General features: G+C 66.2%; 50 protein-coding genes (2 of these 50 cut by a window edge). 28 read left to right on the top strand and 22 right to left on the bottom strand.

Annotation, left to right across the window (positions count from 1 at the left end):
- Window positions 1-106: the beginning of a cytochrome c-550 PedF gene (pedF, locus tag H618_RS0105010; protein WP_028694031.1), read on the bottom strand. The gene continues 332 nt to the left of window position 1, outside the view; 106 of the gene's 438 nt are visible here — the first part of the coding sequence; the start codon lies at window positions 104-106; the stop codon falls past the left edge of the window.
- Between the two features lie 259 nt (window positions 107-365).
- Here pedF and exaA point away from each other — a divergent pair, with 259 nt between their 5' ends.
- Window positions 366-2,225, top strand: coding sequence for a quinoprotein ethanol dehydrogenase (exaA, locus tag H618_RS0105005; RefSeq protein ID WP_033727502.1), 1,860 nt, complete (start codon window positions 366-368; stop codon window positions 2,223-2,225).
- Between the two features lie 82 nt (window positions 2,226-2,307).
- Entirely contained in the window at window positions 2,308-2,964 is a 657-nt protein-coding gene (locus H618_RS0105000) for a pentapeptide repeat-containing protein (RefSeq protein WP_028694029.1), read from the top strand.
- Here H618_RS0105000 and H618_RS0104995 read toward each other — a convergent pair.
- Entirely contained in the window at window positions 2,961-3,596 is a 636-nt protein-coding gene (locus tag H618_RS0104995) for a response regulator (protein WP_028694028.1), read from the bottom strand. The genes H618_RS0105000 and H618_RS0104995 overlap by 4 nt on opposite strands.
- 208 nt (window positions 3,597-3,804) lie before the next feature.
- Here H618_RS0104995 and H618_RS0104990 point away from each other — a divergent pair, with 208 nt between their 5' ends.
- The 6 genes from H618_RS0104990 to H618_RS0104965 all read left to right on the top strand — a co-directional run bounded on the left by H618_RS0104990 (window position 3,805) and on the right by H618_RS0104965 (window position 10,427).
- Entirely contained in the window at window positions 3,805-4,470 is a 666-nt protein-coding gene (locus H618_RS0104990) for a response regulator transcription factor (protein ID WP_028694027.1), read from the top strand.
- Between the two features lie 531 nt (window positions 4,471-5,001).
- Entirely contained in the window at window positions 5,002-6,087 is a 1,086-nt protein-coding gene (locus H618_RS0104985) for a 3-deoxy-7-phosphoheptulonate synthase (protein ID WP_028694026.1), read from the top strand.
- Window positions 6,088-6,192: 105 nt separating this feature from the next.
- Window positions 6,193-6,474: a peptidylprolyl isomerase gene (locus tag H618_RS0104980; RefSeq protein ID WP_028694025.1), complete on the top strand. Its 282-nt coding sequence runs from the start codon at window positions 6,193-6,195 to the stop codon at window positions 6,472-6,474.
- A gap of 70 nt (window positions 6,475-6,544) precedes the next feature.
- Window positions 6,545-8,356, top strand: a complete 1,812-nt coding sequence (locus H618_RS0104975; protein ID WP_028694024.1) for an extracellular solute-binding protein — start codon at window positions 6,545-6,547, stop codon at window positions 8,354-8,356.
- Window positions 8,353-9,411 carry a microcin C ABC transporter permease YejB gene (locus H618_RS0104970; RefSeq protein WP_028694023.1) on the top strand — a complete coding sequence of 353 codons (1,059 nt, stop codon included), beginning with the start codon at window positions 8,353-8,355 and terminating at the stop codon, window positions 9,409-9,411. The genes H618_RS0104975 and H618_RS0104970 overlap by 4 nt, the downstream gene beginning before the upstream one ends.
- On the top strand, window positions 9,411-10,427 hold the full coding sequence (locus H618_RS0104965; protein WP_028694022.1) for an ABC transporter permease: 1,017 nt from the start codon (window positions 9,411-9,413) through the stop codon (window positions 10,425-10,427). Before H618_RS0104970 ends, H618_RS0104965 begins: the two co-directional genes overlap by 1 nt.
- Window positions 10,428-10,471: 44 nt before the next feature.
- Here H618_RS0104965 and H618_RS0104960 read toward each other — a convergent pair whose 3' ends face one another.
- The 6 genes from H618_RS0104960 to H618_RS0104935 all read right to left on the bottom strand — a co-directional run bounded on the left by H618_RS0104960 (window position 10,472) and on the right by H618_RS0104935 (window position 21,293).
- Window positions 10,472-11,026, bottom strand: coding sequence for a DUF4174 domain-containing protein (locus H618_RS0104960; RefSeq protein ID WP_028694021.1), 555 nt, complete (start codon window positions 11,024-11,026; stop codon window positions 10,472-10,474).
- A 206-nt stretch (window positions 11,027-11,232) separates the two neighbouring features.
- The gene (locus H618_RS0104955) at window positions 11,233-15,753 is read right to left on the bottom strand and encodes an NEL-type E3 ubiquitin ligase domain-containing protein (RefSeq protein ID WP_028694020.1); all 4,521 of its coding nucleotides are present in this window, start codon (window positions 15,751-15,753) and stop codon (window positions 11,233-11,235) included.
- Between the two features lie 72 nt (window positions 15,754-15,825).
- On the bottom strand, window positions 15,826-18,186 hold the full coding sequence (locus H618_RS0104950) for a DNA polymerase II (RefSeq protein WP_028694019.1): 2,361 nt from the start codon (window positions 18,184-18,186) through the stop codon (window positions 15,826-15,828).
- 67 nt (window positions 18,187-18,253) lie between these two features.
- Window positions 18,254-18,985 carry a hypothetical protein gene (locus tag H618_RS0104945; RefSeq protein WP_028694018.1) on the bottom strand — a complete coding sequence of 244 codons (732 nt, stop codon included), beginning with the start codon at window positions 18,983-18,985 and terminating at the stop codon, window positions 18,254-18,256.
- A gap of 103 nt (window positions 18,986-19,088) precedes the next feature.
- Window positions 19,089-19,880: a histidinol-phosphatase gene (gene hisN / locus H618_RS0104940; protein ID WP_028694017.1), complete on the bottom strand. Its 792-nt coding sequence runs from the start codon at window positions 19,878-19,880 to the stop codon at window positions 19,089-19,091.
- Window positions 19,881-19,967: 87 nt separating this feature from the next.
- Window positions 19,968-21,293, bottom strand: coding sequence for a sigma-54 dependent transcriptional regulator (locus tag H618_RS0104935; RefSeq protein WP_028694016.1), 1,326 nt, complete (start codon window positions 21,291-21,293; stop codon window positions 19,968-19,970).
- On the opposite strand from H618_RS0104935, the gene H618_RS22715 reads away from it, so the two are divergent.
- From H618_RS22715 to H618_RS0104915, 5 genes are all read left to right on the top strand, one after another.
- Complete coding sequence (locus H618_RS22715) at window positions 21,292-21,540, top strand: hypothetical protein (RefSeq protein ID WP_154660618.1); 249 nt, start codon at window positions 21,292-21,294, stop codon at window positions 21,538-21,540. The genes H618_RS0104935 and H618_RS22715 overlap by 2 nt on opposite strands.
- An 83-nt stretch (window positions 21,541-21,623) precedes the next feature.
- Entirely contained in the window at window positions 21,624-21,890 is a 267-nt protein-coding gene (locus H618_RS0104930) for a hypothetical protein (protein WP_028694015.1), read from the top strand.
- A 212-nt stretch (window positions 21,891-22,102) separates the two neighbouring features.
- A complete protein-coding gene (locus H618_RS0104925) occupies window positions 22,103-23,752 on the top strand; it encodes an MFS transporter (RefSeq protein ID WP_028694014.1) in 1,650 nt (549 codons plus the stop codon).
- On the top strand, window positions 23,749-24,876 hold the full coding sequence (locus H618_RS0104920; protein ID WP_028694013.1) for an HlyD family secretion protein: 1,128 nt from the start codon (window positions 23,749-23,751) through the stop codon (window positions 24,874-24,876). The genes H618_RS0104925 and H618_RS0104920 overlap by 4 nt, the downstream gene beginning before the upstream one ends.
- Before the next feature lie 538 nt (window positions 24,877-25,414).
- Window positions 25,415-26,392, top strand: coding sequence for an endonuclease (locus tag H618_RS0104915; RefSeq protein WP_028694012.1), 978 nt, complete (start codon window positions 25,415-25,417; stop codon window positions 26,390-26,392).
- A gap of 9 nt (window positions 26,393-26,401) precedes the next feature.
- Here the strand turns inward: H618_RS0104915 and H618_RS0104910 are convergent, their stop codons facing one another.
- Complete coding sequence (locus tag H618_RS0104910; protein WP_028694011.1) at window positions 26,402-27,481, bottom strand: metal-dependent hydrolase; 1,080 nt, start codon at window positions 27,479-27,481, stop codon at window positions 26,402-26,404.
- Window positions 27,482-27,653: 172 nt separating this feature from the next.
- Between H618_RS0104910 and H618_RS0104905 the strand changes: the two genes are divergently transcribed.
- From H618_RS0104905 to H618_RS0104885, 5 genes are all read left to right on the top strand, one after another.
- Window positions 27,654-28,412 (top strand): PIG-L deacetylase family protein, encoded by a 759-nt coding sequence (locus H618_RS0104905; protein ID WP_028694010.1) that lies wholly within the window; start codon window positions 27,654-27,656, stop codon window positions 28,410-28,412.
- Window positions 28,413-28,874: 462 nt separating this feature from the next.
- On the top strand, window positions 28,875-30,224 hold the full coding sequence (locus tag H618_RS0104900; protein WP_028694009.1) for a UDP-glucose dehydrogenase family protein: 1,350 nt from the start codon (window positions 28,875-28,877) through the stop codon (window positions 30,222-30,224).
- Window positions 30,221-31,279: an NAD-dependent epimerase gene (locus tag H618_RS0104895; RefSeq protein ID WP_028694008.1), complete on the top strand. Its 1,059-nt coding sequence runs from the start codon at window positions 30,221-30,223 to the stop codon at window positions 31,277-31,279. Before H618_RS0104900 ends, H618_RS0104895 begins: the two co-directional genes overlap by 4 nt.
- 227 nt (window positions 31,280-31,506) lie before the next feature.
- Window positions 31,507-32,577 (top strand): enoyl-CoA hydratase/isomerase family protein, encoded by a 1,071-nt coding sequence (locus tag H618_RS0104890; RefSeq protein ID WP_028694007.1) that lies wholly within the window; start codon window positions 31,507-31,509, stop codon window positions 32,575-32,577.
- A 13-nt stretch (window positions 32,578-32,590) separates the two neighbouring features.
- Window positions 32,591-33,742: an acyl-CoA dehydrogenase family protein gene (locus H618_RS0104885; protein ID WP_028694006.1), complete on the top strand. Its 1,152-nt coding sequence runs from the start codon at window positions 32,591-32,593 to the stop codon at window positions 33,740-33,742.
- Window positions 33,743-33,773: 31 nt separating this feature from the next.
- Here H618_RS0104885 and H618_RS0104880 read toward each other — a convergent pair whose 3' ends face one another.
- Entirely contained in the window at window positions 33,774-33,971 is a 198-nt protein-coding gene (locus H618_RS0104880) for a hypothetical protein (RefSeq protein ID WP_028694005.1), read from the bottom strand.
- 288 nt (window positions 33,972-34,259) lie between these two features.
- Between H618_RS0104880 and H618_RS0104875 the strand changes: the two genes are divergently transcribed.
- Window positions 34,260-35,075, top strand: coding sequence for an AraC family transcriptional regulator (locus H618_RS0104875; RefSeq protein ID WP_028694004.1), 816 nt, complete (start codon window positions 34,260-34,262; stop codon window positions 35,073-35,075).
- Window positions 35,076-35,151: 76 nt separating this feature from the next.
- Window positions 35,152-35,526 (top strand): cupin domain-containing protein, encoded by a 375-nt coding sequence (locus tag H618_RS0104870; protein ID WP_028694003.1) that lies wholly within the window; start codon window positions 35,152-35,154, stop codon window positions 35,524-35,526.
- Window positions 35,527-35,541: 15 nt separating this feature from the next.
- Here the strand turns inward: H618_RS0104870 and H618_RS0104865 are convergent, their stop codons facing one another.
- The 4 genes from H618_RS0104865 to H618_RS0104850 form a co-directional block, all read right to left on the bottom strand.
- Window positions 35,542-36,621: a lipocalin-like domain-containing protein gene (locus H618_RS0104865; protein ID WP_028694002.1), complete on the bottom strand. Its 1,080-nt coding sequence runs from the start codon at window positions 36,619-36,621 to the stop codon at window positions 35,542-35,544.
- Entirely contained in the window at window positions 36,611-39,073 is a 2,463-nt protein-coding gene (locus tag H618_RS0104860) for an ABC transporter permease (protein WP_028694001.1), read from the bottom strand. The genes H618_RS0104865 and H618_RS0104860 overlap by 11 nt, the downstream gene beginning before the upstream one ends.
- Window positions 39,070-39,738 carry an ABC transporter ATP-binding protein gene (locus H618_RS0104855; RefSeq protein ID WP_028694000.1) on the bottom strand — a complete coding sequence of 223 codons (669 nt, stop codon included), beginning with the start codon at window positions 39,736-39,738 and terminating at the stop codon, window positions 39,070-39,072. The genes H618_RS0104860 and H618_RS0104855 overlap by 4 nt, the downstream gene beginning before the upstream one ends.
- A gap of 86 nt (window positions 39,739-39,824) precedes the next feature.
- On the bottom strand, window positions 39,825-40,712 hold the full coding sequence (locus tag H618_RS0104850) for a LysR substrate-binding domain-containing protein (RefSeq protein ID WP_028693999.1): 888 nt from the start codon (window positions 40,710-40,712) through the stop codon (window positions 39,825-39,827).
- 150 nt (window positions 40,713-40,862) lie between these two features.
- Here H618_RS0104850 and H618_RS0104845 point away from each other — a divergent pair, with 150 nt between their 5' ends.
- Entirely contained in the window at window positions 40,863-41,180 is a 318-nt protein-coding gene (locus H618_RS0104845; RefSeq protein WP_028693998.1) for a DUF2388 domain-containing protein, read from the top strand.
- A 100-nt stretch (window positions 41,181-41,280) separates the two neighbouring features.
- On the opposite strand, the gene H618_RS0104840 is transcribed toward H618_RS0104845, so the two are convergent.
- The gene (locus tag H618_RS0104840; protein WP_028693997.1) at window positions 41,281-42,333 is read right to left on the bottom strand and encodes an NAD(P)-dependent alcohol dehydrogenase; all 1,053 of its coding nucleotides are present in this window, start codon (window positions 42,331-42,333) and stop codon (window positions 41,281-41,283) included.
- A 182-nt stretch (window positions 42,334-42,515) separates the two neighbouring features.
- Here H618_RS0104840 and H618_RS0104835 point away from each other — a divergent pair, with 182 nt between their 5' ends.
- The gene (locus tag H618_RS0104835) at window positions 42,516-43,418 is read left to right on the top strand and encodes an AraC family transcriptional regulator (protein ID WP_028693996.1); all 903 of its coding nucleotides are present in this window, start codon (window positions 42,516-42,518) and stop codon (window positions 43,416-43,418) included.
- A gap of 5 nt (window positions 43,419-43,423) precedes the next feature.
- Here H618_RS0104835 and H618_RS0104830 read toward each other — a convergent pair whose 3' ends face one another.
- The gene (locus H618_RS0104830) at window positions 43,424-44,236 is read right to left on the bottom strand and encodes a substrate-binding periplasmic protein (protein ID WP_028693995.1); all 813 of its coding nucleotides are present in this window, start codon (window positions 44,234-44,236) and stop codon (window positions 43,424-43,426) included.
- 147 nt (window positions 44,237-44,383) lie between these two features.
- Between H618_RS0104830 and H618_RS0104825 the strand changes: the two genes are divergently transcribed.
- The 3 genes from H618_RS0104825 to H618_RS0104815 are packed head-to-tail and all read left to right on the top strand — an operon-like array spanning window position 44,384 to window position 47,462.
- On the top strand, window positions 44,384-45,151 hold the full coding sequence (locus H618_RS0104825) for a 3-hydroxybutyrate dehydrogenase (protein WP_028693994.1): 768 nt from the start codon (window positions 44,384-44,386) through the stop codon (window positions 45,149-45,151).
- A 39-nt stretch (window positions 45,152-45,190) separates the two neighbouring features.
- The gene (locus H618_RS0104820) at window positions 45,191-47,140 is read left to right on the top strand and encodes an acetoacetate--CoA ligase (protein WP_028693993.1); all 1,950 of its coding nucleotides are present in this window, start codon (window positions 45,191-45,193) and stop codon (window positions 47,138-47,140) included.
- Between the two features lie 46 nt (window positions 47,141-47,186).
- Complete coding sequence (locus tag H618_RS0104815; RefSeq protein WP_028693992.1) at window positions 47,187-47,462, top strand: peptidylprolyl isomerase; 276 nt, start codon at window positions 47,187-47,189, stop codon at window positions 47,460-47,462.
- An 8-nt stretch (window positions 47,463-47,470) separates the two neighbouring features.
- Here H618_RS0104815 and H618_RS0104810 read toward each other — a convergent pair whose 3' ends face one another.
- Window positions 47,471-48,094: a LysE family translocator gene (locus H618_RS0104810; protein ID WP_028693991.1), complete on the bottom strand. Its 624-nt coding sequence runs from the start codon at window positions 48,092-48,094 to the stop codon at window positions 47,471-47,473.
- 201 nt (window positions 48,095-48,295) lie between these two features.
- Here H618_RS0104810 and H618_RS0104805 point away from each other — a divergent pair, with 201 nt between their 5' ends.
- From H618_RS0104805 to H618_RS0104795, 3 genes are all read left to right on the top strand, one after another.
- Window positions 48,296-50,776, top strand: a complete 2,481-nt coding sequence (locus tag H618_RS0104805) for an autotransporter family protein (protein WP_028693990.1) — start codon at window positions 48,296-48,298, stop codon at window positions 50,774-50,776.
- Window positions 50,777-50,881: 105 nt separating this feature from the next.
- Window positions 50,882-51,694: a helix-turn-helix transcriptional regulator gene (locus H618_RS0104800; protein ID WP_028693989.1), complete on the top strand. Its 813-nt coding sequence runs from the start codon at window positions 50,882-50,884 to the stop codon at window positions 51,692-51,694.
- Between the two features lie 78 nt (window positions 51,695-51,772).
- Complete coding sequence (locus tag H618_RS0104795) at window positions 51,773-52,396, top strand: LysE family translocator (protein ID WP_028693988.1); 624 nt, start codon at window positions 51,773-51,775, stop codon at window positions 52,394-52,396.
- 6 nt (window positions 52,397-52,402) lie between these two features.
- Here the strand turns inward: H618_RS0104795 and H618_RS0104790 are convergent, their stop codons facing one another.
- The 5 genes from H618_RS0104790 to H618_RS0104770 all read right to left on the bottom strand — a co-directional run.
- Window positions 52,403-52,903, bottom strand: a complete 501-nt coding sequence (locus H618_RS0104790) for a methylated-DNA--[protein]-cysteine S-methyltransferase (protein WP_028693987.1) — start codon at window positions 52,901-52,903, stop codon at window positions 52,403-52,405.
- Window positions 52,904-53,008: 105 nt separating this feature from the next.
- Entirely contained in the window at window positions 53,009-53,341 is a 333-nt protein-coding gene (locus H618_RS0104785) for a hypothetical protein (protein WP_245586751.1), read from the bottom strand.
- 98 nt (window positions 53,342-53,439) lie between these two features.
- Window positions 53,440-55,641: a xanthine dehydrogenase family protein molybdopterin-binding subunit gene (locus H618_RS0104780; protein WP_028693985.1), complete on the bottom strand. Its 2,202-nt coding sequence runs from the start codon at window positions 55,639-55,641 to the stop codon at window positions 53,440-53,442.
- The gene (locus H618_RS0104775) at window positions 55,638-56,630 is read right to left on the bottom strand and encodes an FAD binding domain-containing protein (RefSeq protein WP_028693984.1); all 993 of its coding nucleotides are present in this window, start codon (window positions 56,628-56,630) and stop codon (window positions 55,638-55,640) included. The genes H618_RS0104780 and H618_RS0104775 overlap by 4 nt, the downstream gene beginning before the upstream one ends.
- Window positions 56,627-57,098 carry the 3' portion of a (2Fe-2S)-binding protein gene (locus H618_RS0104770; protein WP_028693983.1) on the bottom strand. 47 nt of this gene lie beyond the right edge of the window, so 472 of the gene's 519 nt are visible here — the last part of the coding sequence; its start codon lies off the right edge, out of view; it ends in the stop codon at window positions 56,627-56,629. Before H618_RS0104770 ends, H618_RS0104775 begins: the two co-directional genes overlap by 4 nt.

Raw genomic sequence — 57,098 nt, 5'->3', positions numbered from 1 at the left:
TGTTGACCGCAGTGGGGGTGACATTGCCGTGGGCGAGCACGCTGCCAGCGGTGGTCAGGCCCAGCAGCAGCACGGCACGCTTCAGGGCCTTGGTAAGGGTTGTCATTGTTATTGTCCTCGACGTCTTCGGATAGCTCGCAAAAGCCCTCCGGCGAGGGCCTGCCAGCATCCTAGGAAGGTGCTGCGCGCGACCCCATGCTGCCTTGGCGCGCGGCGAATGCTCCCTTGGTCGTAGTGCTTTCGAGGCAGTGCCAAATCATGTCCGAGCCGGGAAAAACTCCCGCAACAATCGGGAAATTTTCCGTATCTCGGTGGCGCCGTGCGTTTCAGGCTATGGCGGCACAACACCACTGGGAACAACAACCATGACAACAACGACGTTACCCACCCTGCTCTCGCCACTGACCACTGCCCTGCTCTTGGCCGGCCTGACCTTCGGCGCCGTCGCTCAAGCAAAACCTGTTACCTGGGAAGACATCGCCGACGACCACAACACCACGCAGAACGTGCTGCAGTACGGCATGGGCACCAACGCCCAGCGCTGGAGCCCGCTGACCCAGGTCAACGACCAGAACGTGTTCAAGCTGACCCCGGCCTGGTCGTTCTCCTTCGGCGACGAGAAGCAGCGCGGCCAGGAATCCCAGGCCATCATCAACGACGGGGTGATCTACGTCACCGGCTCCTACTCGCGGGTGTTCGCCCTCGATGCCAAGACCGGCAAGCGCCTGTGGACCTACAACCACCGCCTGCCGGACAACATTCGCCCGTGCTGCGACGTGGTCAACCGCGGCGCGGCCATCTACGGCGACAAGATCTTCTTCGGCACCCTCGATGCGCGGGTGGTGGCGCTGAACAAGGACACCGGCAAGGTGGTGTGGAACAAGAAGTTCGGCGACCACAGCGCCGGCTACACCATGACCGGCGCGCCGACCCTGGTCAAAGACCAGAAAACCGGCAAGGTGCTGCTCATTCACGGCAGCTCCGGCGATGAGTTCGGCGTGGTCGGCCAGCTCTATGCGCGTGACCCCGACACCGGTGAAGAGGTGTGGATGCGGCCCTTCGTCGAAGGGCACATGGGCCGCCTGAACGGCAAGGACAGTACGCCCACCGGCGATGTCAAGGCGCCCTCCTGGCCGGACGATCCGAGCAGCCCCACCGGCAAGGTCGAGGCCTGGAGCCATGGCGGCGGCGCACCCTGGCAGAGCGCAAGCTTCGATGCCGAGACTAACACCATCATCGTCGGCGCCGGCAACCCGGGGCCGTGGAACACCTGGGCACGCACCTCCAAGGACGGCAACCCGCACGACTTCGACAGCCTGTACACCTCCGGCCAGGTCGGCGTCGACCCGAGCACCGGCGAGGTGAAGTGGTTCTACCAGCACACCCCGAACGATGCCTGGGACTTCTCCGGCAACAACGAACTGGTGCTGTTCGACTACAAGGACAAGGACGGCAAGCAGATCAAGGCCACCGCCCATGCCGACCGCAACGGCTTCTTCTATGTGGTCGACCGCAGCAACGGCAAGTTGCAGAACGCCTTCCCGTTCGCCGACAACATCACCTGGGCCAGCCATATCGACCTCAATACCGGGCGCCCGGTGGAAAACCCTGGCCAACGTCCGGCCAAGCCTGAACCGGGGCAGACCAAAGGCAAGCCGGTGGAAGTCTCGCCGCCCTTCCTCGGCGGCAAGAACTGGAACCCGATGGCCTACAGCCAGGACACCGGCCTGTTCTACGTGCCGTCCAACCAATGGAAAGAGGAATACTGGACCGAAGAGGTCAACTACAAGAAAGGCTCGGCCTACCTGGGCATGGGTTTCCGCATCAAGCGCATGTACGAGGACCACGTTGGTTCGCTGCGGGCCATGGACCCGACCACCGGCAAGATGGTCTGGGAACACAAGGAGCGCCTGCCGCTGTGGGCCGGGGTGCTGGCGACCAAGGGCAACCTGGTGTTCACCGGCACCGGTGATGGCTTCTTCAAGGCGTTCAACGCCAAGACCGGCGAGGAGCTGTGGAAATTCCAGACCGGCAGCGGCATCGTTTCGCCGCCGATCACCTGGGATCAGGACGGCGAGCAGTACATCGGTGTCACCGTCGGCTATGGCGGCGCGGTACCGCTGTGGGGTGGCGACATGGCCGAGCTGACCAAGCCGGTGGCCCAGGGCGGCTCGTTCTGGGTGTTCAAGATTCCGGCCTGGGACACCAAGACTGCGCAACGCTGAGCCTGTCGTGCCTGCATGCGCCGGCCTGCCCAGGCGGCGCATGCAGGTGTGGTCTGTACCACGCCCTTTATCGGGAGCCACCATGAACTACCTGCCCCTGGCCCTGGCGCTGCTGATCAGCCCCGCCTTCGCCACCGATAACGCCGAGCAAAACGATGACGTGCCACTGACCGTGAACGGTTGCCTTCTGGCCCCGGAAAGCCATTGCGCCAACGCCAGCCTGCGCGGCGCCGACCTGAGCAACCAAGACTTGCGCAAGATCGATCTCTCAGGCGCGGATCTGCGCGAGGCCAATCTGCGCCACGCCCGCCTCGATCTCGCCAACCTGGAAAACGCCGACCTGCGCGGCGCCAACCTGACCCGTGCCAGCCTGCAACAGAGCAACCTGCGCCTGGCGCAACTGCAAGGCGCGACCTTGCTCGCCGCGCAAGGCTGGGGCCTGTTCGCCCAGGGCGCCAACTTCGCCAACGCCGATTTGTCGGGTGCCTATCTGGAATTCGCCAGGCTGTCGGGCGCCAAGCTGCAAGGTGCGACATTCACCGCTGCCGACCTGGAAATGGCCTGGCTGAGCAAGGCCGACCTGACCGGCGCGACCCTCAGGGACGCCAACCTGCAAGAGGCCAAGTTCGGCGAAAGCAACCTCGAACGCGCCGATCTGCGCGGAAGCCGTCAGCACTATGCCAACTTCCAGGACAGCAACATGGAGGGTTGCCAGGGCTGTCCCAGCAGCTGGAATTAGGCCGCCAGGCGCAGCAGACCGCTGGCAATGGCCAGGTGCACCAGTTCGGCCTGGCCGCTGACCTGCAACTTGCTCTTGAGCAAGGTCAGCTGGTTGGACACGGTCTTGCTGCTGATGCATAGGCGCTCGGCGATCACCCGCACTGCGGTGCCCTTGGCCAGCATCAGAAGGATTTCCGTTTCCCGCGGGGTCAGCGCCTGCAAGCGGCGCTCATCGGCGCTGTGCGCCTGGCAGGCCAGGGCACTGGCCAGCGGCTGTTCGATGTAGGCATGCCCGGCGAGGGTGCGCCTTACCGCATCGATCAGCACCGCCGGCGCCACCTGTTTCGACAGAAAACCACAGGCCCCCACCGCCAGGGCCTGGCGCACCACATTCAGCTCGCAGTGCTCACTGAGAAACAGCACGCGTAACTGCGGCAGGCGCTGGCGCAGTCGCCGGGTGGTTTCCAGGCCGCTGATGCCGGGCAGGTCGAAGTCCATGATCACCAGCGCCGGCACCTGCAACTGCGCCTCGCTCAGCGCCGCCTCGCCGCTGCCTGCGTGCAACAGCGGCATGTCGGGCAAGGCCTGACCAAGCGCGCTGGCAAGGCCCATGCGCAGCAGCGGGTGATCATCGACCAGCAGAATGCTCATGGCGCAACTCCGGTTCCTTCGGCCCCTCATCCTAGGCCTGCGCCGTGGGCACCCCTCTACTACTTTGGTGCCGGTTGCGCTGTCGATGGTCGCATTCACAAAAGCATTGCCCGAAGCTCTTAATAGGCTCATAACACCAGGCCAAAACCCCTACAAAGCCTGCGACCTTGCGCGCCAGCACACTCGAACAACAATAAGGTGCACAGCCATGTACAAGATTCTCATTGCCGACGATCACCCGCTGTTTCGCGAGGCCATTCACAACGTCATTGCCGACGGCTTTCCCGGCAGCGAAGTGATGGAATCGGCCGACCTCGACAGCGCCCTGGAGCTGACCCAGGACCACGACGACCTCGATCTGATTCTGCTCGACCTGAACATGCCCGGCATGCACGGCCTGGGCGGGCTGATGAACCTGCGCAACGAGGCGCCGACCATTCCGGTGGTGATCGTCTCTGCCGAGCAGGACAAGCAAGTGGTGCTGCAGGCCATCACCTACGGCGCGGTGGGCTTCATCACCAAATCGTCGCCACGCACGCAGATGACGGCGGCCATCGAGCAGATCCTCAACGGCAATGTCTACCTGCCCCCGGACATCATCCGCACCCAGCGCCCTGGCCAGCGTCGCCAAAGCCCAGAACACCCAAGCTTTGCCCCGGAACTGCTGCAAGCGCTGACGCGCAAGCAGTTGCTGGTGCTCGAGCGCATGACCAAGGGCGAATCGAACAAGCAGATCGCCTATCACCTGGACATCGCAGAGACCACGGTCAAGGCCCATGTTTCGGCGATTTTGCGCAAACTCAACGTGCACAATCGGGTGCAGGCGATTCTCAGTGCAGGCGATATAGACTTCAGTGCCTACCTGCGTCGCTGAGACATGTAGGAAAAAACTTCGTCGCGGCCATTGAATCGCCTGCAACGGGTGCAGTAAGCTCGGGACCACTCACTGGAGCGCATCATGCACACTCACCGTCACTCTCACAGCCTCGCCCAGCGCCGCGTTCAACGCGCGATGGCAGCCGGCTGCGTGTCGGTCTCCAGCTATTACTTCGGGTATTGGTTTAGCCATTAGGCGCCGCTGATACCCATCGCGGCGTCCACTTTCGAGGGGCCGCCGAACACGAGAATACTCAAACCCCCGGTCGGCCCCCCGACCGGGGGTTTTGCGTTTTCAGGCTTTGCACTTTCACACACGTTTTCAAGGATACCGACATGAACTACGCCACCTATTACCGCGCCAGCCTCGCTACCTGGCGATTTAGCCAGTCCCGTTCGGGCCAGCCTGCCGCCTCCGACCGGATCAGCCACGGTGGCACCGTTTCGCCCATACGCTCAACCTGTCGAACACTACGCTAGGGCCGGCGCTGCGCATCACGCCGCAGCGTCCGCCCAAGGAATCATTGCCATGCCCAGCGCCACCCTCGCCCTGCCCCTGAACACCGCCCAGCCACACCCCCAGGCGGCCAACAGTGCCCTCAGCCAGCGTCTGCCCAGTGCCCACCAGCTCAAACAGCAACTGCCCTTGCGCAGCGACCTTGCCGTGCAAGTCAGCCAGCAGCGCGAGCAGGTGCGCGCCATCCTCGACGGCCATGACCCACGCCTGCTGGTGATCGTCGGCCCCTGCTCGCTGCATGACCCGCGTGCCGCCCTGGAATACGCCGACCGCCTGCAAGCCCTGGCCGCCGAAGTGGACGATCAGCTGCTGCTGGTGATGCGCGCCTACGTCGAAAAGCCGCGCACCACGGTGGGCTGGAAGGGCCTGGCGTACGATCCGCACCTCGATGGCAGCGACGACATGCACGCAGGTCTCACGCTGTGCCGCGAGCTAATGCTGGGCCTGCTCGAGCGCGGCCTGCCGATTGCTACCGAGCTGCTGCAACCGCTGGCGGCCGGCTACTTCGATGACCTGCTGAGCTGGGCCGCGATTGGCGCGCGCACCACCGAATCGCAGATTCACCGTGAACTGGTCAGCGGCCTGGGCTTGCCGGTGGGCTTCAAGAACGGCACCGACGGTGGCGTGGCCATCGCCTGCGACGCCATGCGCAGCGCCGCCCACAGCCACAGGCACTTCGGCGTCGATGCCCAGGGCCATCCGGCGATCGTGGAAACCCTCGGCAACCCTGACACGCACTTGGTACTGCGCGGTGGCCACAGCGGCCCGAACTACAGCGCAGCGCACCTGGCCCAGGCGCGCCAGGGCCTGAGCAAGGCGGGCCTGGCCGCGCAGCTGGTGGTCGATTGCAGCCACGCCAACAGTGGCAAGGACCCGGCCCGGCAACCGGCGGTGTTCAACGACGTGCTGCAGCAGCGCCTGGACGGCGACCGCTCGGTGGTCGGCATGATGCTCGAAGGCCACCTGTTCGACGGCTGCCAGAGCCTTGGCAAGGCACCGCTGCAGTACGGCGTATCGATCACCGACGGCTGCCTGGGCTGGAGCGCCACCGAACAGCTTTTGCGAGCGGCGAGCTGCAAGCTTCGAGCCGCAAGATAAAAGCCACAGCCTGCATACCGACGAAACCCGCTTGCCGCTCAAAGCTTGTGGCTTGCAGCTTCAAGCATGAGGTAGGCTTGGCGTTTCTCAAAAGGAGTAGTTCCCATGGCTAAAGCCACCGCCCGCCACATCCTGGTCAGCAGCGAAGAGAAGTGCAACGAGCTGAAGGCGCAGATCGAAGCCGGCGCCGACTTCGGTGAAGTCGCCAAAGCCAACTCCAGCTGCCCGTCCAGCCGCCAAGGCGGCGACCTCGGCTCGTTCGGCCCGGGTCAGATGGTCAAGGAGTTCGACACCGTGGTGTTCAGCGCGCCGGTCAACACCGTGCAAGGTCCGGTAAAGACCCAGTTCGGCTACCACCTGCTGGAAGTCACCAGCCGTCAGGACTGAACCTGAGTTGGCCCCTCGCCCCGCGCCGGGGTCGGCCTGGCAGCGCTGCAAGGTTCTTCTTGCAGCCTGCCTGCTCGGTTTAACTGCCGCAGCGGCCCAGGCTGCCGGCAGCCATGCCCTCACCGTCTATGGCCAGGCGCCGCGTTACCCCGAAGATTTCAGCCATTTCGACTACGTCAACCCGGATGCGCCCAAGGGCGGCAGCCTGCGCCGTTCGGCCATCGATCTTGGCCAGTTCGACCACATTCTTCCCTATATCGACAAAGGCACTGGCGTCACGGCCGTCAACGGCTGGCTGTATGCGCCCTTGGCAACCCGTTCGCAGGATGAGCCGTACACCGTCTACGGCCTGATCGCCCGGCGTATGCAGCGCGGCCCGGACGATGCCTGGATCCGCTTCGAAATCGACCCACGGGCAACCTTCGCCGATGGCCGCCCGGTGCGCGCCGAAGACGTGCGCTTCAGTTTCGAGACGCTGATGAGCAAAGGCAGCCTCAAATACCGCACGCAGTTCGCCGAGGTCGCCGGGATCACCGTGGAAGGCCCGCGCCAGGTGCGCTTCGACCTGCGCCAGCCCCATGGCCGCACCTTGGCGCTAGACCTGGCCAGCCTGCCGGTGCTGCCTGAACACGACTGGCAGCAACGGGATTTCGCCAGCGGCGCAGGCTTCAGTCAGCCGGTGGGCAGTGGCCCGTACCGCATCGGCAAGATCGACAACGGCCGCAGCATCACCTTCGTTCGCAATGACCAGTGGTGGGCCAAAGACCTGCCGGTCAATCGCGGCCGCTACAACTTCGATCGCCTACGGGTGGAGTACTTTTCCGACACCGAAGTCGCCCGGCAAGTGCTCAAGGGCGGCGGCTACGACTACAACCGCGAGTTCTCTGCCACCGCCTACACCTTGGGCTACAACGGTGCGCAGCTCAGCGACGGGCGTCTGCAGCGTGGCCATCTGGGCACCCACAAGCCGCAGGACGCCCAGGGCTATGTGTTCAACCTCGACCGTGCGGTCTTCCATGACCGCCGCACCCGCCAGGCCCTGGCGCTACTGTGGGATTTCGAGTGGAGCAATCGGCAGATGATGCGCCAGCTGTACATTCGCCAGCAGAGCTTTTTCTCCAACACGCCACTGGCGGCGCGTCAGCTCCCGGATGCCGAGGAACTGACACTGCTCGAGCGGCTGCGCGGGCAAGTGCCCGATGCAGTGTTCGAGCAGGTGTTCAGCGCGCCAGTCACCGACGGCAGCGGGCTGATTCGCTCCCAGCAGCTCCAGGCCCTGGCACTGCTACAAAGCGCCGGCTGGCGAGTTTCCGGCGACCAGCTAGTGAACGCCGCCGGCGAGCCACTGAGTTTCACCTTCCTCAATGGCCAGCCCGGGCTGGAGCGGCTACTGCTGCCGTGGAAGCGCAACCTGGCGCAGATCGGCGTGCAGATGACCATCCGCAACGTCGATTCGGCGCAGTACGTCAACCGGCTGATGGCGCGCGATTACGACATGATCGTCACCGGCTACCCGGCCAGCCTGTCGCCGGGTGCCGAGCTGTACAGCTACTTCGGCTCGGCCGCCGCGCGCGACCCTGGTTCGAACAATTTCATGGTGCTGCAAGACCCGGCTGTTGACCAACTGATCGACGGCCTGGTCGCGGCCAGCAGCCAGGCCCAGATGCGTCGCTACGCCCACGCGCTCGACCGGGTGCTGCAGTGGAACTACTACTGGGTACCCAACTATTACCCGCCCGGCAGCTCGACCGTGTGGTGGAACCGCTTCGGTCAGCCCAAGGTGGCGCCGCTGTACGATGAAGGCCTGGACACCTGGTGGGAGGTCAGCCCCAGCGCCCTGACCGACGCGCAGATGGCCGAACGGCGCAAGGTGGCGCCATGATCGGCTACATCCTGCGCCGCGTGTTGCTGATCGTTCCCACGCTGCTGGCGATCCTGCTGCTCAACTTCGTCATCGTCCAGGCCGCCCCAGGCGGCCCGGTGGAGCAGGCCGTGGCGCGCCTGCAAGGGGTCGGTGGCGGTGCGGCGGGGGCCAGCGCCGACGTGTTGCGTGGCGAGTCGCGGGCCAGCCGCGGCCTCGACCCGAAACTGCTGGAAGACATCAAACGCCAGTACGGCTTCGACAAGAGCGCGTCCGAGCGGCTGTGGCTAATGCTCGGCAACTACGCGCGCCTGGATTTCGGCCAGAGCTTCTTTCGCGGCGCCAAGGTCACCGACTTGATCCTCGACAAGCTGCCGGTGACCCTATCGCTGGGGTTCTGGGCCACGCTGATCACCTACTTGGTGTCGATTCCGCTGGGTATACGCAAGGCGGTGCGCCACGGCAGCCGTTTCGACGCCTGGAGCAGCGTGCTGATCATCATCGGCTATGCCCTGCCCTCGTTCCTGTTCGCCTTGCTGCTGATCGTGCTGTTCGCAGGGGGCACCTCGCTGAACTGGTTTCCGGTACGCGGGCTGGTTTCGGAAGATTTCGACCAGCTCAGCCTGCTGGGCAAGGTGGCCGATTATTTCTGGCACCTGGTGCTGCCGGTCGGGGCACTGGTGATCGGCGGCTTCGCCACCCTGACCTTGCTGACCAAGAACGCCTTCCTCGATGAGATCGCCCGCCAGTATGTGGTCACGGCACGGGCCAAGGGACTCAGCGAGCGCCGCGTGCTGTACGGCCATGTGCTGCGCAATGCCATGCTGGTGGTGGTGGCCGGGTTGCCACAGGCGCTGGTCACGGTGTTCTTCGCCGGCTCGTTGCTGATCGAGGTGATTTTCTCGCTCGACGGCCTCGGCCGGCTGAGCTTCGATGCCGCCGTGTCGCGCGACTACCCGGTGGTGTTTGGCACCTTGTTCCTCTTCACCCTGGCCGGCTTGCTGATTCGCCTGATCGGCGATGTCGCCTACACCGCGCTGGACCCACGCATCGACTTCGCCGCAAGGAGGCACTGATGCTGTCAGCGCTGTCACGCCGCCGCCTGCAACGCTTTCGCCGCAACCGTCGCGGCTGGGTGGCGCTATGGCTGTTCGTCGCGCTGTTCGGCCTGAGCCTGGGCGCCGAGCTGATCGCCAACGACAAGCCGCTGCTGCTCGGCTACCAGGGCCAGCTGTACCTGCCAGCGTTCAAGCGCTACAGCGAACAGCAGTTCGGTGGGGAGCTGCCGTTCCAGCCCGACTACCGCAGCCAGTACGTACGCCAGCTGATCGAGCGCCAGGGCGGCTGGATGCTGTTCGCGCCTATCCCCTTCAGCGCTGACACGCCCAACTACGACCTGCAAATGCCCAGTCCCAGCCCGCCGAGCGCCAGCAACTGGCTGGGCACTGACGATCAGGGCCGCGATGTGCTGGCACGGGTGCTGTACGGCACCCGCGTGTCACTGCTGTTCGCCCTGGCCTTGACCGCCGTCAGCGTGGTGATTGGCATTCTGGCCGGCGCGGTGCAGGGCTACCACGGCGGCTGGGTCGACCTGCTCGGTCAGCGCTTGCTGGAGGTGTGGTCGGGCCTGCCGGTGCTGTATCTGCTGATCATCCTGAGCGGCTTCGTGGAACCGAACTTCTGGTGGCTGCTGGGGATCATGGCGCTGTTTTCCTGGCTGGGCCTGGTCGATGTGGTGCGCGCCGAGTTTCTCCGTGGGCGCAACCTGGAGTATGTGCAGGCAGCGCGGGCGCTGGGGCTTGGCGACACCCAGGTAATGCTGCGGCACATCCTGCCCAATGCGATGAATGCCACGCTGACGTTCATCCCGTTCATTCTCACCGGCGCCATCACCACCCTCACCGCGCTGGACTTCCTCGGCTTTGGCATGCCGGCCGGCAGCGCTTCACTGGGCGAGCTGGTAACCCAGGGCAAGCAGCACCTCGAAGCGCCCTGGTTGGGCTTTACCGCGTTCTTCGTGCTGGCCCTGCTGCTGGCGCTGCTGGTGTTCATCGGTGAGGCGCTGCGCGAGGCCTTCGACCCGCGGCGCTGAACCGAACGCCCACGGCAAGGCGTGGGCGTGGGGATGGGGGTGAATCAGTCGTCCAGCGGCTTGGGCGGCGCAGCCGGTTTGCCCGGTTTGCTCGCTTTGGTCTCTTTGCCGGCCGCTTTGGCCGGGGCTGCGGGCGCAGGCTCGGGTGCGCTGACGGCTTTTTCGCTGGCGGGCAGCTCGTCCACTGCGGTCAGCACCGCCTGCGGGTCGAGCGGCGTGCTGCTGTCGTCGTCCTTGAGCACATGACGCTCGCCATCGCGGCCGATGAGAATCACCTTGGTGCCTTTACTGGCGCCGAGCTTGAGCTCGCGAATCAGCGCCATGGTCGCCTGTTGCTCCAGGTTCTTGTCCTCACGCATGCCCATCATGTTGGCGACGCTGTACAGCACGATGCCGCGCTCCTTGAACGCGGCACCTGTGGTCGGGTCTTTCAGCGCGTCGTTCAGGCCGCGCAGGGTCGGGTCGGCAGAACTGGGCGCGATGACCACCAACGGTCGCGCCTTGCCCTGTTCACGGGCCAGCGGTGCGTCGCTGTCGGCGGCGAACGTTGGGCAGGCAACGCAGAGCAAGGTGGCGAGGGTCAGGGACCTGACGAGCATGGGCATCTCCTTGTTGGTTCTCGTAACGCCTGACCTTGAAACAGGCCTGGCGCGGCGAGCCTAAACCACCCGCAGCCTCGGCGGGTCAGCTTAACGGTAACTTTCGATTTCAGATGTAACCTACAGCAATTTAGGATTTTTCTGCATCAGGCCACAGCATAGCCCAAGGTCTGCACTGACCAAAACCTTGGGCTACCACTGAACCATCAGGTCGCGAGATGGGCCGCCAGCAACTGCTCGGTCAGGGTCAGCAGCAATGCGTGACGGGCCGCCTGACGCTCATCACGGACCCGGTTCATCTGCTCAAGATACTGACCTTCCTCCGAAGTCCCGGCTTCGGCCTCGTCCATCAGCGCCGCCAGGCGCGCCTGGAACGGTTCGTCCAGTGCCTGCAAACGCTCGGCGTAGCGCTGCTCGAGCCAGGTTTGCCAGAACTCGCGCTGCACCAGCGACGCCGCCAGGGTGGGCACCGTCTCGGCCGCCAGGACCTGATCACGGGCCTGCTCCAGGCGGCCTTGATCGACCCCGGAGACGCCGGCGAAAAGCATGTCCTGAGGCTGCGCCGGCAGATCCAGTACCTCACGCAGCCCCACCCGGTACGCCAGGGCGACTTCGATCTGGTCAGGGTTGGCACCGTCTGCGTGGCGCGCCTGGAGGTCGGCCAGGGCGATGCGCTCGACCTCATCCAGACGCCACAACTGACGCCCGAGGTGGAGCAACGCGCGCTCCTCGGAACCGCCACCACTGCTGGCGCTCAGGCGCGCCTGCCAGACCAGCAGGTGCAGCTCGAGGCCGCTGAAAGACAGCGCCGCGCTGTCCTGGCAGGTCAGCGGCAGGTTGGCCAGGTTGAACAGTTCCTCGCCCAACTCCGGGTAGCGCTCGGCCGCCTCGAGCAGGCTCCAGACCCGCCGCCCCATCGCGACATCGTTGTCGAGAAAGTCGGCGCTCTGCTGCAGGCGCTGCAGCAGCTCGAACAGGCCCGTCGCGGCCGGGCGCTGGGCGAGCGCATCCCAGGTCGCCGCGTACACCGCGCGCAGACCAGGTTCCACGGTGTCCAGCCAGGGGCCGCTCAACAGCGTACCGGCCACCTGCATGCCGGCTGCCTGCGGCTCACCGAACAGCTGCGCCAGACGCGCCGCGGCCGCCGGCTCCAAGGGATTGTCTTCAAGCATCAGTGTGCTGGTCAGCCAGCGCGGAGCGCGGAAGAAGCGTTCTGGCAACGTACGAATCTGATTGCCGCGCAGGTCGGCGATCAGCAGCTCGGTGCTTTCCAGCAGGCCCTCGGGCAGGCTGGGCAACAGCGTTTCGCGCAGGTTGAGCGTGCGCAGTTGGCTCATGCGCTGCACCGACACCGCGAACCCAAGCGGATTGCCGCCCAGGTTCAGGGTGCGCAGGTGTTCACAGGCGGCCAGGCGCGCCGCTTGCTCGGCGTCCAGATGGATCAGGTTGTTTTCCAGCGCAAGCTCGCGCAATCGGCCGAGCCGCTCGATGCCCTGGGGCAGTTGCGCAAGAAGATTGCCGCTCAACTCAAGGGTGCGCAGGCCGGGAAAGCTGCGCAGGAACATCGTGGGCATCTGGCTCAGGCCAACGTCGCGTAACGACAGCACATCGACGTGGGCGAAACTGATCGCCTCGGGCAGGCTCGGCAGTGATGGCAGGTGCGTGCCGTAGATGCGCAGCCGATAGCCCGAAGACTGGTCGGCGACGCTGGCAAGGCGCGGAGTCATGCGTCGCCAGGCACCGAGCAGTTGGTCACAGAAGCGGCTGCGATCGATGCGCGCCAGCAGGCCGCTGCCAGACGTCACCCAGCGCCGCAATGTGCCCTCGAGCTGTTGCATTTCGCCGCCCAGACGGTTCAGTACGCGCTCGACCTGCTGGCCGGTGCTGCGCAGTTGCTGGGTCCAGTGCTCGATCTCGGCATCGCTCATCATCGGGTAAAGCATGCGTACCCGCGCGTACAACGCCCGGGGCACGCCGCGACCGCCACCGCGTCCGCTGAGCGGGTAGCCCAGGCGGCCATCGGCCAGGCGCGCCGGCAGTCGGAACCAGCTCACCGGCTGGCGCAGGCCCAGGGCTTGCTCGACCTGCTCAGGCTGCTGCCGCGCCTGCCGCGCAATCAGCACGCGTAGGTTGTGCGCAAAGGGTTCGCCAATGCCCAGCGCGGTTCGCTCGGCGTCGTCGTAGGCCAGTGCCAGGGTATTGAACAATTCATCGGCAGCGTTGCCCAGCGCCTGACCACCGGCGTCGAACAGCTCGAAGCCCGCCGAGCCCAGCAGCAGGTCGAGCTGGCGCACGGTGCCAGACGGTGGCGCCGGGTCGATGGCGCCGAACTGGGCCACGAACCGTTCACGACTGCCGTCGAACAGCCGCCAGCGGAGAGTGCCGGGGGCGCCGGGCAAGCGGCTGCCGATGTGCAGCGACAGCCGCGCCAGATCGAGGCTCTGCTCGGTTTCGAGCGACAACCCGGCCAACGCCCGCGACACCCTCAACGCCCTGACGCTGCGCTGCGCACGCGTGGCCATCGCCAGGGGCACCCGCGCGCTGGCGAGCAGTTGCTCGCGATGTGTCGGGCTAGCGCCGGCGACCAGTTCCTCGGCAGCGAGCACGCTCAAGCCTGGAAAATCGCGGCGCAGCACCTGTGCCTGCGCCGAGGGGCTGTCTTGCACCGCGTGGTAGAGGCGTTGGAAAAAACTGCGCCGCTCGCTCCAGAGGCGCTCGGCCAGGGCCTGATCGCTCAGCTCGGCGGCCCCAGGCAAGCTTCGAGCATGGTCGAGCACAGTGAGGTCGCCGGGCTGCAATCCTTGGCGCAATTGGCTGACCGCGCGGCGAATGCGCGCCACCAGCGCCACCCGCTGGGTGCTGTCGCGCAACAGGGCATCGGCAGGCCGGTCATGCACATGCAACGCGCGCAAGTGCTCGGCGCTGGTGTAGGTGCTGTGCAGGATGATGTCGATTTCTTCGTCATTCAGGCGGGTTTCGCTCAGCGCCAGACGCCGGAACAGGTAATGAGCGTCCTGCCACTGCCGGGGCTGCTCGAACCACAGCCGCCAGGCGCCGGCGCCGTTGTGGCGCAGTGCCGGGGCCAGGCCGTTGCGCCGGCGTAGGGTCCAGGGCTGCTGGTCAGTGCCCGGGGTAGCTTCATAGGCATGCCCATCGATGCTGACCCAGCAGCGCTCGCCGGCTCGATACACGCCTTGGCTGTCGCGCAGCGCCTCGGCTGGCGGCGTACTGCGAAAGGCCTCCAGCATAGGCTGGCCGAGCCGCACTCGTGCGTCCGGCAAGGTGTGTGGCAGCAGCTCATCGACCACCGCCGAGCGCGTCCAGACCCGCGCCACCACGCTGCCACCTGCGGCGACCAGCGCCGCCGAAGCCACGTCGAGGGCGACATTGCACAGGTGATCCATGGCTTCGCTGTGGTCGCCCTCACGCCAGGCCTCGACCCCCAGGTACACCTCGTCGAGCACCTGCCAGGCGGTGACCGCCAGCAGCGCCAGGCCCAGCCCCGGCACGAACAGCCCGGCCAGGTTGAGCAACGCCCAGCCCTCGGCCGCCAGACGTTGATCGTGTTCGCGCTGCACTTGTCGATCGAGCTCGGCGACCGGTGTCGCCAGCAGCGCGGCGTCATCCTTGATCTGCGCGATGTGCGCGGCGGCCAGGCTGTCGAACAGCGGCGTCGGCCAGTCGCTCATGTGCTCGTCGAGGGCGATGTTGGCAAGGTCGGTGACCCCGTCGTAGCCGCTGATGACCGCGCTGAAGAAGCGCTGGCTGTCGCGCCTGCGCACGAAGCGGGAAAAGAAGCGCTGGTACTCGGCGGTGCGCAGCCGATGGCCGAGATCGTTGGCGAAATGGCGCAGGCTGGGATAGCTGCGCAGCGGCGTGTGCGGATCACCGGGAATCCACGCGATGACGCGGCGCGACGAGGTTACCAGCGGGCTCCAGCTCTGGTCGCGGGCATCGAGCACGACGATCTGCTCCAGGTCGCAACCGAGCAGGTTCAGACGCCTGGCCTTGAGCGGGTCGCCGTTCAGGGTCAGTGGCCAGTGCAGGCCGCACAGGCGCGTGAGCAACTGATGCTCGGCGGCGTCCACGGCGCCCTCGATCCAGGCGCGCTGGGCGTCGACCAGCAGCGCATAACGGCGCTGCCGGGCCAGGACCGAGCGCGCCTGCTCACCCGCCTCGGCGTCCGGCTCGAGCACGCTGCGCAGGTGCTGCTGGTACTGCGCGCCAAGGTCGAGCTGGCGGCAGAAGGCGGCAAATTGCGCAGCGCTGGGTAGCTCTGGCGCTGGCTGATCATCCACGCGCTGCAAGCGGTTGCCCACCAGCATGCCGCCCTCCTCGCTCTGCCCGTCATTGAAGTTGCGCAGCGCAGCTTCCAGCAGCGGCATCGTGCGATACACCGGCACCGTCACCGGCACGCCGATCGGCATGGAGGTGACGACGGGCTCACGCTCACCGTGGCGCCACACCAGCGCGGCGGTGTCGAGCGCTGGCCAGCGCGCCTGCAATGCCTGCTGCAACAACGGCCGACAGAACGCCTCCACGCCCTGCAAGGGTGCCAGCAACTGCTGGCAACGCTCGCGCCAGTACAGGCTCAGGCTGCTGGCATCCTGCAATTGCTGTAGCTGTTCGATGCTCGCAGCGCGTATCCAGGCCGGCAAGGCGGCGTGGATCAGATTGTCCTGGTAGGCGGCGGCTTCGCCGCTGGAAGTTGTCGATTGCTCGTTCATGCCCTGCCCTCTTGGTCGAAAGGCCGGCAGGGTATGGGTTCCACAGGCGTGGCCTGAGGTGCTTATGTAGGCTCAGAACAACGGCATCTGGCGCTCCACCAATGCGGCGAAACTGTCGTTGACGAAGGGCAGAATGGCGTCAGCGATCGGTTGCAGTTGCCGGCTCAGGTAGTGGTCGTAATCGACCGGCGACTGGAGGTTTTCCACCGGCTCCGGGCCTGCCACGGTCATCACGTAGCTGATCCAGCCGCCGTTGTGATACTGCCGGCCATGCCCCTGGGCAACATGAAACTCGTCCGCCAGGCGCGCCGCGCGTACATGCGGCGGCACGTTGCGCTGGTAATCGGCCAGCGGTCGGCGCAGGCGCTTGCGGTACACCAGCAGCTCATCGAGCTCGCCGGCCAGGGTGCGCCGCACGTAATCACGCAGGTAGTCGCGGTAGGGTTGGTCGCGAAAGATGCGCTCGTACAGCGCCTGCTGGAACTCGCGGGCCAGCGGCGACCAGTCGGTGCGCACCGATTCCAGGCCTTTGTAGACCATCTCCAGGCGGCCATCGGCACGCTGCACCAGCCCGGCATAGCGCTTCTTGCTGCCCTTGTCGGCGCCGCGGATGGTCGGCATGAGAAAGCGCTGGTAGTGGGTTTCGAACTGCAGTTCCAGGGCGCTGTCCAGGCCGTAGCTGTCTGCCAAGTGCTGGCGCCACCACTGGTTGACCTCGGCGACCAGCGCCTGGCCGATGGCTGCGGCCTGCTCCTGGCTGTGCGCGTGCTTGAGCCAGACGAAGGTCGAGTCGGTGTCGCCGTAGATCACCTCATAGCCGCGGGCTTCGATCAGGGCGCGGGTCTGGCGCATGATCTGATGCCCACGCAGGGTGATCGACGACGCCAGACGGGTATCGAAAAACCGGCAACTGCTGGCCCCGAGCACGCCATAGAAGGCGTTCATGATGATTTTCAGCGCCTGGGCCAGCGGTGCATTGCCGTCGCGCTTGGCTGCCTCACGGCCCTGCCAGACCCGCTCGACGATGGCCGGCAGGCAATGCTGGGTGCGCGAGAAGCGTGCGCCGCGAAAACCTTCCACCGAGTGCGCGTCGTCCGGTTCGCGCAAGCCCTCCACCAGCCCCACCGGGTCGATGCGAAAGGTGCGGATGATCGAGGGGTACAGGCTCTTGTAATCGAGCACCAGCACCGAGTGATACAGCCCAGGGCGCGAATCCATGACGAAGCCGCCGGGGCTGCTCTGTTCGTCGCGCCCGCCGCGATTGGGCGCGACGAAGCCCAGGCGGTGCATCAGCGGTATGTACAGGTGGCTGAAGGCCGCCACCGAGCCGCCGCTGCGGTCGGCCGGCAGGCCGGTGACGCTGGCCCGTTCGAGCAGAAACGCCAGCAGCCGGGTGTGGGCGAAGATGCCCGTGACCAGCTCGCAATCCTTGAGGTTGTAGCGCGCAAGACCCGGTTTGTCTTCGGCGAACAGGCGGTTGATTTCACCCATGCGCTGGTACGGCGTGGCAATCGCCTTGCCCTCGCCAAGCAAGGTGCGGGCGACGTTTTCCAGGCTGAACGAGGGAAAGCTCCAGGTCGCCGAGCGCAGCCCTTCGATGCCGTCGATCAACAGACGCCCCGCGGCGGCGGCGAAGAAATGGCTGCGGCTGTCGTGCTCGCGCAGGGTCATGGGCTGGCCATCACGGCCCAGGCACAACGGCACCTGGTATTTCTGCGCCTGCACATGCAGCACGCGCAGGTCGAACTGCACCACGTTCCAGCCGATGATCGCGTCGGGGTCGTGGCGCACCAGCCAGGCATTGAGGCACTCGATCAGCTCGCCGCGGTTGTTGCAGTAGTGCAGGTCGAAATCCACGCCAGAAGCATCGCCGTTGCCAGGGCCGAGCATGTACACCTGGCGCTGCCCGCAGCCGTGCAGGCCAATGCTGTAGAGCTCGCCACGTTCGGTGGTTTCGATGTCCAAGGAAGCCAGACGCAGGTTCGGTCGATAGCCTTCGGCCGGCTTGAGCTGCGCGTTGCACAGCACGCCGTGGGCGTCGGCTTGCCCGGTGAACGACACCGCCGCGGTGATGAAGCGCTCCATCAGGTAACGCTCAGGTGGCTTGATGTCGGCCTCGTACACCTCGATGCCGGCTGCGCGCAGGCGTTTTTCCAAGGCCAACAGTTGCCGGTAGTGCCGGCAGTACAGGCCCAGCACCGGGCGCTGCTCGAAGGTACGCAGCTGCAAGGTGCGCAGTTCGACCTGGGCTTCATCACGCAACAGCAGCTCGGCGTGGGCGCGGTCGGCCTGGGCGATGAACGCCACCGCCGGCTGCGGCGCCAGGCGCACGCAGCGCGGTCCCTGCTCGGTGGCGAGCCAGAACTCCACCACCGTGCCCTCGGCGCTGTCGTACCAATGCCGGGTCAGAAGAAAGCCCAGGGAAACTGCCAACGGTGGCCTCGTGCTGTATCGATGAACAGGTGCGCAGTCTACCCGCGAATGCTGGCGCGGTGCCGCTTCATTGCACGGGCAGGAAGTTCATCAGCAACAAGCTCTGCGCGTAGTTCAGGCCGATGCGCCGGTAACGTTCGTCGAGCATCTGCGCCATCAGGTCAAGGCGGGCGACGATCTTGCCGAACTCCACGGCGAAACTGAGGTTGCTGCCTTCCTCGGAAATCTCGTTGGAGAACAGCAGCAGCACGCCATTGGCATCCTGGCGCTGGCTGAGCATCCAGGTGGCCTTCTCGATGTTGCGCGCCGCGTTGTTGATGAACAGCGGGTCGAGCACATCGGTCATGTAGAACTCGCTGCGCCCGCCATGGGCGGTGATCAGCATGCTGCCGATGGCATAGATGAACGCGCCGACCCGGTCGCCGCGAAACTCAGGGTCCAGGGCATAGCTCAGGGCTGCGAGGTCGCGGCGGTTGCCCAGTTGCGCCAACGGCTGGCGCTGCTCGATGGCCAGGCGAATCTGCCGCTCGGCGGTGGCGGCATCGAGGTAGCCGGACTGCTTCCACTGGTTGGGATTGCGCTGGTACAGCTTGTTCATCAACAGATAGAGGCTTTCCAGGTTGTCGCGCATGGCAAGCGTCGCCATACGGTCGACACTGGTCTGGAAAAACTCGCTGGGCTTGCCGTCACCGATCTGGGTGACGATGTCGCGGCCCTGCTGCTGGGTGCAGCCGCTCAGGCACGAAAGAACACCTGCGCACAGCAGGTAGAGGGCGGGAAGACGTCTGCGAACAACCATCGGCACCGGTCGAGATCAGGCGGCCGCACCGGGAGCGTGCGACCTGACCAGACATAGAGCCTCGGCGCCGGAAAAAGTGCGGTGGCGCGGGTGCGAGGCGGCGTTACTGTGCGCCGCGTAACAATTCCAGCACCTGCGCGTGCAGCGCGCGGTCACCACAGGCCACCACACAGCCACCGTGCTGCGCCGTGCCACCGTCCCAGGTGGTGATGACCCCGCCTGCGCCTTCGATGATCGGCATCAGCGCCTGCACGTCATAAGGTTGCAGGCTGGCTTCGACGATGACGTCGACCAGGCCGCTGGCCAGCATGCAGTAGGCATAGCAGTCGCCGCCATAGCGCAGCAGGCGCGCCTTGCCGGCCACGCGCTCGAACGCCGCCTTGCGCGCCGGGGTGTCGAACATGTCGGGGGTGGTGCACATCAGCGTCGCCGAGGCCAGATCGGCGCAGGCACGGGTGTGCAGGCGACGCTCGCCGAGCCAGGCGGCGTCGCCAGTGCCAATGAAGCGCTCACCCGTGTAGGGCTGGTTCATCACCCCCAGCACCGGCCGCTTGCCGTCATTGAGGGCGATCAAGGTGCCCCACAGCGGCAGGCCGGTGATGAACGCGCGGGTACCGTCGATGGGGTCGAGCACCCAGGTCAGCGGGCTGCTGCCGCGCGCCTCGCCATGCTCTTCACCGAGGATGCCGTGCTCGGGGTAGCGCTCCTGGATCAGCGTGCGCATGGCGTCTTCGGCGGCCTTGTCGGCCACGGTCACCGGGTCGTACAGGCGCCCGCCCTTGTCTTCCACCGTGAGCGCGGCGCGAAAATGCGGCGCGATCGCGTCGGCGGCGGCGTCGGCCAGGGTGTCGGCAAAAGCCCGGAACTCGCTGATCTGGACGGCGTTGAGGGACATGGCAGCTAGGCCTCGGTGCAGGAATAAGGGGCAGGCATGATAGCGCAGCCGCAGGCCACTGCGCAGCGTTGCGCGGTGGCCTGTGGCTCAGCGGATCTGGTGCTTGTGCAGCAGGCGGTAGAAGGTCGGCCGCGACACCCCCAGCACCTTGGCGGCGATGCTGAGATTGTCGCTGTGGCGATTGAGCACATCGCTCAGCGCCTGGCGCTCGGCACGGTGCTTGTAGTCTTCCAGGGTGCCGAGCAATTGCTCGTGGCGCTCGACCTCCTGCAAGCCCAGGTCCTGTGCTTCGATTTGCCGACCCTCGGCCAGCACCAGCCCGCGGCGTACCCGGTTGGCCAGCTCGCGCACGTTGCCCGGCCAGTCGTGGCGACCCATGGCGGCCAGCGCGCCGTCGCTGAACGAGCGCGGTCGGCGCCCGGTTTCCAGGCTGTAGAAGTGCGCGAAATGGCTGGCCAGCATGGCCAGATCGCCGTGCCGCTCGCGCAGCGGAGCGGTGACCACCTGCAAGACGTTCAGGCGGTAGTACAAGTCCTCGCGAAAGCGTCCCAGGCCGATGGCCTTTTCCAGGTCGACGTGGGTCGCGGCCAGCACCCGCACATCGACCGCGATTGGCTGGCTGCCACCGACCCGCTCGATGTGTTTTTCTTGCAGGAAGCGCAGCAGGTTGGCTTGCAGCTCCAGCGGCAGGTCACCGATTTCATCGAGAAACAGTGTGCCGCCGTGGGCCGCTTCGATGCGCCCGACCTTGCGCTGGTGCGCGCCGGTGAACGCGCCCTTTTCATGGCCGAACAACTCCGACTGGATCAGGTGCTCGGGAATCGCCCCGCAGTTGATGGCGACGAAGGGCTTGTCGCTGCGCTGCGACTGACGGTGCAGGGTCTTGGCCACCAGCTCCTTGCCGGTGCCGCTTTCACCGCGAATCAGCACCGGCGACTCGGTGGGTGCCAGCTTGCCGAGCAGCTTGCGCAGGTCACGGATCGGCCGGCTGTCACCGAGCAGCTCGTGGTCCGGCAGATCGACCGGCGCGGCGCCCTTGCCGCGCAGGCGGGCCATGCCGAAGGCGCGGCCCAGGGTCACCTGCACGCGCGAGACATCGAACGGTAAAGTGTGGAAATCGAAAAACCATTCGCAGACGAAATCGCCGACGTTCTGCATGCGCAGTTCCTCGGCGCTGAGCACGGCGATCCACTCGGTGTTGCTGCGCTTGATCAGGTCTTTCACGGCATCGGGGTGGCGCAGGTGCGCAGCTTGCAGGCGCAGCACGCCGATATCACAGGGATGCTCCAGGGCCGTGGCAAGGGTCGAGCTGCGCACATCCCAGCCGGCACTGCGCAGGCCTGGCAACAAACGGTGGCAGTCATCACAGGGGTCGACGATCAGCAAGCGACGCAACAGCGCAGGTTCCGACATGTCCGTTCCTTGGCGTCAAATTCTGGTTTTCCGAATGGAAACAGTTAGTTGCGACGCCTGGATGAACATTAGCAAGTTACCTGCAAAGGCCCACTACCGTTTGTCTGCCAAATTCCCGTCACTGGCGGGGAATGAGGAATTTTCCTGGCCAAGTGACGTCCTAGGGCGTGTCGGCATTGTCATGAAAATGACACTGAAAAAAGTCGCACATTGTTGTGACTTCTTTCCTACCGGCGAGCATCAGTAGAAGTAACCCCGCACGGTGGGTTCAACATTGTCAATGCCGCGCGGACACATTTACGCAGTACAGGAATTTAGAGAGACCTACCCATGAACGCCCCGCTCCGTGTCAACGAAGCACTGCTGATCGCCGACCACGCTTTCGAGCCCTTCCAGTGTGTAGCCTGGGATGCGCCAAATGGAACTGGAGAGCTGAGCCTGGCGGTGATCGACCGGACCAACACGCGTATCGGCAGCAAGCACGTGTCGTCGCGCGCTTACTCGAACCTGACCCAGTGGGCCCGCCTGATCGAAGAGGTGCGCGCCGAACTGAGCGAAAAAGGTTATGACCTGCAACCGTGGTCGATGCCACGCTGATCGTTCTTTGTGTGCAATGAAGGCGGGTTGATACCCGCCTTTTTTGTGCGCGTCGCTGCGGCCAGCCGTGCATCGACCCGGGCGTGTCGGTCAGTCTCGCGCGCCGCTGAAGGCCCGCGAACTTACCGGTTCAGGCTGCGAGAGAATTTTTTCCGGGCCGGTCAGTCCATTACAGTCGATACTTCACCTCTTCCAGCAGTACAGAGCGTTGCATGGACAAGTACGCCCCCCGCCAATGGCAGGAGCATGAACGGCCGGTGCTGCCAGGCTCGCCGTCGACCCCGCTGCACGCGCCGAGCAAGCGCGTCGCCTATGGCCTGGTGGGTTTGCTGGTGGCGATTACCGGCGGGCTGGGCAATGCGCTGGTCACCGCCAACCTGGTGTTCCTGCAAGGTGCGCTGGGCGCCACCACTGCCGAGATGGCCTGGCTGCCCGCCGCCTATGTGATGACCAACGTGTCGATGAACCTGCTGCTGGTGAAGTTTCGCCAGGAGTTCGGCCTGCGCGCCTTCACTGAGGTGTTTCTGGTGCTGTACGCACTGGTGACCTTCGCCCACCTGTTCGTCAACGACCTCAATTCCGCGATAGCGGTGCGCGCCGCCCACGGCATGGTCGGCGCGGCGCTCACCTCGCTGGGCCTGTACTACATGATCCAGGCATTTCCGGCCAAATGGCGCCTCAAGGCCATGGTGCTGGGCCTGGGCGCCTCGCAGCTGGCCCTGCCGCTTGCGCGAATCTTTTCCGAAGACCTGCTGCTGATCGCCGAATGGCGCGGCCTGTACCTGTTCGAACTGGGCCTGGCGCTGGCAGCGCTGGGTTGCGTGCTGCTGCTCAAGCTGCCGCCTGGCGACCGCTTCAAGACCTTCGAGCCGTTGGATTTCCTGACCTTCTCGCTGATGGCCGGCGGCACCGCGCTGCTCTGCGCGGCGCTGTCGCTCGGGCGCATCGAGTGGTGGCTGGAAACGCCGTGGATCGGCGTTGCCCTGGCCGCCTCGATTGCCTTGATCTGCGCGGGCCTGGCGATCGAGCACAACCGGCGCAATCCGCTGTTGATGACGCGCTGGCTGGGCAGCGCGGCGATCGTGCGGCTGGCCTTGTGCGTGGTGCTGATCCGCATGGTCACCTCCGAGCAATCGACCGGCGCGGTGGGCTTTCTGCAAGCGCTGAACCTGGGCAGCGAGCAGATGCGCACGCTGTATGCGGTGATGCTGCTAGGCGCCGTGGCCGGGCTTGCGGTGAGCGCGCTGACCATCAACCCGGTGCATCTGGTCTGGCCGCTGTTCATTTCGCTGGGGGCGATGGCCCTTGGCGCGTTCATGGACAGCACCTCGAGCAACCTGACCCGGCCGGCGCAGATGTACCTGAGCCAGTTCCTGCTGGCCTTCGGCAGCACCTTCTTCCTCGGCCCGTGCATGGTCATGGGCATCAGCCACGTGCGCGCCAACCCGCGCAACCTGATCAGCTTTTCGGTGATGTTCGGTATCTGCAACAACCTCGGCGGCCTGCTCGGCGCGGCGCTGCTGGGCACCTTCCAGGTGTGGCGGGAGAAATTTCATTCCAGCCAGCTCACCGAACAGCTCAGCGCCTTCGACCCACTGGTAGCGGCGCGCGTGCAAAGTGGCGCGGCCAGCTACGGTGGGGTGATCAGCGACCCGGCCCTGCGCGGTGAGGTCGGCCTGCGCCTGCTGGCCAACGCCACCACCCGCGAAGCCAACGTGCTGGCCTACAACGATGTGTTCATGCTCATCGGCGCCCTGGCGCTGCTGACCATGCTGTGGATTTTCCTGCGCCGTTCGTGGGTCTGGTACTCGACCCGCCGCGCGCCTTCCGAACCCTTGATTCCCGGTGCCCCGACCCAATGACCCAGGATACGCCCTCGACCACCACCACCGCCCTGGCCGAAACCCCGGAGGGCAAGGCGCCGCCCAGCGAGCCGGAAAACCCCGGCCGTACGCGCCGGGTACGCCTGCTATCGACCCTAGTGTTCGCCGCCATCGCCATCACCGGCGTGCTGCTGGTGCTGTATGCCTGGCGCCTGCCGCCGTTCAGCAGCGCGGTGGAAAGCACCGAGAACGCGCTGGTGCGCGGCCAGGTCACGGTGATCGGCCCGCAGCTGGCCGGGTACATCGTCGAGGTGCCGGTGCACGACTTCCAGTTCGTCAAAGCCGGTGACCTGCTGGTACGCCTGGACGACCGCATCTACCGCCAGCGCCTGGCCCAGGCCAAGGCGCAGCTGCAGCAACAGCAGGCAGCGCTGGCCAACAACCTGCAACAGCGCAACAGCGCCGAGGCGACCATCGAGCAACGCCGCGCGGCCATCGCCGACGCCGCCGCTCAGGCCGACAAGGCCCAGGCCGACCTGCGCCGCAACCAGGCGCTGATCAGCGACGGCTCGGTGTCACGTCGCGAGTTGGACATCACCCGCGCCGCTGCCGCCGCCGGCCAGGCCAGCGTCGCCCAGGCCAAGGCCGCCCTGGAGATCGCCCGTCAGGACCGTGAATCGGTGGTGGTCAACCGCGCCGCGCTGGAGGCGGCGGTCGAGAACGCCAAGGCCGCCGTCGAGCTGGCGCGCATCGACCTGGACAACACCCGCGTGGTGGCGCCGCGTGATGGTCAGCTCGGGCAGATCGGCACGCGTCTGGGTGCCTATGCCAACGCCGGCGCGCAGCTGATGGCCCTGGTGCCCGACACCTTGTGGGTGATCGCCAACATGAAGGAAACGCAAATGGCCGACGTGCGTGTCGGGCAAACGGTGAGCTTCACCGTCGATGCCCTGAACCATCGCACACTGCGCGGCCGCGTCGAGCAGATCTCCCCCGCCACCGGCTCGGAGTTCGCCTTGCTGCAAGGCGATAACGCCACCGGCAACTTCGTCAAGATCGCCCAGCGCATTCCGGTGCGCATCAGTGTCGATGCCGATCAGGAGGAGGCCGGGCGGCTGCGGCCTGGGATGTCGGTGGTGGTGAGTATCGATACGGCGCAGTGAGGGGTGTTGCGGCTGGGGGCGAACACGTGCGTGCTGTATCTGCAAGCGACGTCAGTCGCTAGGCTCTTGGAATCGGTCTCATGACGGGTTGCTGCCACATCCGACCGGGGCTTTTGTACTCCGACCGCTCAGGCGCCACAGACCGCGACTGTAGCCGGCCGGAGAGGAGGTGCTCGTAGGGCCGTGCGCGCAGCGCACCCGAGGCGTAGCCGAGGACGCGAGGTGTGAGGGTTGCGCAGCAACCCTTGCCCGCGCTGGCCCGAAGAGTGCCGGAACGCAGGGAACCCGGAACGGAGCGCAGCGCAGTGCAGGGCCGGCTAGTGGAGCACTGGGTTTTCCCCCCTTTTTCCCCAAAAAGGGGGTCGCCGCAAGGCGAAACCTGCGACCTAAGAATCAATACCATACCGTGCATCAAACGGATGTCTGCCCAGTGGATTCAGCGGTCATCTCGCTCAAAGCAATTCCTGTGGTATGGAAACTCCCCTAACCCACCATCACACCTATAATGGCCGCCCATTTTTCTGATCCGCGTTGACCCATGAATCGATTGTTGTCCGCTGTAACCCTGAGCCTCGCTGTCATCCTCCCCGCCTTCGCCAGCCCGCCCGACACCTTCACCCAAGCCAAAGTGGTCGCCAAGCAGCAGGTCTACCTCGATCAGGCCAGCAGTGCCACGGGCGATCTGTATTGTGGTTGCCAGTGGAGCTGGGTCGGCAAGTCGGGCGGGCGTATCGACCCTGCTTCGTGCGGCCTGAGCGCGCGCAAGCAGCAGAACCGCGCCGAGCGCACCGAATGGGAACACATCGTGCCGGCCTGGACCTTCGGCCATCAGCGCCAGTGCTGGCAGAACGGCGGGCGCAAGCAGTGTGTCGACAACGACCCGGTGTTCCGCGCCATGGAAGCCGATCTGTTCAACCTTTACCCGGCCGTGGGCGAGGTCAATGGTGACCGCAGCAACTTCAACTACGGCATGGTCTCGGGCGTGGCGCCGCAATACGGCCAGTGCAAGACACGCATCGACTTCCAGCAGCGCACCGCCGAGCCACGCGACGAGGTCAAAGGCCTGGTGGCGCGCACCACGTTCTATATGTTCGATCGCTACAAGCTGAACATGTCCAACCAGCAGCAGCGCCTGCTGATGGCCTGGGACAAGCAGTACCCGGTCAGTGCCTGGGAACGTCAGCGCGACCAACGCATCGCCGCGGTCATGGGCCACGGCAACCCGTTCGTCAGCGGCGCGCGGCAGTGGAGCCAGGGCTACCGCCCAGTGGGCGATGGCCTGAGTGCCAGCGCCGCCAGCAGCAGCCCGGCAAATGCCGGCGTGCAGGCCAGCGCCAAGGCCGACACCCGGGGTGCGACGGCCGCCAGCATCATCGGCAACCAGAACAGCCACGTGTATCACCTGCCCACTGGCTGCCCGTCCTACTCCCAGGTCGCGGCGAAGAACCGCATCAGCTTCGAGTCCGAAGCCCAGGCGCAGGCCCAGGGTTACAAGAAAGCCGGCAACTGCCGCTAGACCCGCGCGTCAGGGCACGCCTTGCGTACCCAGGTACTGGGTCTGCCAGGCCGCCAGCGGTAGCGGCGGCTGCGCGGCGAAGATACGCCGCCAGATCAGCGTCAGTTGCTCGCGGTCGAACATCGAGCGCCCCGCCTCATCGCGCCAGCGCGACGGGGTGACGGCCTGCCACTGGCCCTGCGCGTCGCGCCGGGCCATCTGGAAGCGGAAGTTGTAGTTGCCCGGCGTGCCCATGCGCAGGTCGGTGACCACCAGCGCATCGCCAATGATGTCGTAGCGCAGCCAGTCGTCGGTGAACCAGCGCAGGCGCTCGTGCAGCATCACCCCATCGAGCAGCCGTGCGTCTTCAACGTGCCGTGACAGGCGCTGCATCTCGGGTGCAGCGCGGTCCAGAACGCTGCTTACCGCTTCGATGTAGTCGCCGTCCGGGGTCTTGGCCAGCACCCGCCAGACCAGGCTGGTGAACGCCATCGGCACCGCCTTGACCTCGCTCACCGCCACCCCTTGTGCCTCCAGCGCCGCCTGCAAGCGCTGCTCGGCGGCCATGCGTCCGGCCAGGCCGAAGCCCAGGTAGACCGTGCTGAACACCAGTGCCACGCCCAGCCACTGCCGTGCGCGCAGGCCCAAGCCGCGCACTGCGGCATACAGCACGGTCAGCAGCAGCGGCACGCTGTACACCGGGTCAACGATGAATACCGCCGCCCAGCTTTGCGGCGTCACCCCGAGCGGCCACAGCAGCTGCGTGCCATAGACCGTGAAGGCATCGAGCAACGGGTGGGTCACCAGCACCAGCCAGAAGGTCAGCATCAGCCGTGGCCATCGGTAGCCGTGGTCGGGCCAGCGCCAGCGGGCCACGGCCATCACCAGCGTGGACAAGGCCAGGGCCAGGGCGGTGAGCACGAACAGTGAGTGGGTGAAACCACGGTGGAAGGTCATCTGCGAGACCGGATCGGCGTAGCGGATGAACACGTCCAGATCCGGCACGGTGGCCAGCGCCGCGCCGTACAGCAGCGCGCGGCGCCCTTGAATACGGCCCAGCAGCGCGCCTTGCAGCGCAGCACCGAGCAGCGCCTGGGTGATTGAATCCATAGGGGAAGGCTTCCTGATCAGTCTGCAGGCACGCTACCCGGATCAGGCCAGCGGTGCAAAACCTTCTGCCGCCGGGCGTCGCGTCGCAGCGGTTGAACTCCACCGCAGCCGGCAGCCTCTGAAGCAACAACGCCCCGGCAGAGACCTGCCTTGTCCTGGAGTCTGGTCAACCATGAGCGACGATAACCTGATCAACACCAGCCTGGGCACGCCGTGGCAGCAGTGGCAGCACTGCGCTCACCTGGCCCGCGCAGCCTGGATCGACCCGCTGCAGCTGTGCCCGCCGGGTCGGCGCCTGGTGCTGGTGGCGCCGCATCCAGACGATGAAATCCTCATGGCCGGGGGCCTGCTGGCAGGTTTTGCCGGCCGTGAGGACGACCTGCTGCTGATTTCCGCCACCGATGGCGAGGGCAGCCACCCCGATTCGCAGCAGTGGAGCGAGCGGCGTCTGCGCCATCAGCGGCCACTGGAAAGCCGGCATGCCTTGCAGGCGCTCAACCTCGACCTCAACCGCCTCGACTGGCGCCGCCTGAGCCTCAAGGACGGCGGCGTGCAGCGCGACGAGGCGTACCTGGTCAATCACCTTAGCCAGTTGCTCAAGCCCGACGACCTGCTGATGGTGCCTTGGCGCAACGATGGCCATTGCGACCACGAAGCCATCGGCCGCGCCGGTGCCCAGGCGGCCCAGGCGCGGGGTGCCCATTTGGCCGAAGTGCCGATATGGGCCTGGCACTGGGCCAGTGCCGACGACAGCCGCCTGCCGTGGGCGCGGGCCAGGCGCATCCAGCTCGACGATGCGCGGATCGCGCGCAAGCGTCAGGCGATCAACGCCCACGCCAGCCAGCTGAGCGCCGACGACGATCGCCCGCCGGTGATCCCGGCGACGCTGCTCGACTGCCTGCTGCAACCCTTCGAGCTGATTTTTCTCTGAGCCTTACAGTGCTCAGCTGAACGACCATCGTCTGCACTGCCCAGCGCTTGAACAGGCGTGGCGGCAGATCAGCTCGCCTTCCCGCCTGCACGCGATTCACACAATTGCACCGCAACCATCGCACGCCTGAAATAAAGCCAGGTGTAAAATCCGTCAAATTAGCGGCGCCATTCCACTCCCTGATGGGTGGTGCGATGAAGTGCGTACGGCCGTTTCAATCACGCCAGCCACGCTCTATTAATCAGTGACTTACAACCGTTGGTCGGCTGATCGCATTGATTGAGTCATTCGCTTGTCGCGCTAAGTGACGGATTGGCCAGCTTTTATTGGCCATTCAGCCCAGTGTTCCACTCGTTCTCGCGTCGAAGAATGCCATTGTTTTGACGCATAGCCGCATTCCTCAGCTATAACCCTTCAACCCGTCTGTTCCCCCTTCCTGACTTGACCTTCGAGGCACGCGACGTGGACGTGAGCGTTTTTGGCAGCGGTTATGTGGGACTGGTACAAGCGGCGGCTCTGGCGGATGTCGGCCACCGGGTGCTGTGCGTGGATGTCGATGCGCACAAGATCGAACAGCTCAACCAAGGCGTACCGCCGATCAGTGAGCCGGGGCTGTCGGAGGTGCTGGAAGCCAATCTGCACAATGGCAACCTGGCCTTCAGCACCCAGGCAAGCGACGCTGTGGCCCACGCTCAATTGCTGTTCATCGCGGTCGGCACCCCACCGGATGAAGACGGCTCGGCCGACCTTTCCCACGTGCTCGAGGTGACCCGGCAGATCGCCGCACTGATGGAGGCCGCATGCATTCTGGTGATCAAGTCGACGGTGCCGGTCGGCACCGCCGACCAGGTGCTGGCACTGGCCCGCGCCGAGTTGCGCCGTCTGGGCAAGGCGCATCTGGACATGCACGTGGTGTCGAACCCTGAGTTTCTCAAGGAAGGCAGCGCCCTGGCCGACTGCATGCGCCCAGACCGGATCATCCTTGGCTGCAGCGATGCGCACACCCGCACAGTGCTCGGCCAGCTCTACGCACCGTTCTGCCGCAACCATGAAAAGCTCATGTTCATGGACAATCGCAGCGCCGAGCTGAGCAAGTACGCCGCCAACGCGATGCTCGCCACGCGCATCAGTTTCATGAACGAGCTGGCCAACCTCAGCGAGCGACTGGGCGCCGACATCGAGGCGGTGCGCAAGGGCATCGGCTCGGACCCGCGCATCGGCTACCACTTCATCTATCCCGGCTGCGGTTTTGGCGGCTCGTGCTTTCCCAAGGACCTGCGCGCCTTGCTGCACAGCGCCCGTGAGCGCGGCATGCCGTTGCACTTGCTGCAAAGCGTCAGCGAGGTCAACGACCGCCAGCGTCAGGTGCTGTTCAGCAAGCTGCAGCAGCATTTGGGCGCGCTCAAGGGCAAGTCCATCGCAGTCTGGGGGCTGGCCTTCAAGCCCAATACCGACGACATGCGCGAAGCGCCCAGCCGCTACCTGATCGAAGCCCTCTGGGCCGCCGGCGCCAGCGTGCGTGCCTACGACCCGCAGGCGATGGACGAGTGCCGCAGGCTGTATGGCTACCGCCCCGACCTGCACCTGTGCGCCACCCGCGACGACACCGTGCAGGATGCCGATGCGCTGGTGATCTGCACCGAATGGAAGCACTTTCGCGTGGTCGACTTCGCCATGCTGGCAGGCAAGCTGCGCGAGCGCCTGATCGTCGACGGACGCAACCTCTATGACCCGGCCCAGGTCGCCGCTCATGGCCTGCGTTACAGCGGTATCGGCCGCAATGCGCTGCCGACACAGGCGGCTGGGCAATGAAAGTGCTGCTCACCGGTGTGGCCGGGTTCATCGGCGCGCACACCTGCAGGCGACTGTTGCTCGAGGGTCACGACGTACACGGCATCGACAATTTCAACGATTACTACGACCCGGCGCTCAAGCATGCGCGGGTGCAGTGGGTGCGCCGCGAGGCCAGCAGCAACCTGATCGATGGGGTCTGGGTGGGCAAGCTGACCCTCGACAGCCTCAACCTGGCCGACCGCGATGGTGTCGCCAGCCTGTTCGCCAGTCAGCGCCCCGAGGTGGTGATTCACCTGGCCGCGCAGGCGGGGGTGCGCTATTCGCTGCAAAACCCCCACGCCTATCTGGACAGCAACCTGGCCGGCTTTCTCAACGTGCTCGAGGGCTGTCGACGCAACCCGGTCAGGCATCTGCTGTACGCCTCATCCAGCTCGGTGTACGGCGCCAATATGCGCACGCCGTATCGGGTGCAGGATGGCGTCGACCACCCGCTGTCGCTGTACGCGGCAACCAAGAAGGCCAACGAGGCCATGGCCCACAGCTACAGCCACCTGTTCGGTATCCCCTGCAGCGGCCTGCGCCTGTTCACCGTGTACGGCCCGTGGGGCCGGCCGGACATGTCGCCGATGCTGTTCGCCCGGGCGATCAGCGAAGGCCGGCCGATTCAGCTGTTCAACCAAGGCCGCCACCAGCGCGACTTCACCTACATCGACGACATCGTCGAGAGCCTGGTACGGCTGATGCCAGTGTCGCCGCCGGCCAGTAACCTTGAGTGGAACCCGCACGCCCCGGACCCTGCCAGCAGTCACGCGCCGTGGCGCCTGTACAACATCGGCGGACAGCGCCCGGTGCAATTGCTCGACTACGTCGCCCTGCTGGAAAAGCACCTGCAGCGCGTTGCGCACATCGAGCTACTGCCGCTGCAACCGGGCGATGTGCTGAGCACCTGCGCCGATGCCTGCGACCTGGCCGAGGTGACTGGCTTCAGCCCGCAGGTTTCGCTCGACGAAGGGCTCGGGCGCTTCGTCGCCTGGTTCAACCACCACTACGCGCGTGGACGTTTTCGTTTCTGATCCAAGCCAGCCGCGCAGTCGATTCAGCAATCCCCGCCCGCCGAGTGTCACAGTTGCAGCGGCCAGCCTCATGCAGGCAACCGGGCAAATATGCATGGATGCGCTGCATATTTGTCGATTGTGCGGCGCAAATGCGCGTGCAAGCATCGGCCTGCTACTCTGCGCCGCCGGCCCGCCAGACCGCGGGCATCATTCGGATCAATCAATAACAAGGCAGGGAGATCACCATGACCGCGTCCATCCCACCGTTGCAGGCCAGTCACGTTCAGGCCACGGTGCGCAACCGCATCGGCCACCTCACCCTCAACCGCCCCGCCGGGCTCAATGCCCTGACCCTGGACATGGTGCGCAGCCTGCAGCGCCAACTCGACGCTTGGCGGCACGACCCTGAGGTGCTCGCGGTGATGCTGCGCGGCGAAGGGCCCAAGGGCTTCTGCGCCGGTGGTGACATCCGCTCGCTGCACGACAGCTACAAGGCCGGAGACACCCTGCACGAAACCTTCTTCGTCGAGGAATACGCCCTCGACCTGACCCTGCACCGCTACCCCAAGCCGCTGCTGGTGCTGATGGACGGCTTCACCCTGGGCGGTGGCATGGGCCTGGCCCAGGGCTGCGATCTGCGCATCGTCACCGAGCGCAGCCGGCTGGGCATGCCGGAGGTCGGCATCGGCTATTTCCCGGATGTTGGCGGCAGCTACTTCCTTTCGCGCCTGCCCGGCGAGCTGGGCATCTACCTGGGCGTTAGCGGCACGCAGATCGCCGCCGCCGATGCGCTGTACTGCGGCCTGGCCGACTGGTATGTGCACAGCGAGGCGCTGGCGGCACTGGACAGTGGCCTTGAGCAACTGAGCTTCGGCGACCATCCGCTCAAGGATCTGCAAGGCCTGCTGGCCAGGCTCGGCCAGCAGATTCTCGAAGCGCCGCCGCTGGCCGAACTGCGCCCGGCCATCGACCACTACTTCGCCTTGCCCGATGTGCCGTCGATCATCGAACAACTACGCGCGGTCAACCTCGGCAGCAGCCATGAGTGGGCGCTGGCCACCGCCGACCTGCTGGAACAGCGCTCGCCGCTGGCCATGGCAGTGACGCTGGAACTGCTGCGCCGCGGCCGCCAGTTGAATCTGGAGCAATGCTTTGCCCAGGAACTGCACGTCGACCGCCAGTGGTTCGCCCACGGCGACATCATCGAAGGGGTCCGTGCACTGATCATCGACAAGGACAAACAACCGCGCTGGAACCCGCCACGCCCCGCCGACGTTACCCCGGCGCAGGTCAACCGATTCTTCGACGGCCTGTGAGCCGGAGGCAGCCATGCAAGACCTGGAATTGAACGAAGAGCAAATCATGATCCGCGACATGGCGCGCGATTTTGCCCGCAACGAAATCGCCCCGAACGCCCAGGCCTGGGAAAAAGCTGCGTGGATCGACGATGGCGTGGTGCGCAGTATGGGTGAGCTGGGCCTGCTGGGCATGGTCGTGCCGGAAGAGCACGGCGGCAGCTACACCGACTACGTGGCCTATGCCCTGGCGGTCGAGGAAATTTCCGTCGCTGATGGCGCCACCGGGGCGTTGATGAGCATTCACAATTCGGTCGGCTGTGGTCCGCTGCTGGCCTATGGCAGCGCCGAGCAGCAACAGGCCTGGTTGCCGCGCCTGGCCAGCGGCGAGGTGATTGGCTGTTTCTGCCTGACCGAGCCACAGGCCGGCTCCGAGGCGCACAACCTGCGCACCCGCGCCGAACGCGTGGGGGATGAATGGGTGCTCAACGGTGCCAAGCAGTTCGTCAGCAATGCCCGCCGTGCGGGGCTGGCGATCGTGTTTGCCGTGACCGATCCGGAACTGGGCAAAAAAGGCCTGTCGGCGTTTCTGGTGCCGACCGACAACCCCGGGTTCAAGGTCGAGCGCAGCGAACACAAGATGGGCATCCGCGCCAGCGACACCTGCGCAGTGAGCCTGGACGACTGCCGCATTCCTGCAGCCAATCTGCTGGGTGAGCGCGGCAAGGGCCTGGCGATTGCCTTGTCGAATCTGGAAGGCGGGCGTATCGGCATCGCTGCCCAGGCCCTGGGCATCGCCCGCGCAGCCTTCGAAGCGGCGTTGGTGTACGCCCGCGACCGGGTGCAGTTCGGCAAGCCGATCAATGAGCACCAGAGCATCGCCAACCTGCTGGCCGACATGCAGGTGCAGGTCAATGCCGCGCGGTTGCTGATTCTGCATGCTGCCCGCCTGCGCAGCGCCGGCAAGCCATGCCTGTCGGAGGCGTCCCAGGCCAAGCTGTTCGCTTCAGAAATGGCCGAGCGGGTGTGTTCCATGGCGATTCAGGTGCATGGCGGGTACGGCTACCTGGAGGATTACCCGGTCGAGCGCTACTACCGCGACGCGCGGATCACACAAATCTACGAAGGTTCGAGCGAAATTCAGCGGATGCTGATCGCCCGCGAGCTCAAGCACTATCCGCTGTAAATCGGCGCTGCGCTGAAACGGCGCACTGGACTCAGCCCGAGCCATTGCGCCGGAAACACTCCGCCTCGGCGTCTGGGCGGCTTTGCAGACTCAGCGTCAGGCGCTGTTTTTCCTGATTGTCGTAGAGATCGAAGCGCGCCACCGGCGCGCCGCTCCAGGCCTGAGCCTTGCGCTGAAACACATCCTTTTCCATCGGCAATGCGGGCACGATGACGAATCGCTGTTGCATTCTCTTAGCCTCCCCCTGGCAATGCCCTCACTATTAGCCAGACTCTGTTAAACCTTCAAGCTGACTAATGATGAGGCGACGAGTGGATAGCACAGTCGCACCTGGCCGATCCATTCGAGTGACAGCGCCGCTGGAGGACCTGCAAACGCATGGCCACCCGCAACGACAGCCGGGGTTGAGCCCAGGCCCAATCGCTATCGCCGGGTGCAGTGCGGCTTGGCTTATTCACGGCGCTGCGGTAAACCGTCAGCTGTTATCGAGCCTCCCATCCTCTATCGAGAATCCACCATGCCTGGGCATGACCTTCCTTCCCCCCGCGACTGGGTCCGCCGGCACAGTCCGCCTGGCGGCATCGAACGCATCGAGGCGTGGTTCGGCGGGCATGGCTACGACCCGCACCGCCATGACACTTATGCCATCGGCCAGACCCTGGCCGGGGTGCAGAGCTTTCATTACACCGGCGCACTGCGCCACAGCCTGCCCGGCGCGACCATGGTGCTGCACCCGGATGAACTGCACGACGGCATGGCGGGCAGCGACGCTGGCTTTCGCTATCGCATGGCCTACATCGACCCTGCGTCGGTCCAGCAGGTACTGGGCGGCGAGACGCTGCCGTACATTCGTGGCGGGCTGTCCGATGACCTGCGCCTGCGCTGCGCCAGCCAGGTGTTCGTGCAGGCTCTTGAGCATCCCTTGCAGGCCCTGGAGGAACAGGATGCGCTGTACGACCTGGCCGTGGCCCTACGTGCGGTGGCCGGCAAGCCGCGCGGGCGCAAGCGCCCCGATTTCCAGGCGGCCGAACGCGCACGCGGGTTCATCCTCGAACACGCCGAGCAGGACATTACCCTCGAAGCACTGGAGCAGGTCAGTGGCCGCGAGCGCTGGAGCCTGTCGCGGGACTTTCGCGCGCTGTACGGCACCAGCCCTTACCGCTACGTGACCCTGCGCCGGCTGGATCGAGTCAGGGCACTGCTGCTGGACGGTTTCAGCCTGGTCGACGCGGCGCTGGCAGCAGGCTTTCACGACCAGAGCCACATGACCCGCTATTTCACCCGGGCCTATGGGGTTTCACCGGCGCGCTGGTTGCAGCGCCTGCGCGGCTGACTTGCAGGATCGTACAAGAATGGCCGCCGCGAGCCGCTTACTCTGGCGCCTCATTTCATGCCCCTGAGGACGCTCCATGCACACGCCAGTACCGACCCCGGTCAACCCCTTGCACAAAGCCGCTCTGATCGACCGGCAATGGTCACCACGGGTGATCGCCGAACTCAACGACTACCAGTTCAAGGTGGTGCGCATCGAGGGCGAATTCATCTGGCATGACCACCCGGAAACCGACGAGGCGTTCATCGTCCTCGACGGCACGCTGCGCATCGACTTCGAACACGGCCCGGTCTACGTCGCGCCCGGCGAGTTGTTCGTCGTGCCGCGCGGTATCAGCCACCGCACCGCCGCCGAGGGCGAGGCACGCCTGCTGATGATCGAACCGCGCGGGGTACTCAACACCGGCCATGAGGGCGGCGAACGCACGGCGAACAACGATGTGTGGATCTGAACCCGCCCCCGCCCTCTAGGGCTCGGCAGCGTAGCCGGTCATCTCCAGATACCCCCGCCCAGCGCTACTGCCCTGCACCTGCAGCGGGCCTTCCCAGTAGGCGAAGCGGGTGTTCATCCAGGCCTTGGGTTGCAGGGCCTGAACCTCGATGTCCAGGCCTTTGCCAGGGACCTGCACGCGCCAGCGGGTCGGCACGCGCTGGCCGCCGTCCTGGCGGGTCCAGGCCAGGGGTTGCAGCTCGATCTGCTCGCCGCCGAGCGCCTGACTGCGGCCATCGGCGCTGATCCAGGTGCCGGCGCGATACGGCGCCTGGTGATCCTGGCGTACCTGAAACAGCATCAGCTTGGCGCCGCTGTCCAGGTGCAGGGAAAACCAGTCCCAGCCAGACTGCCCCTCTGCCAGCGGCTGGCTGCTCCATTCCCGGTCGAGCCAGGCGTTGCCGCGCACCGCAAGACACTGCCCGGCGCGCTCGATCACCCCGCTCACCCGGTAGAACGGCTGGCTGTAGTAGTACGACGCCTGGCCGTGCCCGGATTTCTCGCTGTAGCCGGCGTCACCGTGCAGCACCAGCGGGCGCTGGGTGGACAGATCGAGGTCGTAGGCAAAACCCTCGCCATGGGCGCGCATGTTCAGCCGGGCGATGGCGGCGTCACCGGCCAGCGTCCAGTCATCGATCCAGGCGCGAAACGGCTCAGCGCTCACCCCGGCCTGGCTGATGCCGCCGCGGGCCAGGCGTTCGGCCGACTGATGCCCGCCCGGGCCGGTCAGGGCGGCGTGGGCCATCCACAGGTTGGGGCTGCTCCAGTCGCCGGTTTCCGCGCCAGGGCGCAGGGCCGAGCGGAACAGCGTCCACTGCGCGCCCCAGTCGCGGCCCTGCACGTCGTACAGGTTGGCGGTGACGTACCACCATTCGATCCGAAAGCCATCATGGGCGCCGTGGTCGCGCGGGAACACCAGCGGCTGGCCGCGCTGCACCTGGGCAAAGGCGGCGGCGTCCTGGCCAAGACCTGCATAGCTGGCCGGCGGTGCAGCCGGCTGATCGCAAGCGCTCAGCACCAATCCCAGCAGCAGCGTGCACACACCCTTAGCGTTCATCACAAAATTGCCTCAACAAATCCACCGGACATTGCCGCGCCAGTTGCCACAGCGGCCAGGCGCTGGCCAGCAGGCTGGTGCCCAGGCCAAGCCCGGCCAGTTGCAGCAACTGCTGGGGAAACACATGCAGCGGCAAGCGCCAGCCGAACGCCTGGACGTTGACCACCGCCACCAGGCACCAGGCCAGCAGCACGCCCAAGGGCAAGGCCAGCAGCACGGTGAGGGTCGCGAGCAGCAGGGTCTGCGCCAGCGACAGCAGCACCAGCCTGGGCCGCGACACGCCCAGGGCCCAGAGCGGCGCCAGCTGCCCTAGCCGGCTCTGGGCCAGGGTCAGTAAGCCCAGCAGCAGGGCCACCCCGGCGATGCCCAGGGTCAGGCCATTGAGCGCGGTGGTGGCGGCGAAGGTGCGGGTGAACACCTCGCTCGACCAGGCTTTGAGGCTGGCCTGTTCGACCATGCGGCTGTCGTCCAGGGCGAAGCGTTCACGCAGTTGGGCTTGCAGGACCGGCAACTGCCCCGGCGCGACATTCAACGCGATGCCACTGAGGCTGGCCTGCGGCCAGTGCGCGCGCAGCCAACCGGCGTTGAGCAGGATATGCCCCTTGGGGTTGCCATAGTCGGCATACAGGCCGACCACGCGCAGGCTGGCCGCCGGTTGCAGCGGCAGGTTCAGGCGCTCGCCCAGCCCCACGTGCAGGCGCCGCGCCAGTTGCTCGCTGAGCATTACGCCGCGGCCCTCGGCTAGCGCTGTCCAGGCGTCACTGCTGTGGCTGAGCAGCGGCCAATGCTGGCGATACCAAGGCACATCGAGCACTCCTTGCAGCTGCGCCGGCCAGCCCTGGACATTGATTTCACTGCGCCAGGTAGGCAGGCGCAGGGTCACCGCCGGCTGCTCGCCGAGCCACTGATCGATGCTGGCAGCCTGGTCGCTGTCGCCTGGGGTCAGGTACAGGTCGGCGGACAAGCGCTGTTCCAGCCAGCCATTGAAGGTGCTGCGAAAGCCCTCGGTCATGCTGCCCACACCCACGCTTGCGGCCAGTGCCAGAAGCAGGGCCATCAGCGCCAGGCTCAGCGCCGGCAGTTGTTGCCGGCTGTCGGCGACGAACCATTGCGCCAGCGGGCGCCGCGCCCAGTGGCCCAAGCCTGCCAGCACTCTATCGAGCAGCAATGGCAATGCCAGCGCCGCCGCCAACAGTAGGCTGGCGAGCAAGGTGAAGGCACTCGGCAGGCTCGCGCCCCAGTACCAGCAACCCAGCGCCAGCAGGCCCAGGCCCAGTGCCGCGAGGGCCTGGCGGCGCAGCCACGGCCCCTGCGCGCGGCGCCAGGCCTGCGCCTGGGCCAGGGCCAGCAGCGGCAGGCGCGCGGCGCGCAGCACCGCACTGGCGCCGGCGAGCAAGGCGCCGACCACGCTGACCAGCACGCCAGTGGCCCACCAGCTGGCCGGCAGGCTCAAGTGCCCGGCCACTTGCGCGCCATACAGGCCACGCACGCTGGCGGCAAAATCCGGCAACAGCGCGGCGGCCAGCAGATAGCCGCCGGCCACGCCGAGCAGCCCGCCGAGCACGGCGAAGGCGCCCAGCTCCAGGCTCAAGGCCAGCAGCACCGTGCGCAGGCTGACCCCGCAGGCGCGCAAGGTGCGGATCAGCCCGCGGCGTTGCTCCAGGGCCAGGCCAATGGCCGCATGGGCGATGAACAGGCCGACCACGAAGGCCAGCAAACCCAGTGCGCTGAGGTTGAGGTGAAAGCTCTCGGTGAGCCGCTGCAGGTCGCCCTCGTCACTGCCTGAAGCAAGCTCAAGCCAGGACGCAAGCTCCTTGGGCAAGGTGCGCGGCGGACCATCGAGCAACAGCCGCGACACTTGCCCGGGGGCTTGCAGCAGGCGTTGCGCCTGGCCGATGTCGAGCAGCACCACCCCAGGCGCCAGCTCGGCCTGCATGTGCAGCGGCGGCAAGGCCAGGCCCTGGGCGCTGAGCGCGCTCTGCCCAGGCGCCAGGCCAAGCCGGCGCAGGGTGTCGGGGCCAATCCAGGCTTGCCCCGGCGGGCCGATGAAGGCCTGCACGTCCAAGTCCTGGGCGCTGCTGCCAGCCAGGCTCAGGTTGCGCGGCAGGGTCAGCGGCTCGATGCCGATCAGGCGCAGGCTGGGCGCGCCCTGCCCGGCCATCGCCAGCCGCCCCTCCAGCACTGGGCTGACCGCCCAGCCGAGGCTGCGCAGCTGCAAGTACAACGCTTGGGAAAGAGGCTGACCGGTACGCGGTTGCAGGTGCACCTGGCTCGGTGCAGCCAGCACCGCGCTGGCCCGGGCGTAGTCGTTGCGGGCCTGGCTGTTCAGTGCCTGCACGCCCGTCCACAAGGTGGTGGCCAGGCACAGCCCGAGAAAGATGCTCGCGCCCTGCACGCGATGCCGGCGCCAGTGGCTGAGCAGCGCCTGCAGGGCAACCGCAAGCGCGCTCAATGCCTGGACTCGGCCAGCACCCGCCCGGCCTGCAAGCGACAACTGCGTTGCAGGCGCGCGGCCATGCGCGCGCTGTGGGTGACCATCAGCACGCTGCTGCCGGCCTCGCCGATCAGTTGCAGCAGCAGCGCCAGCACCTCCTCGCTGCTGCCTTCATCGAGGCTTCCGGTCGGCTCGTCGGCCAGCAGCAGTGGCGGTCGGGGGGCCAGCGCGCGGCCAATCGCCACGCGCTGCTGCTGGCCGCCAGAAAGTTGCTCCGGGTATCGCTGCAACAGGCCGCTCAGGCCCAGCCGCTCGGCCAGGTGGCGGCTCCAGGCAAGGTCATGGCGCCCGGCCAGACGCGCCTGAAAACTCAGGTTGCTGGCCACATCGAGGCTGGGGATGAGGTTGTATTGCTGGAACACCAGGCCGATGGACTCGCGGCGCCACTGCGCCAGCGCGGTTTCGCTGCGGTCATCGAGCGCCTGGCCGTGGATCAGAATGCGCCCGCGGTCGGCCTTGTCGAGGCCGGCAATCAGGTGCAGCAAGGTGCTCTTGCCGCTGCCCGACTCACCCATCAGGGCCAGGCTGCTTTGCGCCTCCAGGCGCAGGTCGATGCCTTGCAGCACCGGCAGCGGGCCTTGCGCGGTCAGGTAGTGCTTGTGCAGGTCTTCGATCAGCAGCATGGCGCTTCCTTGGCGGCAGTGGGGTCGCGAACGGCGTTGCACAGGCCGCGCCCGGTTTGGACAGCGACGCGGCGCTGGCAGTGCGATCAGGCGCCTGCGAGCTGGCCGTGCAGCAGCTCGCCAAGCACCTCGGCCAGGGCTTTGACCAGTGGGTCGGCGGTGGCGCGGTGGACGATGACGATTTCGTAGCTGTCGATGACCGGCAAGCCCTCGGCCGCGCCAAGCACCCGGTGCTCGGGGCCGGCGGCGCGCGGCGGCAGCAGGCTGATGCCCATGCCGTCGGCCACCGCCGCCTGAATGCCGCTGAGGCTGGAACTGGTGAAACTGATGCGCCAGCGCCGCCCCAGCCCTTCCAGGGCGCTGATCATGTCATCGCGGTACAGTCCGCGCGGCGGGAAGGTCACCAAGGGCAGCGGGTCGATGGCGAAGGTCGGAGTGCGTGCGCTGTCGATCCATTCCAGGCGCTCGGGCCAGCGCGCCACGCCCTCGCGGCTGCCGCGGCGCTGCTTGAGCAGCATCAGATCCAGCTCGCCGTTGTCGTAGGCCTGGCTGAGGTCGCGGCACAGGCCGCTGGTGACCTCCAGCTTGACCTGCGGCTGGCGCCGACTGAACGCTGCCAGGGCGCTGGTGGTGGCGCCGCCGACGAAGTCTTCCGGCACACCCAGGCGCACGCTGGTGCCAACCCGGGCTCCAGCCAGGGCTTCGAGCATCTGGTCGTTGAGCGCCAGCATGTGCCGGGCATAGCCCAGCAAGGTCTGCCCGGCGTCGGTGGGCAGCACGTCGCGGTTGCCGCGCACCAGCAGGCGCTGGCCGACCATGTCTTCCAGACGCCGGACTTTCTGGCTGATGGTCGATTGTGTGGAGTGCAGGCGGGTTGCGGCGGTGGTGAAACTGCCGCAGTCGGCAACCACCACGACGGCGCGCAGCAGGTCGAGGTCGAACAGCGCGCTATTCGATTTGGCAATGGTGGGCATGGGGGCATTGAGCACAGCAATGGCGATGCAGGGTTCTAACATGCTCGCAGGGGCGCGGCAATGCCGGGGGAACTCAGTTCACGGCGCAGCCTCTTACAGAGGAGTGGATGGCCGGATGGCCCCACCTTTTTCCCCTCGGAGGATACGTCCATGCGTCACCTTATGCTCGTACCTGCTTTGATGCTTTTGCTGCCGGCGGGCGCTGCCCTGGCCCGTGTCGATGGTCGTGATGTCGCGACCTCCGCCGGGATCTCGGCCTCGCTGTATTCCACCTTCAAGGATGACAAGCGCATCATCCCGGCGCGCGATGAGCTGTCGGCATTCGTCGCCAGCAATGGCGCCATCCGCGGCGCCTACGTGGAGTCGGCGCTGCAGCAAGTGCGCCAGGCCAATCCAGGCCTGCAGATCGGCGACGAGGAACTGGCCCAGGCCATTCTGTCGCAGGATGATCCGCTGGCTGCGAACTAAGGCGTAGCTTCGCGGCAAATGGTCATTCGCGGGTAAACCGCAGCGGCGGACTCTCCGCTGCGGTTTACCCGCGAAATGCGCGGCGAAACGCTTTCGCTGCTTACTCGCGCAACGTCGCCATATCGATCACGAATCGATACTTCACATCCCCGGCGATCATGCGCTCATACGCCTCGTTGATATTGCGGATATCGAGCATCTCGATGTCGCACGCGATGCTGTGCTCGGCACAGAAATCCAGCACTTCCTGAGTTTCGGCGATGCCGCCGATCAGAGAACCTGCCAGCACCCGACGTTTCATCACCAGATTGGCCGCATGCACCGGTGGCTCGACCGGCTCAATCAGCCCGACCAGAATGTGCACGCCATCGAAGGTCAGGGTTTCCAGGTAGGGGTTCAGGTCGTGCTGCACCGGAATGGTATCGAGGAGGAAATCGAACCGGCCAGCCGCGGCGCGCATCTGCTCGGCATCGGTGGAGACGATCACGTGGTCGGCGCCTTGGCGGCGGGCTTCCTCGGCCTTGGCCTGCGAGCGGGTGAACAGCGTCACCTCAGCGCCCAGGGCCTTGGCGATCTTGATACCCATGTGGCCCAGCCCCCCCATGCCCAGTACACCGACCTTGTGCCCAGGGCCGACGCCGTGGTGCTTGAGCGGCGAGTAGGTGGTGATGCCGGCGCACAGAATTGGCGCCGCGCTGGCCGGGTCCAGACCCTCGGGGATGCGCACCACGAAGTGCTCGCTGACCACGATGCTGCTCGAGTAGCCGCCCATGGTGTTGCTGCCATCGACCCGGTCCGGAGTGGCGTAGGTCATGGTCGGACCTTCTTCGCAGTACTGCTCCAAGTCTGACTGGCAGGCCCGGCACTGGCGGCAGGAATCGACCATGCAGCCGACACCGACCAGGTCACCCACCTGATAGGCGCTGACATCGGCACCGACCGCCGTGACCCGACCGATGATTTCGTGGCCCGGCATCAGCGGGTAGACGGCGATGCCCCACTCGTTGCGCGCCTGGTGGATGTCGGAGTGGCACACGCCGCAATAAAGGATGTCGAGGGCGACATCGTCAGCGCGCGGGCTGCGGCGCTGGAACTGCATGGGCGCCAGTGGGCTGGTGGGGGATTGGGCGGCGTAACCGATGGCGGTATACATGCGGACCTCTCAGGCAAGTTAAACGATTCAGTTTGGGCAACAGTGTGCCCGTCCGAGCCGCCCTAGCCCACCGACGATTCTCCGGGATACGTGCCTTTTTCTCCGAAAACCGTCGACAACCGCTGGCGCCAGCCGTTCAACCTGCGATGATGCCAGTGTCTGATTCTCTACCCAGGTGCCCCATGCAGCTGACCCGCCACGTCGATGCCAACGCCCCGCTCTGCCGCCTGATCAGCGCCTTGGCCACGCGTCCGGGCTTCGTTCCCACTCACTTGGCGCAGGTGCAGGTGCTGAGCTGGGATCACTATGTCGCCAGCAGCCCGCAGATCTACGAACCGAGCCTGATGATCCTGGCCCAGGGCAGCAAGCTGGCGCGGCTTGGTCCGCGCACCCTGGAGTACGGCGCCGGCCACTACCTGGTGCAGGCGCTGTCGGTGCCGTTCATGTGCGAGACCTTCGCCACCGCACAGGCGCCGCTGCTCGGGGTGGCGGTGGGCATTGACCGCACCGTGCTGGCCGAACTGGTCCAATACCTGCCCGCCGAAACACCGGCGCCGCAGGTGCAGACTCCGCAGTCGATGACCTCGGCGGCCCTGGATGGGTCGATGCGCGCCAGCGTCGAGCGTTTGCTCGAATGCCTGCAAGACCCGCTCGACGCTCAGGTACTGGGGCCGGCGCGGGTGCGTGAAGTGCTCTACACCGCCCTGCGCGGGCCCCAGGCAGGGGTTCTGCGGGCGCTGGTGGAACAACAGGGCCATTTCGCCCGCATCGGCGCGTCCTTGAGTTTTCTGCGCGAGCATTACAGCGAGCCACTGGGGGTCGAAGCGCTGGCCGAGCGCGCCAACATGAGCGTGTCGACCTTCCACGAGCACTTCAAACGCTGTACCGAGCTTGCGCCGATGCAGTACCTCAAGCGCCTGCGCCTGCTCAAGGCGCAGCAGATGCTGCTGGGCGAAGGCGTCGGCGTGGCCCAGGCAGCGCACCGCGTCGGTTACCAGAGCAGCTCGCAGTTCAGCCGTGAGTACAAGCGCCAGTTCGCCCGCAGCCCGGGGGACGAGCAGCCGTACCAGAGCCTGCCGGTCTAGGCCGGCTAGCGGCCAATCCCAAACGACTGTTGGCGCTTCCAGCGCTCAAGGTTGCGCTGCACCAGGCGTTGCGCCAGCGGGCTGTTGGCCAGCGCCTGCATCAGCGCCGCCAGACGCTCGCGCAGCGCCGCGCTGTTGCAGCGCGAGCGCTTCGATACGGCCAGGTACAGCGGCTCGCTGGACACCGGCGGTTCGAGCACGCCGAGCTGTTCCTCGATGCCCAGCGCCTGGGCCAGCGCAGTACCCGGATGGCGCTCGTAGAGCAGGTAGTCGTTGCGCTTGTGCAGCAGCTTTTCGAATGCCTGGCTGGCCCCGGGCACCGCCTCCAGGTGCAGGTGCGCGGCGGCGTACTCGTCGAAACGCTGGCCGTGACTGTTGTTGACCAGGGTCCCGCCGGTGCGGCCTTGCAGGTCGTCCCAGCCGCTGTAGAGGAAGGCTTGATCACGGCGCACCCAGACCACGCTGTCGGTGGTCAGGAACGCCGGCGCGATGAAATCCATCTGCTGCTCGCGGGCGTCGGTGCGAAAGTACCCCGCCAGCCAGTCGACCCGGCCTAGACGCACCTCTTCCTGGGCCCGCGACCAGGGCCCGGCATCGACCACGGTCACTTCGATGCCCAGTCGCTGGGCCAGGTAGTCGAGCAGTTCGGCGTTGGCGCCGATCAAACGGCCCGGATGCTCCGGGTCGCGCCACAGGTACGGCGGGTATTCCGGGTTGCCGGTGGCACGCACGTGCTGGCAGTCGTCCGCCGCCCGTGCCGGCAGCAGGCCCAGCAACAGCGGTAGCAGCAGACACAGACTTGCGCGACGCTTGACCACTGGCGACCCCCGGCAGATGTCCGATGAACAGCAGTGATGCTAGTACAGGGTGAATAATCCGTTCGTTGCGCTGCGACAGTTTCGCCGCAGGTAGCCGCTTGCCAGCAGCTATCCTCTTGGCTGTGACCCATCGTTTTCGGAGCGCCCATGCAACTGACCGGCAAAACCGCACTGATCACCGGCTCTACCAGCGGCATCGGCCTGGGTATCGCCCAGGTGCTGGCCGAAGCGGGTGCCGATATTCTGCTCAACGGCTTCGGCGACCCGGGCCCTGCGCTGCAACAGATCGCCGCCTGCGGGGTCAAGGTGGCGCATCACCCGGCCGATCTGGCGCAACCGGCGCAGATCGCTGAGTTGTTCGCCTGGGCCGCTGAGCACGGCGGCGTCGATATTCTGCTGAACAACGCAGGCATCCAGCACGTCGCGCCGATCGAGCAGTTCGCGCCCGAGGCCTGGGACAGCATCCTGGCGATCAACCTCTCGGCGGTGTTCCACTGCACCCGCCTGGCATTGCCCGGCATGCGTGAACGCGGCTGGGGGCGGATCATCAACATCGCCTCGGTGCATGGCCTGGTCGGCTCGCTGGGCAAGGTCGCTTATGTGGCGGCCAAGCACGGGGTGATCGGCCTGACCAAGGTAGTGGGTCTTGAAACCGCCACCAGCAATGTCACCTGCAATGCGCTGTGCCCGGGCTTCGTGCTGACGCCGCTGGTGCAGCAGCAGATCGACCAGCGCGTCAGCGATGGCGTCGACTCGCAGCAGGCGCAACAGCAGTTGCTGGCGGAAAAACAACCCTCGGGCGCGTTCGTGACGCCGCGTCAGCTCGGCGAGCTGGCGTTGTTTCTGTGCAGCGAGGGCGGCGCCCAGGTGCGCGGCGCGGCCTGGAATGTCGATGGCGGCTGGTTGGCGCAGTGACGCCAGCCGATGGCAGTGAGGGCAACACGGAGGCAGAGCATGAACGAAATACTCTGGCGCCCACAGCGTGCGCAGATCGAAGCCAGTCGCATGAGTGCTCTGCGCCGCCAGATCAACGTGCGCCTGGGCCTGGCACTGGATGACTACCCGGCGCTACACCGCTGGAGCATCGAACAGCGCGCAGCGTTCTGGCAGGCCCTGTGCGATCACTTCAAGGTGCGCTGGCACAGCCGCGCCAGCCAGGTGCTCGACGAACCCGGCGCAATGGCCGAGGCGCGCTGGTTCCCGGGCGCCACGTTGAACTACGCCGAGCACCTGTTGCAGCGTCGCGACGAGCAGCCAGCGCTGGTGTCGATCAGCGAAGACGGCCAGCGCCAGGTACTCAGCCATCGGCAACTGGCGCAGCATGTGGCCGGCCTGCAACGGGCGCTGGAAGACCTCGGCATCGGCCCCGGCGACCGGGTGGCGGCGATGATGCCCAACCGCTGGGAGACCCTGGTGGGCTTTCTGGCCTGCGCCAGCCTCGGCGCGGTGTGGTCGAGCGCGTCACCGGAGTTCGGCGGCGCGGGGCTGATCGACCGCTTCGGCCAGATCGAACCGAAACTGCTGATCGCCTGCGCCGCCTATCACTACGCCGGCAAGACCCTTGAGCAGATCGAGAAGATCAACGCCCTGGTCGCCGCCCTGCCCAGCCTGGAGCATCTTCTGGTGGTGCCGTGCGCCGCCGAGGGCGTTGCGACCCAGGCCTTCAGCGGCGTGTCGAGTTCGCTGTGGAGCGACTTCTATCAGGCCAGCGGCACCCCGCGCTTCGCCTCGCTGGCGTTCGATCACCCGCTGTACATTCTCTACTCCAGCGGCACCACCGGCGTGCCCAAGTGCATCGTCCACCGCGCCGGCGGCGTGCTCTTGCAGCACCTCAAGGAGCACGGCCTGCACTGCGACCTCAAGGCCGATGAGGGCCTGTTCTACTACACCACCTGCGGCTGGATGATGTGGAACTGGCTGGTCAGCGGCCTGGCCCTGGGTGCACGCCTGGTGCTGTATGACGGCTCACCGTTTCACCCCAGCGCGCAGCGCCTGTTCGACCTGATCGACGCCGAACGCATCACTGTTTTCGGCACCAGCGCCAAGTACCTGGCGGCCATCGAGCAGGCCGGGGTCGAGCCTGCCCACAGTCATCGCCTGGACAGCCTGCGGCTGATCCTCGCAACCGGCTCGCCGCTGTCGCCGCACAGCTACGATTACGTGTACGCCAGGGTGAAGGACGATGTGTGCCTGGCGTCGATGTCTGGCGGCACCGATATCGTCTCGTGCTTCGTGCTCGGCAACCCGCTGCTGCCGGTGCGCCGTGGCGAAATCCAGTGCCGCGGCCTGGGCATGGACGTGCAGGTGTGGAATGCCCAGGGCCAGTCGGTGCTGGGCGAAAAGGGCGAACTGGTCTGCACCCGCAGTTTCCCGAGCATGCCGCTGGGCTTCTGGGGCGATGCCGATGGCAGCCGCTACCGCGCCGCCTATTTCAGCCAGTTCGAGGGCGTGTGGGCGCAGGGTGATTACGCCCAAGCCTGCGCCGAGGGCGGGCTGATCATCCATGGTCGCTCCGATGCAGTGCTCAACCCTGGTGGCGTGCGCATCGGCACCGCGGAAATCTACCGCCAGGTGGAGAAAGTCAACGAGGTGCTGGAGAGCATCGCCATCGGCCAGGACTGGCAAGGCGATGTGCGCGTGGTGCTGTTCGTGCGCCTGCGCGAAGGGCTGAGCCTGGATGAAGGGCTGAGCCTGCGCATCCGTCAGGTGATTCGCCAGTACACCACCGCGCGCCACGTGCCGGCGGTGATCGTCCAGGTCACTGACCTGCCGCGTGCCCTCAGCGGCAAGCTGGTTGAACTGGCGGTGCGCGAGGTGGTGCATGGGCGCCCGGTGAACAACACCGATGCGCTGGCCAATCCCGAATCACTGGCGCAGTTCGCTGATCGTGCAGAGCTGAGGTAGCAGGCATAATGTCGGCCTTTTTTTCACCCGCCCCGCAGGTATCCACATGAAAGCCCAAGCCCGCCATATTCTGGTCAAGACCGCCGCCGAGGCCGAACAGCTCAAGCAGCGCATCGACAAGGGCGAGGCCTTCGACGTGCTGGCCAAACGCTATTCGACCTGCCCTTCAGGCAAACGCGGTGGCGATCTTGGGGAGATTCGCCCGGGGCAGATGGTCGGCGCCATCGACCAGGTGATCTTCAGGAAACCGCTGCGGGTGGTGCATGGGCCGATCAAGAGCAAGTTCGGTTATCACCTGGTGCAGGTGTTCTACCGCGACTGAGTCCGCGCTCAGCGCCGAGCGGCCAGCAGCCCCAACCCGGCGCAGCCCAGCAGTGCGGCGCTGATGCGGTTGAACAGGCGGCGCGGGCGCGGCTGCTGGAACCAACGCTGCAAGTAGGCACCCAGCCCTGCATAGATGGCGATGGCTGCCCACTCCAGCAGCAGAAACAGCACGCCCAGGTAAAGGAACTGCTCGGCCACCGGCAGCGCGCTGTCGAGGCGGACGAACTGCGGCAGAAAAGCGGTGAAGATCAGAATCGCCTTGGGGTTGCCCGCCGCCACCAGAAACTCCTGGCGCGCCAGTTGCCAGCCGCTATGGCTGACCGCGTTGGCCTGCGCCGCCTCGCCCACCGGCGCTCGCCACAGTTGCCAGGCGATATAGAACAGGTACGCCGCGCCCAGCAGCTTGATCGCCAGGAACAGGTATTCACTGGTGTGCAGCACCACGGCCAGGCCGAGGGCGGCCAGGGCGATCATGCCGCTGAAAGCCAGCAGTCGACCGCTGCCGGCAAGGCATGCGCGGCGCAGGCCATAGCGGCTGGCATTGTGCAGCGATAACAGGTTGTTCGGCCCCGGCGCCATGTTCAAGGCAAAGCAGGCCGGGATGAATAGCAGCAGGCTGGACAGGTCCATTGTTGTTCTCCTTGGGGACCTGCGCAGTGTCGGGTGGCGCCAGGCCGAGGGTCAAACACAGTCACGCCGCGAATGAGCGCAACAGTACGACACCGCCAGCGCGGCCATGAGTGCTGCAGCGCCTGATATTTCTGCCAGTTGTCACACCGTGGATGGCCAGCGCAGGCTCGGGTCTGCCGATCCTGACCGGGAGTTCGCCTGATGCGCACCTTGCTCACCGTCACCAGCGCAGCGTTCGCGTCGCTGGCCCTCGTGCCCTCCGCTCAGGCAGCGTGCGTGTTCACTCCCGGAACCGGCAGCGATGCCTACGTCTGCGACAGCGGCAGCGCGGCGGGGCTGGTCGATCTGCTGGGCGACAATAGCCTGACCCTGCCGCCGGGCGGTAACGGCACGATTGCCGGCAATGTCAGCTTCGGCCCGGGCATGGACTCGCTGGACATGGCCTCCGGGCGCATCGAAGGCTCGGTCAACCAGGGTGCCGGCATCGACACCTTCAACATGAGTGGCGGGGTGATCACCGGAAACCTCAATCAAGGCGATGGCCTGGACCGCTTTTTCATGAGCGATGGCTGGATCGTCGGCACCTTCGATAGCGGCGACTACGCACAAATGGACGGTGGCCGCATCGGCACCGTGAACATGCGTCTGGATCAGAACACTTTCATCATGCGCGGCGGCCAGATCGACCGAAATCTGGTCACGGCGTTCGATCGCGACTACATCGAGCTGTTCGCAGGCTCGATCGGCGGCAACATCAGCGTCAGCGGCGGTGACGATCAGGTGCTGATCCACGGCGGCCGCGTGGGCGGCGATGTCTTGCTCAGCACCGGCAACGACCGCTTCACCTGGGACGGCGGCAGCATCGGCGGGATGGTGCAGATGGGCCCCGGCGACGATCAGGCGCTGTTGCGCCAGTTGAACGCCAGGCAACTGGTCATCCGCGTGGATGGCGGCGACGGCCAGGACGCACTGCTGTTCGACCAGAGCACGCCGTCCGGCGGCAGCCTGTACCCGAACTGGGAACGTATCGACCTGACCAACGCCAGCCGCATGAGCTTGAATGACGCGCTGCTGCTGGGCGATGCCGGCACCGGCACCGGCACTTTGAAGATCGATGCCAGCAGCCAATTACGGTCGCGCAGCGGCCAGATCAGCGCTTTCGTTGCCGATCAGCCCGCCACGCTGAACAACAGCGGCCTGATCGACCTGAGCAGCAGCGATGGCCTCGGCCGCCTGACCGTGGTGGGCAACTACAGCGGCGATGACGGTACCCTCAAGCTGGCCAGTGTGCTGGCGGGCGATGGCGCCCCTTCTGACCGGCTGATCGTCAGTGGCGGCAGCATCGATGGACGCACCCTGCTCAGCATCAGCAACCTCGGCGGTGCGGGGGCGCCAACGCTCGCCAACGGCATTCAGGTGGTGGAAGCCAGCAACGGCACCCGCAGCACCGCGACGGCCTTCGTCCAGACCCAGGTGCTCTCGGCCGGCGCCTACGATTACCGCCTGTTCAAAGGTGGGCTCACCGCCGGCAGCGAAAACAGCTGGTACCTGCGCTCGACCCTGGCAGCGGCGCCGGTGGTCGAACAGCCTCCTGCACAGCCCCCGGCCGAGCCCGAGCCCGGGCAACCGCCGACCGCAACCCCGCCTGCCAGCACCCCTCCGGTTGCCGCACCCGCACCTGGCCAGGCCGATCTGCCAGTGGCCAGCGCCGGCAGCAGCGTGCCGTTGTACCGCGAAGAAGTGCCGGTCTACAGCGCCGCGCCGCGCGCTGCCGCGGTGATCACCCGGCAGGCGCTGGGGACTTTCCATCAACGCCAGGGCGACCAGCGCCTGTTGAACGGCGATGGCGCCCTGCCGGCAAGCTGGGGTCAGGCCTATGGCAACACGTTTCGCCAGCAGTGGAGCGGCACCGTCAACCCCGCGCTGGACGGCAGCGTCTACGGGTGGCGGGTCGGTCAGGACCTGTTCGCGCTCACCGACAGCAGCGGCTACCGCCAGCAGTTCGGTTTCTATGTCGGTCAGAGCCGCCTGCGCGGCGATGTCAAAGGCTTCGCCCTGGCCCGGCAGAACCGCCAGGTCGGTGATCTGCGCCTGGATGCCGACAGCGTCGGGGCGTATTGGACGCTGGTCGGCCCACAGCAGGGCTATCTGGACAGCGTGGTGCAGTACAGCGATCTGCACGGCAATGCCCGCTCCGACCGCGGCGGGCGCCTGGCGCTGGACGGGCATACCTGGAGCGCATCCGTGGAAGCCGGCTATCCGATTGCGCTGTCGGCCAACTGGCGTCTGGAACCGCAGGCCCAGGTGATCGCGCAGAAGACTCATCTGGACGGCGCCCGCGATCAGGTGTCGCGCATCACCCTGAACAGCCAGACCGAACTCACCAGCCGTCTGGGCCTGAGGCTTGAGGGCGATCTGCCGCAGTCAGGCAAGACCTTGCTGCAGCCCTACGTGCAGGCCAACCTCTGGCACGCAGATGGTGGGCGCGACACGCTGCTGTTCGATGGCCTGGACCGCATCAACACCGATTACCGCAGCACCAGCGCCCAGCTGGAGACGGGTGTGGTCGCCCAGCTCGGCGCCAGCTTCAGCGTGCACGCCGGAGTGCAGTACAGCCAGAACCTCGATCGCCGCGAGCAACGTGGCCACGGCGCGAACCTTGGCCTGCGCTGGAACTACTGATACCGATCAGCGCCACGTGCGGATGCGAACAGCACACACGGCGCATGACCGCAACAGTGCGACCCGGCTAGACTGGCCGTCCTTCCCCGACCCTTGCCGTGCGCCATGCCTGACTCTTCGACCGACCACTGGCACGACCCCGCCCTGCCCTTCGTCGAAGCGCGGCGCGCCTGCCACAGCCGCGCCTGCTACAAGGCGCACAGCCATCCGACCTTTTCCATCGGTGCGGTGGACGCAGGCTTCAGCCACTTTCGCGGCGCCGGGCATGGCAGCCAGCGGCTGTGCCCCGGCACCTTGGTGCTGGTGCCGGCGCACCGCGTGCACGCCTGCAACCCCGAGCCGAACAGCGCCTGGAGCTACCAGATGCTGCACCTCGATGCCGAGTGGTTGCGGCGCCTGCGCAGTGAATGTGGCCTGGCAGAGGAACACCTCGATGCGCCCGCACGGATCAGCGCCGAGCCTGCGCTGTACCGGCAATTCTGTCAGCTCATCGAGGTGCTGTTCGCAAGCGTCAGTGCGCTGGAGAAGGAAACCGCGCTGATCACCTTCCTCGGTGACGGGGCGTGGTCGCACTGCGCGGCGCTGGACATGGCCCCGGCAGCCGACCGCGCGGCGCTCAATATCGACCTCAACGATCTGGCCGATGAGCAGTTGGCTCAGCTGACCCTCGCCGAGCTGGCGGGTATGGCCGGGCTTGATCGTTACGGGCTGATTCGCGCCTTCCGCCGCGCCACCGGCCTCACGCCACACGCCTGGCTGCTCAACGCGCGGGTCAACCGCGCCCGGCAGTTGCTGCGCCACGGCTGCGAACTGGCCGAGGTCGCCTACCGTCTGGGCTTTGCCGACCAGAGTCATTTCCAGCGGGTGTTCAAGACCCACGCCGGCACCACCCCAGGGCTGTATCGACGCACGCGCTAGCGCGGCGCGCACTATTGTCCAATACAGCCGCTGACGCCCGCGCCATCCTCCGCCCTTTCCAGCCGGAGGACCCGCGCCATGCAGCTGTTTGTGATCATCGCCACTGCCCATTTCCTCGCCTTGCTGTCACCGGGGCCCGACTTTTTCCTGGTGGCGCGCAACGCCGCCAATAGCGGCTGGAAGATCGCCAGCGGCGCCTGCCTGGGCATCGCCCTGGCCAATGGCCTGTTCATCGCCGTGGCCTTCGCCGGGCTGTCGTTGCTGCGTGAGGGCAGCGCCTGGTTCGTCGCCTTGCAACTGGCCGGTGGCGTGTACCTGGTGTACGTCGGCTGGCTGTTCATCCGCCATGCCAACGGCAGTGACCTGGGGGCACTAGCCACCGCGCAGGCAGCCCGGCGCGGCTGGTTGCGAGGGGTGCTGGCGGGTTTCTTGTGCGCGGTGCTCAATCCGAAGAACGCGCTGTTCTACGCCAGCCTGGCGAGCCTGGTCAGCGCCAGCAGTACCGGCTGGAAATGGCTGTATGCGCTGTGGATGTTCAGCGTGGTGTTGCTCTGGGACCTGCTGGTAGCCATCGCCATCGGCCATCCACGGGTGCTGCGCCGATTTGGCGCAGTGCTGCCGTGGCTGCAACGGGTATCGGGCGGCTTGTTGTTGGTGCTTGGCCTACTGGTATTGGTGCATGTGCTGATGGCTTGGGAGTGACGCCTGCTACAGCGCCAGTGCCAGCGACTCTCGCCCCTCGAGACTGAGCAAATGCTGCTTTACCGGCAGCCCGCCAGCGAACCCGGTGAGGCTGCCCGAGGCGCCGATGACACGGTGACAGGGGGCGATGATGGAAATCGGGTTGCGCCCGTTGGCCGCACCGACCGCGCGCATCGCCTGCGGCCGGCCGATCTGCTGGGCGATCTGCGCGTAGCTGCGGGTTTCCCCGAATGGAATGCTCAGCAGCGCCGCCCACACCTGGCGCTGGAAGTCGGTGCCGTGAAAATCCAGCGGCAGTTCGAACTGCTGACGCTGCCCTGCGAAATACTCGCCCAGTTGCCGCGCGGTTTCCTGCAGCACCGGGTGCTGGTCGTCACGCTGCAACTCGCCCAGGCGCACGCGATTTTCCCGTTCGTTCTGCCACAGCACGGCGGCCAGGCAATCGCCACGGGCGACAAGCGTCAGCGTGCCGACTGGGGAATCCATCAACGTGTAGGCGCAGGACATGGCAGTGTTCTCTCGGTGGTGGTCGACAACTTACTGGGGATCGAAGCGCTGAGCATGACGCATCAGGCAGGGGTCAGAGGCCAACCCCGACCAGCGGCAGGGGCGTCATTTCGAATTGAGGCGACTGCGCAGCACCCAGGCGCCAGCCCAACCGGCGAAGGCGTAGAACGCATCGAGGTAGAAGCGGCCCAGGTAGTTGGGTTGCAGCGCGCCCGGCTCGACCGGCGCGCTGCCTGGCAGCGCGGCATACAGCGCGTTGGGCAGAAACGCCAGGGCCAACAGCAGCCCATAGCTGAGGCTGCGCCACAGCCGTTGCCCGCCGGGCGAGGCATCGGCGCGGCGCAGACCGAAGTAGGCGATCAGCCCCGCCACCGGCAGCACCCAGAGCTGGATCGGCATCGACAAGAACATTTCCGCGACCAGGTTTCTGCTTTGCATGGCGATACCCTTGGACAAAGCCGCAGATTATCGCCAGGCAGCGGCTGCCAATGCAAACCACCGGGCCCAGGTTGCCAACCTGTGCCCGGCCATACGGCTCAGCCGAGGATCTTGTCCACCGTCAACGGGAAGTCCCTGACCCGTCGTCCAGTAGCGTGATACAGGGCATTGGCCACTGCCGCCGCAACGCCCACCACGCCAATCTCACCGACGCCCTTGGAGCCCAGTTCGTTGACGATATCGTCCGGCTCGTCGACGAAAATCACCTCGACCTCGCCCATGTCGGCGTTCACCGGAATGTGGTACTCGGCCAGGTTGTGGTTCATCGTGCGGCCCAGGTTGTGGTCCACCTCGGCCTGCTCATGCAAGGCCATGCCCACGCCCCACACCACACCGCCGAGAATCTGGCTGCGTGCAGTCTTGGGGTTGATCACCCGCCCTGCTGCCACCGCGCTGACCACCCGGCTGACCCGCAAGGTGCCCAGCGCTTCATCCACGCGCACCTCGACGAACACAGCAGAGTGCGTGGCGCAGGCAAAGCCCTCGCGCTTGGCACCTGGCTCGGCGGTAATCTGCACCTCCAGGGCGTCGTCGCCAGCGCCTTGCAGCAGGTCGGCGAAGGCGAACCGCCGCTCACCCACCTGCAACTGCCCATCGGCCACCACGAAACGGTCGGCCGGCTCGCCTGCCAGCGCCGGGTAGCGCGCCTGGGCGAGCGTTACCAGCTTGCTGCGCAGCACCTGGCAGGCCTGGCGCACCGCAGAACCCACCGACGACACGGTGAACGAGCCGCCTTGCAGGGGCGCTGTGGGCAGCGAGCTGTCGCCGAGCTGGAAGGTGATGTCCTCGACCGCCATGCCGGCGGCATCGGCGGCGATCTGCGTCATCACCGTGTAGGTGCCGGTGCCGATGTCGGTGGTGGCGCTGCTCACCCACAAGTGGCCGTCGGCATCGAGCCGCGCCTTGGCGCTGGCTTTCATCTGCATGGCTTCCCAGACCCCACCGGCCATGCCCCAACCGATCAGCTCATCGCCCTCCTGCTGGCTGCGCGGAACGGGATTGCGCCGCTCCCAGCCGAAGCGCTCAGCCCCCTGCTCGTAGCATTCGCGCAGGGCCTTGCTCGAATAGGGTTTGCCCTCGTTGCCGTTGCTGTCGGCGAAGTTGACCTGGCGCAGTGCCACCGGGTCGAGGCCGACCTGCTCGGCGAGCTCGTCCATGGCGCATTCCAGGCCGATCAAGCCCAGCGCCGCGCCGGGCGCACGCATGTCCAGTGGGGTGTAGACGTCCAGCGGCACCAGTTGATACGCCATGGCGACGTTGTCGCAGCGATAGAGCATGCCGCTCCACTCCACCACGTGCTCGCTGAAATCTTCGAAGCGTGAGGTCTGCCCGGTGGCTTCGTGGCGGATGGCGAGCAAGCGGCCATCAGCGTCGGCGCCCAGTTGCAGGCGCTGCAGGGTGCGTGGCCGGTAGCCGAAGGTGAACATCTGCTGGCGGGTCAGGGTCACCCGCACCGAGCGCTTGAGCTTGAGCGCGCCCATCACGGCCAGGGCCAGCTGGTACTGCGGACGCAGGCCCGAGCCGAACGCACCGCCGACGAACGCCGCGCATACCCGCACTTGCTCCTTGGGCAGCTTGAACACCTCCTGCACATAGGCCTGGCTGTTCTGCGTGCCCTGGGTCTTGTCATGGATCAGCAGGCTGCCATCGGCCTCGACGATCACCGTCGAGGCGTGCGGCTCCATCGGGTTGTGGTGCTCGTTGGGGGTGCTGTACTGCGCGTCAATACGCAACGGCGCGGCATTGAACGCTTCGGCGAAATCACCCCGCGGCTTGGGCAGTTCGGCGGGGGCGTCGTAGCCCTGGTCGCGGGCGGCGCAGAGGTCGGTCTGGTGTGAACCGGCGTCGATCTCGACCCGCACCAGGCTGCCGGCATAGCGCGCCAGCTCGAGGTTCTCGGCGATGACCAAAGCTACCGGCTGCCCGCTGTACAGCACGCGGTCGTTGAACAGCGGGCGGAACGGGTGACCATCGGCCGCATCGTCGTCTTCGTAAGGCTCATCATCGGCCGCCATGGGCGGTCGGTTGCCGTGGTGCAGTACCTCGATCACTCCGGGCAAGGCCAGGGCAGCCTGGCAGTCGATATGGCGGATACGGCCATGGGCCACGGCGCTGGACACCACGCTGCCATACAGCAGGCCTTCGGCCGGATACTCACCGGCATAACGGGCCTTGCCGGTGACTTTCGCCGGGCCATCGGTGCGGTCCAGTGGCTGGCCGCTGATCGCTTGCGCACTCATGCTGTGGCTCCTTGTCGACGCTGGGCCTGGCCTAGCGCACGGATGATCGCGTTGTGCGCCAGGGTGACCTTGAAGGCGTTGTGCGCAAGCGGCTGCGCGCCGCTGAGCATGGCCTGGGCAATCTGTGTGTAGGTGGCGGAAGTGGCCGGCTGGCCCTGGAAGCGTGCCTCCAGAGCCGGGTCACGCCAAGGCTTGTGCGCGACGCCGCCCAAGGCCAGGCGCAGCTCACCGATGCGCTCGCCTTCCAGGCGCAAGGCTGCCGCCACCGAAATCAGCGCGAAGGCATACGAGGCGCGGTCACGCACCTTGAGGTAGTGCACGTGCTCGGCGAAACGTGGGGCCGGCAGCTCGATGGCGGTAATCAGTTCGTTGTCTGCGAGGGTGTTGTCGCGCTCGGGCTGCTCGCCCGGCAGGCGGTGGAAGTCGGCGAAGGCAATTTGCCGGCTGCCAGCCGGGCCTTGTACCTGGACGGTCGCCTCGAGCGCGGCCAGGGCCACGCACATGTCCGAGGGGTGTACGGCAACGCAGTGCTGGCTGGCGCCGAGAATCGCGTGGTTGCGGTTCAAGCCACTGCGCGCCGGGCAGCCAGTGCCGGGGGCGCGCTTGTTGCACGGCACGGCGCTGTCGTAGAAGTAGGCGCAGCGGGTGCGTTGCAGCAGGTTGCCGCCGCTGCTTGCCATGTTGCGCAGCTGCGGCGAGGCCCCGGCCAGGATGGCTTGGGCGAGCAGTGGGTAATCGGCTTCGATACGCGGATGGCGGGCCAGCTCGGCGTTGCCGACCAATGCGCCGATCGACAACCCGCCGCTGGCCGTGGCGGTGACTTCACGCAGCGGCAGCCCGGTGATGTCGATCAGCCGCTGGGGCTGGGCGACGTTTTCTTTCATCAGATCGAGCAGGTTGGTGCCGCCTGCGATGAAGTGCGAATCGGGGCCGGCCAGTTGCAGGGCGCCGGCGACATCGGTGGGTTTGCTGTAGGCAAAGGGGATCATGCGCGCGGCCCTCCCTGATCGCTGGCAATCATCTGCGGCAGCGCCTCTTCCACGGCCGCGACGATGTTGCCGTAGGCACCGCAGCGGCACAGGTTGCCGCTCATGCCTTCCTGGATCTCGGCGCGCGACAGCGCCCGGCCTTCGCTGGCCAGGGCCACCGCCGAGCAGATCTGCCCGGGGGTGCAATAGCCGCACTGGAAGGCGTCGTGGCGAATGAACGCCTGTTGCAAGGGATGCAGGCGCTCATCGTCTGCCAGCCCTTCGATGGTGGTGATGCAATCGCCGTCGCACATGATCGCCAGCGTCAGGCAGGCGTTGACCCGCTGCCCGTTGCGCAGCACGGTGCAGGCACCGCACTGGCCATGGTCACAGCCCTTCTTGCTGCCGGTCAGGTCGAGTTGGTCGCGCAGCAGGTCAAGCAGGGTCATCCACGGTGCCACCTGTAGCTGATGGCGCTGGCCGTTGATC

Origin of the sequence: Pseudomonas cremoricolorata DSM 17059 = NBRC 16634 (genome assembly GCF_000425745.1) — a bacterium.
Taxonomy (GTDB): Bacteria; Pseudomonadota; Gammaproteobacteria; order Pseudomonadales; family Pseudomonadaceae; genus Aquipseudomonas; species Aquipseudomonas cremoricolorata.
This window is presented reverse-complemented; position numbering and strand designations above follow the sequence as displayed.

Bases quoted from the DNA above. Each gene is read 5' to 3' on its own strand.
- exaA (WP_033727502.1), top strand. From the start codon at position 366: ATGACAACAACGACGTTACCCACCCTGCTCTCGCCACTGACCACTGCC.
- H618_RS0105000 (WP_028694029.1), top strand. From the start codon at position 2,308: ATGAACTACCTGCCCCTGGCCCTGGCGCTGCTGATCAGCCCCGCCTTC.
- H618_RS0104995 (WP_028694028.1), bottom strand. From the start codon at position 3,596: ATGAGCATTCTGCTGGTCGATGATCACCCGCTGCTGCGCATGGGCCTT.
- H618_RS0104990 (WP_028694027.1), top strand. From the start codon at position 3,805: ATGTACAAGATTCTCATTGCCGACGATCACCCGCTGTTTCGCGAGGCC.
- H618_RS0104985 (WP_028694026.1), top strand. From the start codon at position 5,002: ATGCCCAGCGCCACCCTCGCCCTGCCCCTGAACACCGCCCAGCCACAC.
- H618_RS0104980 (WP_028694025.1), top strand. From the start codon at position 6,193: ATGGCTAAAGCCACCGCCCGCCACATCCTGGTCAGCAGCGAAGAGAAG.
- H618_RS0104970 (WP_028694023.1), top strand. From the start codon at position 8,353: ATGATCGGCTACATCCTGCGCCGCGTGTTGCTGATCGTTCCCACGCTG.
- H618_RS0104965 (WP_028694022.1), top strand. From the start codon at position 9,411: ATGCTGTCAGCGCTGTCACGCCGCCGCCTGCAACGCTTTCGCCGCAAC.
- H618_RS0104960 (WP_028694021.1), bottom strand. From the start codon at position 11,026: ATGCTCGTCAGGTCCCTGACCCTCGCCACCTTGCTCTGCGTTGCCTGC.
- H618_RS0104955 (WP_028694020.1), bottom strand. From the start codon at position 15,753: ATGAACGAGCAATCGACAACTTCCAGCGGCGAAGCCGCCGCCTACCAG.
- H618_RS0104945 (WP_028694018.1), bottom strand. From the start codon at position 18,985: ATGGTTGTTCGCAGACGTCTTCCCGCCCTCTACCTGCTGTGCGCAGGT.
- hisN (WP_028694017.1), bottom strand. From the start codon at position 19,880: ATGTCCCTCAACGCCGTCCAGATCAGCGAGTTCCGGGCTTTTGCCGAC.
- H618_RS22715 (WP_154660618.1), top strand. From the start codon at position 21,292: ATGTCCGTTCCTTGGCGTCAAATTCTGGTTTTCCGAATGGAAACAGTT.
- H618_RS0104935 (WP_028694016.1), bottom strand. From the start codon at position 21,293: ATGTCGGAACCTGCGCTGTTGCGTCGCTTGCTGATCGTCGACCCCTGT.
- H618_RS0104930 (WP_028694015.1), top strand. From the start codon at position 21,624: ATGAACGCCCCGCTCCGTGTCAACGAAGCACTGCTGATCGCCGACCAC.
- H618_RS0104925 (WP_028694014.1), top strand. From the start codon at position 22,103: ATGGACAAGTACGCCCCCCGCCAATGGCAGGAGCATGAACGGCCGGTG.
- H618_RS0104920 (WP_028694013.1), top strand. From the start codon at position 23,749: ATGACCCAGGATACGCCCTCGACCACCACCACCGCCCTGGCCGAAACC.
- H618_RS0104915 (WP_028694012.1), top strand. From the start codon at position 25,415: ATGAATCGATTGTTGTCCGCTGTAACCCTGAGCCTCGCTGTCATCCTC.
- H618_RS0104910 (WP_028694011.1), bottom strand. From the start codon at position 27,481: ATGGATTCAATCACCCAGGCGCTGCTCGGTGCTGCGCTGCAAGGCGCG.
- H618_RS0104905 (WP_028694010.1), top strand. From the start codon at position 27,654: ATGAGCGACGATAACCTGATCAACACCAGCCTGGGCACGCCGTGGCAG.
- H618_RS0104895 (WP_028694008.1), top strand. From the start codon at position 30,221: ATGAAAGTGCTGCTCACCGGTGTGGCCGGGTTCATCGGCGCGCACACC.
- H618_RS0104890 (WP_028694007.1), top strand. From the start codon at position 31,507: ATGACCGCGTCCATCCCACCGTTGCAGGCCAGTCACGTTCAGGCCACG.
- H618_RS0104885 (WP_028694006.1), top strand. From the start codon at position 32,591: ATGCAAGACCTGGAATTGAACGAAGAGCAAATCATGATCCGCGACATG.
- H618_RS0104880 (WP_028694005.1), bottom strand. From the start codon at position 33,971: ATGCAACAGCGATTCGTCATCGTGCCCGCATTGCCGATGGAAAAGGAT.
- H618_RS0104875 (WP_028694004.1), top strand. From the start codon at position 34,260: ATGCCTGGGCATGACCTTCCTTCCCCCCGCGACTGGGTCCGCCGGCAC.
- H618_RS0104870 (WP_028694003.1), top strand. From the start codon at position 35,152: ATGCACACGCCAGTACCGACCCCGGTCAACCCCTTGCACAAAGCCGCT.
- H618_RS0104865 (WP_028694002.1), bottom strand. From the start codon at position 36,621: ATGAACGCTAAGGGTGTGTGCACGCTGCTGCTGGGATTGGTGCTGAGC.
- H618_RS0104855 (WP_028694000.1), bottom strand. From the start codon at position 39,738: ATGCTGCTGATCGAAGACCTGCACAAGCACTACCTGACCGCGCAAGGC.
- H618_RS0104850 (WP_028693999.1), bottom strand. From the start codon at position 40,712: ATGCCCACCATTGCCAAATCGAATAGCGCGCTGTTCGACCTCGACCTG.
- H618_RS0104845 (WP_028693998.1), top strand. From the start codon at position 40,863: ATGCGTCACCTTATGCTCGTACCTGCTTTGATGCTTTTGCTGCCGGCG.
- H618_RS0104840 (WP_028693997.1), bottom strand. From the start codon at position 42,333: ATGTATACCGCCATCGGTTACGCCGCCCAATCCCCCACCAGCCCACTG.
- H618_RS0104835 (WP_028693996.1), top strand. From the start codon at position 42,516: ATGCAGCTGACCCGCCACGTCGATGCCAACGCCCCGCTCTGCCGCCTG.
- H618_RS0104825 (WP_028693994.1), top strand. From the start codon at position 44,384: ATGCAACTGACCGGCAAAACCGCACTGATCACCGGCTCTACCAGCGGC.
- H618_RS0104820 (WP_028693993.1), top strand. From the start codon at position 45,191: ATGAACGAAATACTCTGGCGCCCACAGCGTGCGCAGATCGAAGCCAGT.
- H618_RS0104815 (WP_028693992.1), top strand. From the start codon at position 47,187: ATGAAAGCCCAAGCCCGCCATATTCTGGTCAAGACCGCCGCCGAGGCC.
- H618_RS0104810 (WP_028693991.1), bottom strand. From the start codon at position 48,094: ATGGACCTGTCCAGCCTGCTGCTATTCATCCCGGCCTGCTTTGCCTTG.
- H618_RS0104805 (WP_028693990.1), top strand. From the start codon at position 48,296: ATGCGCACCTTGCTCACCGTCACCAGCGCAGCGTTCGCGTCGCTGGCC.
- H618_RS0104800 (WP_028693989.1), top strand. From the start codon at position 50,882: ATGCCTGACTCTTCGACCGACCACTGGCACGACCCCGCCCTGCCCTTC.
- H618_RS0104795 (WP_028693988.1), top strand. From the start codon at position 51,773: ATGCAGCTGTTTGTGATCATCGCCACTGCCCATTTCCTCGCCTTGCTG.
- H618_RS0104790 (WP_028693987.1), bottom strand. From the start codon at position 52,903: ATGTCCTGCGCCTACACGTTGATGGATTCCCCAGTCGGCACGCTGACG.
- H618_RS0104785 (WP_245586751.1), bottom strand. From the start codon at position 53,341: ATGCAAAGCAGAAACCTGGTCGCGGAAATGTTCTTGTCGATGCCGATC.
- H618_RS0104780 (WP_028693985.1), bottom strand. From the start codon at position 55,641: ATGAGTGCGCAAGCGATCAGCGGCCAGCCACTGGACCGCACCGATGGC.
- H618_RS0104775 (WP_028693984.1), bottom strand. From the start codon at position 56,630: ATGATCCCCTTTGCCTACAGCAAACCCACCGATGTCGCCGGCGCCCTG.